Annotated in this window: 52 protein-coding genes and 1 tRNA gene (2 of these 53 only partly in view); 8 read left to right on the forward strand and 45 right to left on the reverse strand. The window is 45.3% G+C overall.

Annotated features, from left to right (window positions below):
- The 4 genes from KCTCHS21_RS30425 to KCTCHS21_RS30440 all read right to left on the reverse strand — a co-directional run.
- A protein-coding gene (locus KCTCHS21_RS30425) for a DEAD/DEAH box helicase (RefSeq protein WP_130616817.1) crosses the window boundary here: on the reverse strand, nucleotides 1-1,739 show its 5' portion. Its footprint begins 205 nt before the window's first position; the window shows 1,739 of its 1,944 coding nt (coding positions 1-1,739); the start codon lies at nucleotides 1,737-1,739; its stop codon lies beyond the left edge, outside the window.
- Between the two features lie 384 nt (nucleotides 1,740-2,123).
- Nucleotides 2,124-2,846: a phage holin family protein gene (locus tag KCTCHS21_RS30430; RefSeq protein ID WP_130616226.1), complete on the reverse strand. Its 723-nt coding sequence runs from the start codon at nucleotides 2,844-2,846 to the stop codon at nucleotides 2,124-2,126.
- 23 nt (nucleotides 2,847-2,869) lie between these two features.
- The gene (locus KCTCHS21_RS30435; protein WP_130616227.1) at nucleotides 2,870-3,625 is read right to left on the reverse strand and encodes a hypothetical protein; all 756 of its coding nucleotides are present in this window, start codon (nucleotides 3,623-3,625) and stop codon (nucleotides 2,870-2,872) included.
- 10 nt (nucleotides 3,626-3,635) lie between these two features.
- A complete protein-coding gene (locus KCTCHS21_RS30440; protein ID WP_130616228.1) occupies nucleotides 3,636-4,946 on the reverse strand; it encodes an SPFH domain-containing protein in 1,311 nt (436 codons plus the stop codon).
- Nucleotides 4,947-5,311: 365 nt separating this feature from the next.
- Here KCTCHS21_RS30440 and KCTCHS21_RS30445 point away from each other — a divergent pair, with 365 nt between their 5' ends.
- Nucleotides 5,312-5,467, forward strand: coding sequence for a DUF1540 domain-containing protein (locus KCTCHS21_RS30445; RefSeq protein ID WP_130616229.1), 156 nt, complete (start codon nucleotides 5,312-5,314; stop codon nucleotides 5,465-5,467).
- Nucleotides 5,468-5,636: 169 nt separating this feature from the next.
- Here the strand turns inward: KCTCHS21_RS30445 and KCTCHS21_RS30450 are convergent, their stop codons facing one another.
- Entirely contained in the window at nucleotides 5,637-7,148 is a 1,512-nt protein-coding gene (locus KCTCHS21_RS30450) for a gluconokinase (protein ID WP_130616230.1), read from the reverse strand.
- Between the two features lie 748 nt (nucleotides 7,149-7,896).
- Here KCTCHS21_RS30450 and KCTCHS21_RS31445 point away from each other — a divergent pair.
- Nucleotides 7,897-8,151: a hypothetical protein gene (locus tag KCTCHS21_RS31445; protein WP_170211449.1), complete on the forward strand. Its 255-nt coding sequence runs from the start codon at nucleotides 7,897-7,899 to the stop codon at nucleotides 8,149-8,151.
- A 75-nt stretch (nucleotides 8,152-8,226) separates the two neighbouring features.
- On the opposite strand, the gene KCTCHS21_RS30460 is transcribed toward KCTCHS21_RS31445, so the two are convergent.
- Together KCTCHS21_RS30460 and KCTCHS21_RS30465 are read right to left on the reverse strand one after the other, a co-directional pair.
- Complete coding sequence (locus tag KCTCHS21_RS30460; protein ID WP_130616819.1) at nucleotides 8,227-10,248, reverse strand: ABC transporter ATP-binding protein; 2,022 nt, start codon at nucleotides 10,246-10,248, stop codon at nucleotides 8,227-8,229.
- 32 nt (nucleotides 10,249-10,280) lie between these two features.
- A complete protein-coding gene (locus tag KCTCHS21_RS30465) occupies nucleotides 10,281-12,032 on the reverse strand; it encodes an ABC transporter ATP-binding protein (RefSeq protein WP_130616231.1) in 1,752 nt (583 codons plus the stop codon).
- Nucleotides 12,033-12,672: 640 nt separating this feature from the next.
- Here KCTCHS21_RS30465 and KCTCHS21_RS30470 point away from each other — a divergent pair.
- Nucleotides 12,673-13,965, forward strand: a complete 1,293-nt coding sequence (locus KCTCHS21_RS30470) for a hypothetical protein (protein WP_162309415.1) — start codon at nucleotides 12,673-12,675, stop codon at nucleotides 13,963-13,965.
- A 134-nt stretch (nucleotides 13,966-14,099) separates the two neighbouring features.
- On the opposite strand, the gene KCTCHS21_RS30475 is transcribed toward KCTCHS21_RS30470, so the two are convergent.
- Both KCTCHS21_RS30475 and KCTCHS21_RS30480 read right to left on the reverse strand, forming a co-directional pair.
- Complete coding sequence (locus KCTCHS21_RS30475) at nucleotides 14,100-14,267, reverse strand: CxxH/CxxC protein (protein ID WP_130616233.1); 168 nt, start codon at nucleotides 14,265-14,267, stop codon at nucleotides 14,100-14,102.
- Between the two features lie 27 nt (nucleotides 14,268-14,294).
- Nucleotides 14,295-15,620: a S1C family serine protease gene (locus tag KCTCHS21_RS30480; protein ID WP_130616821.1), complete on the reverse strand. Its 1,326-nt coding sequence runs from the start codon at nucleotides 15,618-15,620 to the stop codon at nucleotides 14,295-14,297.
- A gap of 315 nt (nucleotides 15,621-15,935) precedes the next feature.
- On the opposite strand from KCTCHS21_RS30480, the gene KCTCHS21_RS30485 reads away from it, so the two are divergent.
- Nucleotides 15,936-16,136, forward strand: coding sequence for a hypothetical protein (locus KCTCHS21_RS30485; protein WP_130616234.1), 201 nt, complete (start codon nucleotides 15,936-15,938; stop codon nucleotides 16,134-16,136).
- Between the two features lie 44 nt (nucleotides 16,137-16,180).
- On the opposite strand, the gene KCTCHS21_RS30490 is transcribed toward KCTCHS21_RS30485, so the two are convergent.
- From KCTCHS21_RS30490 to KCTCHS21_RS30565, 17 genes are all read right to left on the reverse strand, one after another.
- Entirely contained in the window at nucleotides 16,181-16,981 is an 801-nt protein-coding gene (locus KCTCHS21_RS30490; RefSeq protein ID WP_130616235.1) for an MBL fold metallo-hydrolase, read from the reverse strand.
- A 77-nt stretch (nucleotides 16,982-17,058) separates the two neighbouring features.
- Complete coding sequence (yycI, locus tag KCTCHS21_RS30495; RefSeq protein ID WP_130616236.1) at nucleotides 17,059-17,829, reverse strand: two-component system regulatory protein YycI; 771 nt, start codon at nucleotides 17,827-17,829, stop codon at nucleotides 17,059-17,061.
- 46 nt (nucleotides 17,830-17,875) lie between these two features.
- Nucleotides 17,876-19,192 carry a YycH family regulatory protein gene (locus tag KCTCHS21_RS30500; RefSeq protein ID WP_130616237.1) on the reverse strand — a complete coding sequence of 439 codons (1,317 nt, stop codon included), beginning with the start codon at nucleotides 19,190-19,192 and terminating at the stop codon, nucleotides 17,876-17,878.
- Nucleotides 19,189-21,024 carry a cell wall metabolism sensor histidine kinase WalK gene (walK, locus tag KCTCHS21_RS30505; protein WP_130616238.1) on the reverse strand — a complete coding sequence of 612 codons (1,836 nt, stop codon included), beginning with the start codon at nucleotides 21,022-21,024 and terminating at the stop codon, nucleotides 19,189-19,191. The genes KCTCHS21_RS30500 and walK overlap by 4 nt, the downstream gene beginning before the upstream one ends.
- Nucleotides 21,021-21,761 carry a response regulator YycF gene (yycF, locus tag KCTCHS21_RS30510; protein WP_130616239.1) on the reverse strand — a complete coding sequence of 247 codons (741 nt, stop codon included), beginning with the start codon at nucleotides 21,759-21,761 and terminating at the stop codon, nucleotides 21,021-21,023. The genes walK and yycF overlap by 4 nt, the downstream gene beginning before the upstream one ends.
- A 202-nt stretch (nucleotides 21,762-21,963) precedes the next feature.
- Nucleotides 21,964-23,535 carry a peptidoglycan DD-metalloendopeptidase family protein gene (locus KCTCHS21_RS30515; protein WP_130616240.1) on the reverse strand — a complete coding sequence of 524 codons (1,572 nt, stop codon included), beginning with the start codon at nucleotides 23,533-23,535 and terminating at the stop codon, nucleotides 21,964-21,966.
- 178 nt (nucleotides 23,536-23,713) lie between these two features.
- Nucleotides 23,714-24,382 carry a hypothetical protein gene (locus tag KCTCHS21_RS30520; RefSeq protein ID WP_130616241.1) on the reverse strand — a complete coding sequence of 223 codons (669 nt, stop codon included), beginning with the start codon at nucleotides 24,380-24,382 and terminating at the stop codon, nucleotides 23,714-23,716.
- Nucleotides 24,383-24,561: 179 nt separating this feature from the next.
- Nucleotides 24,562-27,597, reverse strand: coding sequence for an efflux RND transporter permease subunit (locus KCTCHS21_RS30525; RefSeq protein ID WP_130616242.1), 3,036 nt, complete (start codon nucleotides 27,595-27,597; stop codon nucleotides 24,562-24,564).
- A 671-nt stretch (nucleotides 27,598-28,268) separates the two neighbouring features.
- On the reverse strand, nucleotides 28,269-29,558 hold the full coding sequence (locus tag KCTCHS21_RS30530; RefSeq protein ID WP_130616243.1) for an adenylosuccinate synthase: 1,290 nt from the start codon (nucleotides 29,556-29,558) through the stop codon (nucleotides 28,269-28,271).
- A 194-nt stretch (nucleotides 29,559-29,752) separates the two neighbouring features.
- Nucleotides 29,753-31,114, reverse strand: a complete 1,362-nt coding sequence (gene dnaB, locus KCTCHS21_RS30535; RefSeq protein WP_130616244.1) for a replicative DNA helicase — start codon at nucleotides 31,112-31,114, stop codon at nucleotides 29,753-29,755.
- A gap of 4 nt (nucleotides 31,115-31,118) precedes the next feature.
- Nucleotides 31,119-31,562 carry a 50S ribosomal protein L9 gene (gene rplI / locus KCTCHS21_RS30540; protein WP_130616245.1) on the reverse strand — a complete coding sequence of 148 codons (444 nt, stop codon included), beginning with the start codon at nucleotides 31,560-31,562 and terminating at the stop codon, nucleotides 31,119-31,121.
- A complete protein-coding gene (locus KCTCHS21_RS30545) occupies nucleotides 31,559-33,523 on the reverse strand; it encodes a DHH family phosphoesterase (RefSeq protein ID WP_130616246.1) in 1,965 nt (654 codons plus the stop codon). The genes rplI and KCTCHS21_RS30545 overlap by 4 nt, the downstream gene beginning before the upstream one ends.
- Nucleotides 33,524-33,596: 73 nt before the next feature.
- On the reverse strand, nucleotides 33,597-34,496 hold the full coding sequence (locus KCTCHS21_RS30550) for a DUF2232 domain-containing protein (protein ID WP_130616247.1): 900 nt from the start codon (nucleotides 34,494-34,496) through the stop codon (nucleotides 33,597-33,599).
- Between the two features lie 11 nt (nucleotides 34,497-34,507).
- The gene (locus KCTCHS21_RS32010; protein ID WP_269472735.1) at nucleotides 34,508-34,636 is read right to left on the reverse strand and encodes a hypothetical protein; all 129 of its coding nucleotides are present in this window, start codon (nucleotides 34,634-34,636) and stop codon (nucleotides 34,508-34,510) included.
- Nucleotides 34,637-34,943: 307 nt separating this feature from the next.
- Nucleotides 34,944-36,911, reverse strand: a complete 1,968-nt coding sequence (locus KCTCHS21_RS30555; protein ID WP_130616248.1) for an amidohydrolase family protein — start codon at nucleotides 36,909-36,911, stop codon at nucleotides 34,944-34,946.
- Nucleotides 36,912-36,940: 29 nt separating this feature from the next.
- A complete protein-coding gene (locus KCTCHS21_RS30560) occupies nucleotides 36,941-37,381 on the reverse strand; it encodes a CBS domain-containing protein (protein WP_130616249.1) in 441 nt (146 codons plus the stop codon).
- 229 nt (nucleotides 37,382-37,610) lie between these two features.
- On the reverse strand, nucleotides 37,611-38,609 hold the full coding sequence (locus tag KCTCHS21_RS30565; RefSeq protein ID WP_130616250.1) for an LCP family protein: 999 nt from the start codon (nucleotides 38,607-38,609) through the stop codon (nucleotides 37,611-37,613).
- Between the two features lie 308 nt (nucleotides 38,610-38,917).
- Between KCTCHS21_RS30565 and KCTCHS21_RS30570 the strand changes: the two genes are divergently transcribed.
- On the forward strand, nucleotides 38,918-39,535 hold the full coding sequence (locus KCTCHS21_RS30570; protein WP_130616251.1) for a hypothetical protein: 618 nt from the start codon (nucleotides 38,918-38,920) through the stop codon (nucleotides 39,533-39,535).
- 63 nt (nucleotides 39,536-39,598) lie between these two features.
- On the opposite strand, the gene rpsR is transcribed toward KCTCHS21_RS30570, so the two are convergent.
- The 3 genes from rpsR to rpsF form a co-directional block, all read right to left on the reverse strand.
- Nucleotides 39,599-39,946, reverse strand: a complete 348-nt coding sequence (rpsR, locus tag KCTCHS21_RS30575) for a 30S ribosomal protein S18 (protein ID WP_130616252.1) — start codon at nucleotides 39,944-39,946, stop codon at nucleotides 39,599-39,601.
- Nucleotides 39,947-39,966: 20 nt separating this feature from the next.
- Nucleotides 39,967-40,470 carry a single-stranded DNA-binding protein gene (ssb, locus tag KCTCHS21_RS30580; RefSeq protein WP_130616253.1) on the reverse strand — a complete coding sequence of 168 codons (504 nt, stop codon included), beginning with the start codon at nucleotides 40,468-40,470 and terminating at the stop codon, nucleotides 39,967-39,969.
- Between the two features lie 66 nt (nucleotides 40,471-40,536).
- On the reverse strand, nucleotides 40,537-40,824 hold the full coding sequence (rpsF, locus tag KCTCHS21_RS30585; RefSeq protein WP_130616254.1) for a 30S ribosomal protein S6: 288 nt from the start codon (nucleotides 40,822-40,824) through the stop codon (nucleotides 40,537-40,539).
- 178 nt (nucleotides 40,825-41,002) lie between these two features.
- Here rpsF and KCTCHS21_RS30590 point away from each other — a divergent pair, with 178 nt between their 5' ends.
- Complete coding sequence (locus KCTCHS21_RS30590; protein WP_130616255.1) at nucleotides 41,003-41,191, forward strand: YjzC family protein; 189 nt, start codon at nucleotides 41,003-41,005, stop codon at nucleotides 41,189-41,191.
- Nucleotides 41,192-41,523: 332 nt separating this feature from the next.
- Here KCTCHS21_RS30590 and KCTCHS21_RS30595 read toward each other — a convergent pair whose 3' ends face one another.
- Together KCTCHS21_RS30595 and KCTCHS21_RS30600 are read right to left on the reverse strand one after the other, a co-directional pair.
- Entirely contained in the window at nucleotides 41,524-42,237 is a 714-nt protein-coding gene (locus tag KCTCHS21_RS30595) for an N-acetylmuramoyl-L-alanine amidase family protein (RefSeq protein ID WP_130616256.1), read from the reverse strand.
- A gap of 137 nt (nucleotides 42,238-42,374) precedes the next feature.
- The gene (locus KCTCHS21_RS30600) at nucleotides 42,375-43,778 is read right to left on the reverse strand and encodes a hypothetical protein (RefSeq protein ID WP_130616257.1); all 1,404 of its coding nucleotides are present in this window, start codon (nucleotides 43,776-43,778) and stop codon (nucleotides 42,375-42,377) included.
- Between the two features lie 428 nt (nucleotides 43,779-44,206).
- Between KCTCHS21_RS30600 and KCTCHS21_RS30605 the strand changes: the two genes are divergently transcribed.
- Entirely contained in the window at nucleotides 44,207-44,413 is a 207-nt protein-coding gene (locus KCTCHS21_RS30605; protein ID WP_130616258.1) for a hypothetical protein, read from the forward strand.
- A gap of 602 nt (nucleotides 44,414-45,015) precedes the next feature.
- On the opposite strand, the gene KCTCHS21_RS30610 is transcribed toward KCTCHS21_RS30605, so the two are convergent.
- The 4 genes from KCTCHS21_RS30610 to KCTCHS21_RS30625 form a co-directional block, all read right to left on the reverse strand.
- A tRNA-Ser gene (locus KCTCHS21_RS30610) sits at nucleotides 45,016-45,106 on the reverse strand.
- A 219-nt stretch (nucleotides 45,107-45,325) separates the two neighbouring features.
- Nucleotides 45,326-45,544 carry a DUF951 domain-containing protein gene (locus tag KCTCHS21_RS30615; RefSeq protein WP_130616259.1) on the reverse strand — a complete coding sequence of 73 codons (219 nt, stop codon included), beginning with the start codon at nucleotides 45,542-45,544 and terminating at the stop codon, nucleotides 45,326-45,328.
- A gap of 51 nt (nucleotides 45,545-45,595) precedes the next feature.
- Nucleotides 45,596-46,459: a mechanosensitive ion channel family protein gene (locus KCTCHS21_RS30620; RefSeq protein ID WP_130616260.1), complete on the reverse strand. Its 864-nt coding sequence runs from the start codon at nucleotides 46,457-46,459 to the stop codon at nucleotides 45,596-45,598.
- A 20-nt stretch (nucleotides 46,460-46,479) separates the two neighbouring features.
- Complete coding sequence (locus tag KCTCHS21_RS30625; protein ID WP_130616261.1) at nucleotides 46,480-46,725, reverse strand: putative Se/S carrier protein; 246 nt, start codon at nucleotides 46,723-46,725, stop codon at nucleotides 46,480-46,482.
- 109 nt (nucleotides 46,726-46,834) lie between these two features.
- On the opposite strand from KCTCHS21_RS30625, the gene yyaC reads away from it, so the two are divergent.
- Nucleotides 46,835-47,455 carry a spore protease YyaC gene (gene yyaC, locus KCTCHS21_RS30630; RefSeq protein WP_130616262.1) on the forward strand — a complete coding sequence of 207 codons (621 nt, stop codon included), beginning with the start codon at nucleotides 46,835-46,837 and terminating at the stop codon, nucleotides 47,453-47,455.
- On the opposite strand, the gene KCTCHS21_RS30635 is transcribed toward yyaC, so the two are convergent.
- The 10 genes from KCTCHS21_RS30635 to KCTCHS21_RS30680 form a co-directional block, all read right to left on the reverse strand.
- Nucleotides 47,430-47,921: a DUF4446 family protein gene (locus KCTCHS21_RS30635; protein WP_130616263.1), complete on the reverse strand. Its 492-nt coding sequence runs from the start codon at nucleotides 47,919-47,921 to the stop codon at nucleotides 47,430-47,432. The two genes, yyaC and KCTCHS21_RS30635, sit on opposite strands and share 26 nt — an antisense overlap.
- A gap of 36 nt (nucleotides 47,922-47,957) precedes the next feature.
- Nucleotides 47,958-49,130 carry an aminotransferase class V-fold PLP-dependent enzyme gene (locus KCTCHS21_RS30640; RefSeq protein WP_170211450.1) on the reverse strand — a complete coding sequence of 391 codons (1,173 nt, stop codon included), beginning with the start codon at nucleotides 49,128-49,130 and terminating at the stop codon, nucleotides 47,958-47,960.
- A gap of 90 nt (nucleotides 49,131-49,220) precedes the next feature.
- Nucleotides 49,221-50,072, reverse strand: a complete 852-nt coding sequence (locus KCTCHS21_RS30645; protein ID WP_130616264.1) for a ParB/RepB/Spo0J family partition protein — start codon at nucleotides 50,070-50,072, stop codon at nucleotides 49,221-49,223.
- Nucleotides 50,053-50,826: a ParA family protein gene (locus tag KCTCHS21_RS30650; RefSeq protein ID WP_130616265.1), complete on the reverse strand. Its 774-nt coding sequence runs from the start codon at nucleotides 50,824-50,826 to the stop codon at nucleotides 50,053-50,055. The genes KCTCHS21_RS30645 and KCTCHS21_RS30650 overlap by 20 nt, the downstream gene beginning before the upstream one ends.
- Nucleotides 50,827-51,135: 309 nt before the next feature.
- Complete coding sequence (noc, locus tag KCTCHS21_RS30655) at nucleotides 51,136-51,951, reverse strand: nucleoid occlusion protein (protein WP_130616266.1); 816 nt, start codon at nucleotides 51,949-51,951, stop codon at nucleotides 51,136-51,138.
- Between the two features lie 352 nt (nucleotides 51,952-52,303).
- Nucleotides 52,304-53,059 (reverse strand): 16S rRNA (guanine(527)-N(7))-methyltransferase RsmG, encoded by a 756-nt coding sequence (gene rsmG, locus KCTCHS21_RS30660; RefSeq protein ID WP_130616825.1) that lies wholly within the window; start codon nucleotides 53,057-53,059, stop codon nucleotides 52,304-52,306.
- Nucleotides 53,059-54,960, reverse strand: coding sequence for a tRNA uridine-5-carboxymethylaminomethyl(34) synthesis enzyme MnmG (mnmG, locus tag KCTCHS21_RS30665; protein ID WP_130616267.1), 1,902 nt, complete (start codon nucleotides 54,958-54,960; stop codon nucleotides 53,059-53,061). The genes rsmG and mnmG overlap by 1 nt, the downstream gene beginning before the upstream one ends.
- Nucleotides 54,961-54,989: 29 nt before the next feature.
- Nucleotides 54,990-56,366, reverse strand: coding sequence for a tRNA uridine-5-carboxymethylaminomethyl(34) synthesis GTPase MnmE (mnmE, locus tag KCTCHS21_RS30670; RefSeq protein WP_130616268.1), 1,377 nt, complete (start codon nucleotides 56,364-56,366; stop codon nucleotides 54,990-54,992).
- A 151-nt stretch (nucleotides 56,367-56,517) separates the two neighbouring features.
- The gene (jag, locus tag KCTCHS21_RS30675; protein ID WP_130616269.1) at nucleotides 56,518-57,135 is read right to left on the reverse strand and encodes an RNA-binding cell elongation regulator Jag/EloR; all 618 of its coding nucleotides are present in this window, start codon (nucleotides 57,133-57,135) and stop codon (nucleotides 56,518-56,520) included.
- Nucleotides 57,132-57,671: the 3' portion of a YidC/Oxa1 family membrane protein insertase gene (locus tag KCTCHS21_RS30680; RefSeq protein ID WP_130616270.1), read on the reverse strand. It continues 339 nt past the right edge of the window; only the last 540 of its 879 coding nucleotides appear in the window; its start codon lies off the right edge, out of view — the gene reads right to left on this strand; it ends in the stop codon at nucleotides 57,132-57,134. The genes jag and KCTCHS21_RS30680 overlap by 4 nt, the downstream gene beginning before the upstream one ends.

Here is a 57,671-nt window from a genome sequence, read left to right on the forward strand (position 1 = left end):
CCGCCGCGACCCTCGCCCTTACGCTCATTACTTGCGAATTCCGCCGCACGTTCAGCAGCCCGTTCCGATGCACGCTCAGCGGAATTCCGCCTGCTCGAGCCGCCGCCTGCACTCGGGCGACTTGCTCCGCGATCATCCGAGCGACCGAAGCCAGCTCCGGCGCCCGATGAACGGCCAAAACCGCCACGCGCATCCGAAGACTTGCGCTCACTACCGAAACCGCCCGAGCGTCCAGATCCACTCGCTCCAGACGAGCGACCAAAACCTCCGCGACCGCCTGCTGCTGGAGCCTTACGCCCAGATCCAGCTCCGCCTCTATTACCGTCCGACCCACGATCGTGGAACGTGAATCCAGTTGCCTCATCTGAAGCTGATTCCGTTGCAACAGATCTACCTGGACGGCCAGCGTTCACCGCATCACGGCTTTGGCCACGATCTACCCACTCGCCTGTGCTGGAACGGTTACCCGCGCCTGGCTTCGCAACTGGAGCACCGCGTCTCTTATCTCCTCCGCGGCTACCTGCTCCATACGACTTCTCGCCACTGCGAGCTTTGCTGCCGCTAATGCTTCGACCCTTCGCCTGACCCGCACTGCTTCTACGCGAAGATTGTCCGCCTGTTCCATTCCGTCCAAGACCCCCACTGTTGCGAGGACCTTCCAATCCACCGCCGCCAAGAGGTCTGCCTTCCTCACTTCTGCGTTCCATCGCCATCTGAATACCGTCCTCGATATCCCCCAGCTCCCGGCGATCCTTCGGCGCAACTAATGTGATCGCAAGCCCCTTCTCACCCGCACGACCTGTCCGGCCGATTCGATGAATATAGCTCTCCACATCCATTGGAATATCATAGTTAAACACGTGAGTGACACCCTCAACGTCCAACCCACGCGCAGCAATATCTGTAGCAATCAATAGCTGTAGCCTCGCATCACGGAACCGCTTCATAACCTGCTCCCGCTTCGCTTGGGACAAGTCTCCATGCAGCTCATCAGAAGAATAGCCCATCTCCTGTAGTGCTTCGTTTAATACCGCAGCCCGACGCTTCGTCCGGACGAAAATAATGCTCAAATACGGCTGAGTCTCCTCAAGCAGCTTAACTAAAGTTGCTTGCTTCTCACGATCGGACGTTTCTACCGCCCATTGGCGGATAGCTTTAACGGTTACGCGCTCGCTTTTTACGGTAACATGCTGTGGACTGCGCAAAATCCGTCCCGCCATCTCGCGGATTGAAGCTGGCATCGTAGCTGAGAACAGCATAGCCTGCTTCTTGTATGGCGTATGACGAAGAATCTCCTCAACTTCCTTCAGGAAGCCCATGTGCAGCATCTGATCCGCTTCATCTAACACTAGCATTTTTACGCCAGCTAACGAAATCGTTCCCCGACCTAGATGGTCAAGCAGTCTGCCCGGCGTCGCAATAATAATGTGCATTGAGCCTTGCAGCTTATGCAGTTGGGCTTCAACGTCCTGACCGCCATACACCGCCAGCACTCTAATTCCATCTTCCCGCGTAAGCAGCTTCTTAATCTCAGCCGTAATCTGTATCGCAAGCTCACGAGTAGGTGTTACGATCAAACCCTGTACTTGAGACACGTCCGTTCTGATCTTATCTAGCATTGGCAGTACGAAAGCTAACGTTTTCCCCGTGCCCGTCTGCGCTTGGCTAATAACATCATGGCCTGCTGTTACAATCGGAATAGTTTCCTCCTGCACTGGCGTCGGCGTTACAATCCCCATCTCTTTCAGTATTGCAACCCGGCCCTCTGACACGCCTAAACTCAAAAAATCCGTCACCTGATTCACTCCATCCTATATTCCAAACCCTTGTTGGCTCCAAACCAAACCCATCAAACTTATCCGATTCTTTTGCCATTACCCTCTATCCTACCACATTCGAGCAGATGAAATGTAATGTTCGTCATATTCCAAGCATAAACAACTTTCGCCGCCCACTAGGATACCCACAAAAAGTTTATGTCGGAGGTTATCCAGCAATGGATACGGAGTGACTTATACACTGTGGATAACCACCTAAAAGACCAAAACCCGCTATAGCCTAAGAAGAAGGCCACGCGGGTTTCCCATCCACATACTTTCGATAAAGCTTCTACACAGGCTCTTTTAAGAAGGAATAAACAAGCTATTCCCGCAAAATTCGCAATCCTGCCGCTGTCCCGGAATGACTTTACTGCTCGACCCACAGCCGGAGCATGTAACCATCTTCGGAGCTGGCTGGGAGGAAGCTCCTGCTCCTGCCCTTGCCGCTGCCACCTGATCCGTCATAATGATTTGTTCTCTCGTCGCAGGTCCGCCCACTGGATTTGGATTTTCCTGCCCCTTTGCGGTGCGGTTACCCATAATAACGAGCTGAGCCGTCGGGTCCAATCTTGCATCCGTAAGCCTTCCAGAAACAATCATGTAACTAATATCCTGCGTAACATTTCGCGGTTTTTCCCCTGTTAGCTCTGCTATCCGGTCGATCGCATCAATCCCTTGAGCCGTTGTCAGGTGATAATACAGATTATACAGGTTCGCCATCTTTTTCTTTCTTCTTGCACCGACAATGTAGAAAATGATTGCTGGAACGCCAATAAGAATACCGAAAACGATAAGTAAAGCTACCACATCTGAAGTGGTTTCTGAAGCCAACATGACAATAAAAGCAATAAATGCATAGAACGTAATGAAGGCATGCCCGACTAGCATATAATCATTTGCTCTGAGATGATTATACTTATAATGAGTCACGAACCGAACTAGCAGCAGCACAATCCCCACCGGGAAAAATAAAACCATTCCTAGAAGAATAAATGCACCATGAATCTTGGGCTTGTCTATAGTCAATTGGATCCCTCTCTACTCTCTGATCATTTCAGTTGAATAAGCTGTTGATTTCTAGTTGATATGACATTCCTAATATCCCGAATTTGATCCCTGAGCTTCTCCGAGGCTTGAGCTTCCGAATCCTTGTCCGATGCTTTTACGAATGTGCTCACCTCACTCGCTAACTGCCTAGCCTGCTGAAGAAGGTTTTGCTCTGTCATTACTAGCGAAGGATGAGAGGCTGGATCACTGAACCGAACCTTTTCATCTAATTCCGCTATCTTTTTGACTAAGCCGTATTCTGCCTCATGCTTACAGCCCTCGAGCTGTTGCTTGATTGAGAGCAGCTCTGAACGCATAGCCGATACCCATTGGACCTGAGAAATGATTTTCTCGTCATCACTCTCCGCATTTCTATAATAGAGAGCCACCAACCCCGCTGCGATTCCCATAACCCCAAGAGCAATCACATGTAATAGTGAATAGGAGTAAGTAGATACATCTGCGGCTAGCGAAAATACAACTATAAAAATAACTACAGCAATGAAGTACAGACCGGCAATTGTCCCCAATGCGAGATACCCCGGTATTAATCTGCTAGCTCGATTACCATTCGAGAGATAATGAACCACGATTCCGTAAATAAAGGTTTCGGCCAAAATCAAAGTTCCGAGAGATATCCATGTATGACTTGTTCTTGCAAAAGGTAATCCGATTAAGAAAACGACTGCCAGTGTCACCAATAAAGCAAGAACATAAATGAAAGTTACAATACGCGCATAATCCCGTTGTTTATCCATTGTGCACCTCCTACTCTATCAACTTATTGCCGCATTCCAAGCAGAACTTCTGACCAGGCTTCACCTCATGCTGACACTGTCCACATTTTAGCGACACGCTAGTCCCACAATTCATACAGAACTTGCCCGCAGGATCTACCTGCTCTCCACAATTGCGGCAAGGGGTGCCACCAAAATGATGACCACACTTCGCACAGCTTGCGGCATCTTGGGCATTGTCCGCTCCGCATTTCTCGCAAGCATTGTTAGGATCACCGCAATGGAGACAGAACTTAGCGCCTACAGGAAACATCTTGCCACAAGCATTGCATTCCGACTCCGCTGCCTGGGTAGCTGTCGAAGCTGATTTGTAGCTATGACCACATGAAATGCAGAATTGCGCTTCCTGGGTGGTCACCGTCTGGCATTTCGGACAAGCCTTATTATTAATAGAAGGAGCTGTGTTCATTTGACTAGTCAATCCCGCCATCTGATTACCGACGGAGCCTCCAATACCGAAGCCCATACCTAAGCCGATTCCAGCACCCATCACATTTGCACTGCCACTACCTTCATTCCTTGCTGCCCCCTCAAGCGTGTCGAAGGTGCGCTCTTGCTGGTAAGTGTAACCGAGAATATCCATCTCCGCTTTCTTGGCGAGAGCTTCCTTCAGCCTCACAGTTGCTGGATCGTCATCCGGTACATTAATGGAATCAACAAAGAAATTCAGAATCCGAATCCCGTAGTCCAAGAAAACAGGCCCTATGCGTTCTTCGATATGCTTGGATATTTCTGAAATATAAGCATTGATCTCCAGAATGCTGATCTTCTTGAAAATCAGATAAGATGAGATCAGCTCCTTAATATTCATCATTAACACTCCGCGAAAATGCTTAATCATCGCTTCCTTATCAAACACCGGAAGTGTCCCAATTAATTTCAAAAGGAATTTACGTGAGTCTTCTATCTGTAAGCCGAACTGCCCGAAAGAGCGTACAGAAACGATAATTTGATATTTAGGATCCTGAAGCTGCAGCGGTGTAGATGTTCCCCATTTGACATCCAGGGAGCTAATTTTGTTGACATACCACACTTCCGCTGTAAAAGGAGAACGCCCGCCGAACGGCAAATTCACCACATTTTGTAATACCGGAATGTTCGCCGTGCTCAGTGTATGCCTACCCGCTCCGAATAAATCTAACGCTTTTCCACCTTTGAACAGAATCGCCTCTTGGGTTTCATTCACAATTAACTGTGTCCAGGTGCCCAATTCTGAATTGGGATATTTCCATGCGAACACGTCCGCAGGACCATCAAATTTAACAACTTCTACAATTGCCATGATGTTTCTTGCCCCTCTCTGTAGCTAAAGAGCCGAATAATCTCCTACCCTTTGACCAATTCATACAGGAATCAACATTTTTCGCTGTCTTCTCTTTATTCTACGTATAACAAAGTTTTCCTTTGAACCATCCCTCATATAGGCAAAAAGATTTCTGAAGCAACCAAGTATAAACAGCTGACGCCGTCCTTTCACGGCGTTCAACGTTTATGTCGGAGGTTATTCAGAAATGGATATGGTGAAACTTATACATTCTGAATAACGCAAAAACACCCGCAATCTCCTCTTTTCGAGAAGTTTGCAGGTATCTGCACGTATAAAGCGATCACCTTCGACCATCCTAGTGACAGGAGGTGAGATGAGCTATGGCTAAGGATGTACTATGCGAAGTGAATTCCTGCAAGTATTGGGCGCCAGGTAATGCATGCAATGCCTCTTCGATCTATGTCGTTAACAATCGCAACAAGCAAGCTTCCCAGTCGGAAGAAACAGATTGCAAAACGTTTGAATCGAAAATCTAAAGTATCCGCTAGCTAATAAGGCAAAGGCATCCGTCGGGGGTGCCTTTCGCTTTATACCTTTGTATTGTAGCCAACATTGAGAATTATTATCACTGATTAATTTTAAAGATATAAATTAGGTAGTAAGCGTAGCTATCGCAGGCCGACGTCAAAAGATTGTACCGAGCGATCAATGCTTCCGTTGGAATTCTGCAATCGCGGCGAAATGCTCTGGCAACTGCCCGTTCAACTGCTGATAAATGCCGAATAGCTCACGGTAAATTTCTGTGTTGTGCGAGTTTGGCTCTAACCTTTTTACGATTGGTGTCCACTGTTTAATGTGGCTCCAGTCATTGACTTCTCCTAATCCTTGCATGGCCAACACAGCAGCACCAAGCGCAGAAGCCTCCGTCACTCGAGGAACTAATACTTCCTGTCCCAGTATGTCTGCCAGCATCTGTAGCCACAGCGGCGATTTGGCGAACCCGCCCGATGCCCGAATCTCACGAGCCGGCCCTGCCAAGTCCACCAAAACCTCAGCAACTGACAAAATAGCTAACATAACACCCTCTAGTCCCGAGCGAACAAAATGCTCTTGCTTATGCCGCAGGTTAACGCCGAAATATGTGCCTCTCGCTTCTGCATTATAGATAGGTGCCCGTTCCCCAGTTAAAAAAGGTAAAAATAAAAGTCCACCCGCTCCTGGAGCAACCTTGGCGGCAGCCTCAAGTAGCTCTTCTACTGATTTTTGCCCTGCGAACAGGTATTCCCGAAGCCATTGGAGCACTAGCCCCCCGTTATTCGTAGCTCCTCCAATAATGTAGGATGAATCTGCCACATGGTAACAGAAAGTACGCTGCTGCTCATCGGTTAACGGTTTGTTTGCCATCATTCGTACGGCTGCACTTGTCCCGATAGTTACTGCTATTTCTCCAGCTCCGACTGCACCTACGCCTAGATTCGCTAACGCACCATCACTTGCCCCAAGAAAGAATGGAGTGCTGGTTTCCAGTCCCATCTGCTCCGCATAATGGGTAGCTATGCCTTGCAATCTATATGTACCTGCTTGCAATGTCGAGAGCTTAGTTTTGCCGATTCCGGCAATTGCTAATGCCTGCTCATCCCAATCCAGCTTATCCAGTGCCAATAAGCCGGTCGCCGAAGCTACGGAATGATCCACAACCCATTCGCCGAACAGCTGGTACAGAACATATTCCTTAACAGATACGAACTTATCCGCTTTCTCCCACACGTCAGGACGATTTTCCCTTAGCCATATCAGCTTAGGCAATGGTGACATGGGATGGATCGGAGTGCCTGTCCGACGATAGATAGCCATTCCCTCTAGCTGCTCACGAATACGCCGAGCCTCAAGCTCGCTTCTACTATCCGCCCATGTGATGCTCCTCGTAAGTGGTCGCCCGCCCGCATCCACTGCGATTAAAGAATGCATCGCAGAGCTTATTCCCACGCCAGCAATATCTCCACTATTTAGCCCACTTTGAACCAAGGCTCCCTTAACACTCTGTACAACTGCCTGCACAATGCTATCCGGCTCTTGCTCTGCCCATCCCGGCTGCTCCTGCAGCAAAGGATATTCCACAGAGGAGCTACCGAGACTAATTCCCTCCATGCTGAAAATAACACTCTTCGTACTCGTCGTCCCGATATCTATTCCAATAATTCCTCTGCTCGTACCCATAACTAGCCCACTTCCCGTCTGCCGTAACTTTTTATGCCTCAATATAGCCATTATACAAAATGTTTAATTCTCAAACCAACTGGTGGGGCTGAGAGATCTAAAGACATAGTTGGTGGAGTTCCGAGATGCGTGGGGTGCTGTAACCATAGATTTTATAGTTAATTCGTCGATTGCCCCATTTCGGGGTGCTGTAACCATACAATTTATAGCTATTGCGCCGAATCTCCCGGCTCAGACCGCTGTACTATTTATAGTTAATTCTCCGATTGGCCCATCTGGGGGTGCTGTAACCATACTATTTATGGCTAATGCGCTGAATCTCCAGGCTTGGGCCGCTGTAACCATACTATTTATAGTTAATTCTCCGATTGGCCCATCTGGGGACTGTAACCATACTATTTATGGCTAATCCGCTGAATCTCCCGACTTGGGGCGCTGTAACCATACTATTTATAGTTAATTCGCCGATTGGCCCATCTGGGGGTGCTGTAACCATACTATTTATGGCTAATGTGCTGAATCTCCAGGCTTGGCGCGCTGTAACCATACTATTTATAGTTAATTCTCCGATTGCCCATCTGGGGACTGTAACCATAAAATCATAGATAATGCTCGGACTGTGTTGGTTCGCATAGGTTCGCATAGGTTTGGATAGGTTCGGATTGGCCCGGTTAGTTGGTCTGTTTGGTGGTTTGGTGGGTTTGGTGGTTTGGTGGGTTTGGTGGGTTTGGTGGGTTTGGTGGGTTTGGTGGGTTGGTGGGTTTGGTGGGTTTGGTGGGTTTGGTGGGTTGGTGGGTTTGGTGGGTTTGGTGGGTTTGGTGGGTTTGGTGGGTTTGGTGGGTTGGTGGGTTTGGTGGGTTTGGTGGGTTGGGTCTTGTTGGTTGGGTCTGTCTTGTTGGTTGGGTCTGTCTTGTTGGTCGGGTCTGTTTTGTTGGTTGGGTCTGTTTTGTTGGTTGGGTCTGTTCAGTTAAGTCGCTTTAGTTGGCTCAATGGTTCCGGCTAGTTCAGCTCAGCACACCCCGGGCAACAAAAAAAAGGGAGAACAAGCGGAAATTCCCACCAGTTCTCCCCAACTCCATTAAGCTACACTCTCCGCGACGCCCAGCTGAAGCTGGTACATGGCAAAGTACTTGCCGCCTTGCTCCATTAGCTCATCGTGGTTGCCACGCTCGGTGATTTGACCACGGTCGAGCACCAGAATCTGATCCGCCGCACGTATCGTCGACAGCCTGTGGGCGATAACGAACGTTGTGCGCCCCCGCTTAAGTACATCGAGCGCGCCTTGGATAATCGCTTCTGTCTCTGTATCAATGCTAGCTGTCGCTTCATCTAGGATCAGAATCGCCGGATCGAACGCGAGCGCACGCGCGAACGAGATCAGCTGGCGCTGCCCTGCCGACAGCGTGCTCCCCTTCTCAATAACTGGCTCATCCAAGCCACCCGGAAGCTGCATGAACATATCGTAAGCTCCAACGTCGCGCAGTGCCTGCTCCACCTTTCCCCGGGAAATAGATGGATCGTCCAAGCTAACGTTCGTAGCTATCGTTCCCGTAAACAGGAACGGGTCCTGAAGCACGATACCCATATGCTGGCGCAGCTGCTGCTTCGGTATATCACTTATATTGAGGCCATCAATGGAAATGGCTCCTCTCTCAATATCATAAAACCGGAACAATAGGTTCAGGATTGAGCTTTTACCCGAACCGGTATGCCCAACTAGAGCAACGGTCTCGCCTTGCTTCGCATGGAAAGTAATGTTCTTAAGCACATCCTCGCCCGGCTTATAAGCGAACGAAACATCCTCAAAACTTACATTACCCTTGTAACGCGTCATCCGATTGTCAGAAACCTCGACTCCCGGCTCGTTGAGCAATGAGAACACCCGCTCCGCCGACACTCTAGCTACCTCCAGGTTGGACAGCTGATTCACTATCCCGACAATAGGACTCATCATCCTGTTCATATAGTCGATGAATGCATACAGAACCCCGACGGTAACCGCCGTCCCTAGCATATCTCCCGCGAACAACCAGATAACTGCGACGAACAGTGCGCTCCTCAGCACATTAACTAGATTATGCGAGGTAACAGAATTCAAAGTAAGCAGCTTAGTCTGATACTTAAAGTACTCGTCGTTCATCTCATGGAACTCAACCATCGTTTCCTTCTCTTTGCGGAACGCTTGGATGATCGGCATTCCTTGGATGGATTCGTTGATCATCCCGTTAATGTCACTAAGACGTGTTCGAATGACATGGTTGTACTTGGCCGCGAACTTCCGGTAAATGACAATCCATGCGTAAAGAATAGGAACGAACGGCAATGCGATCAACGCAAGCTTCGTATCCAGTAAGAACAAGGCACCAATAATGGCGGTAATATAAACAATCCCTGAGAAAAAATTAGCTAGAACGGAAACGTACAGCTCTCGAATAGCTTCCGTGTCATTCGTTACCCGGGCTACAACTTTACCTGCAGGTAAGTTATCGAAATACTGGACAGGTAAGCGTTGAATGTGCCGAAAGACGTCATTACGCATTTTGCGAACGATTCGGTTCGCCGACACCTGCAGCAGCAGCTTCTGCCAGTATGCAAGAACAGCTCCAATCAACAGCAAGCCGATATAGCTTATCGCCAGCATAAGGATACTACGAAATTCAGGCTTATAAAATTCATAAGTATCGCCCTTCGTCAGCTTAGCCGCGGGAAATAGCTGCTTGCTCCCATCTTCCCTCTCTACCGAAAATTGACCATTGTCGAATGTTCGCTTCCCTCTATTCGGAATACCGGGCGCATCGACGAAATAATACGATTTGCCTGATTGCAGAACACGAACCTCGCGTCCCTTTTCCTCTCCAGCCGACCAGTGGTCCTCTCTCTTGTACCATCCGTCCTTATAAGCGACGGCATACTTCTCATTCTGCTTCGTCTCATACCATGGCTTCTCAATGCCCATAATGTTAGTATCTATCATCCGCTTGGCTATGAAAGGACCCACTAGCTCAACACCTACTGCAAGCAAGAGCAGTACAAGCGCAAGTATAATTGGTTTTTTGTAATTCATTGCGTACTGTAATAACCGTTTGCTGTTACTCACCATAATTGCTGTCACCTACTTTTCTTCTCTTCCGATTAAGCTTCCACGACGGAAGCAAGCTGCTGTCTATCATACTGTTCCTTGTACCAGCCGCCGAGCTCTATAAGCTGCTCATGCGTGCCCTCTTCCGTTATGCGACCTTCGTCAAGAACGACGATCCAATCCGCATGCTGAACAGCTGTTAGCCTGTGCGTTGTAATAATCGTTGTTTTGCCAGCGCGCTCGGTGCGAATTCCTTCTAGAATTTCCGTTTCCGTCTTCGCATCTACTGCTGAGAGCGCATCATCAAGCATGAGAATTTCAGGATCAGCGATAACCGCCCTAGCGATACTAACCCGTTGCTTCTGCCCACCGGATAGCGCTACGCCCTTCTCTCCGACTAGCGTCTCCAAGCCTTCTGGCAGGAATGCCACATCTTTACGGAACGAGGCTAGCTCAAGCGCCTTGTTCAAGCGTGCTTCGTCCCCATTTTCATCCGTTGTTCCGAACCAGATGTTTTCTCGAATGGTTTTACTGAACAGAATCGGCTGCTGTGGAACGTAACCAATCCAGCCACGCAAGCGATTAAGCTCTAGCTCCGTTAACGGAACACCGCCTACCGTCAAGCTGCCCTTACCCATTGGATACTCACGCAATAGCTGCTTTAGTAACGTTGTTTTACCGCTTCCGGTTCTTCCAACGATACCGAGTGTTTGCCCTCTATGAAGAGATAACGAAATATCGATCAGATTATCAATTGTTGAGGAAGGATATCGGAAAGTAACCTGATCGAATGCGATTGATTCTGGAACGTCCAAGGCAACGGGATCTTCCGCATCCTTCACGTCCTCTTTGACCCCTAACGTCTCATTAATCCGGTCTAACGAAGCATTACCCCGTTGCATAATATTGATCAGTTCCCCAAGGGCGAACATAGGCCATATGAGCATTCCGAGGAACATGTTAAATGTAACCATCTCTCCTAGGGTGATGCTACCCTTAGACACAAGTACCGCGCCATAACATAGACCGATTAGATAGCTTAGGCCTACTAGGATTTTTAACGTTGGCTCGAATAAGGCGTCAATCTTAGCAACCGCGATATTTTTGGAGAAAACATTGTCTGTGGAATCGCTGAACCGCTTGCGGTCCGCCTCCTCTTGGACAAAAGCCCGTATGACACGGACACCCGATACTGACTCCAGCACCTGATCGTTTAATCCACCGAATGCATCCTGAGCCTTCATGAAACGGTCGTGAATTTTTTTGCCGTAATGCTGCATGAGCAAGGCCATAATGGGAAGTGGCAGTAAGGACGCCAGAGTAAGCTCCCAACTAATGAACCCCGCCATCATAACTAGAATTGTCAGCATGAACAACGTCGAATCAATAAGCGTCAATATACCAAAGCCTGCCGTAACAGACACCGCTCCTAGATCGTTCGTCGCCCGAGCCATCAAGTCTCCCGTTCGATTACGTTCGTAGAATGTTGGGTTCATTTTCAGCAGATGCCGCATAAGACGTGACCTCAGCAACCGCTCGAGTACAAATGCACCCCCGAACAGCTGATAGAGCCAAACATACGTCAGTCCATATGCAACGACGGTCAACCCTCCCCAGAATACGAGCAGCTCGGTCAGCTTACCCGGTGTCATTGTCTCCTGCTGGATCCCATCAATAGCTACTCCAATCAGCCTCGGTGGGATAATTTCCATAATCCCTACGATAATCAGAATGAAGACCGCGACAGAATATCGTTTCCAGTGCATCCGGAAAAACCAGCTTAATTTTCTAAGTACAGTAAACATATCTATGTGTTCACACCTCTCTATAATGAAGAACAAAAAAGGCATACCGCTGTAAGCGATACGCCCCAGAGGATGATTTAACCATCCTCTTCGCATGCAATTTCTGAATCCGGCCATAGACCGTACAGTTCTCGCATCCGATAAAAAAGGCGCACGATTACGTCACCGTAACCATGCGCCTTACCCCTGATAATCTAGAGATTTCTTCTTCTCTAGCCGTCAGCAGTTATTCGCGAGAGGGTTACGTCTATATCGAGCAGTTGATCCGCTAAACGGCACATTATTGCCGCCACTCTGGAATACGTTTCTCATGTCGGTAACCCTCCTTTCCGTTCATCAAAGTATATTTGTCACTTTACCATCGTGCCCCGAACACTGTCAACGGGTATTTGGAAAATTTGTTAATTCTTTTTTAGGAAATTGTTTCAAAATTTGTGTATGTTCCTTAAGAATACTTTGGAGAGACTATACATAGGAGGAGATAGCCCATATGATCATAGCCCAGAGCGAGGACCCTTTACTCCATAAGGCCATATTTCAGTTTATATTCCCTTTCTCGCTAGAAAAGAATTGCCAAGATCAGATGAGGGAAAGCCTGGTTACGGAGGAGTATGTCCCATTTCGTCTGGGTGACCGGGGTATGGAAAATCGATTCTATGGACCAAATAACCGTATATCCCATCGGGATATGGAGAGGTACTATTTACCGTTCACCAACCATGTCCTATTCCCTAACCGCGAGGATCCTGAAGCCTTTCGCAGATTGACCAAAGCTTTGAACATTAAAGCCACACTCCATTCCACGCAGCTTCATCTCGAGTTCACAGTGTATTCCGTCGACATTGTTCTGTGCCCCTTCAATACCGGCTTTTTAACGATACGTACGGAAATTAATCCGGATCAGAAAGTAGCCTATAGTCAAGCATTGGAATTCGGAGATCGGATGCGCCATCTTCAGGATACGAACAAGCTGGATCTCAACACTGTCATCGAGTGTAACGGCTGCTCCTACAACGAAGTTGAGGATTTTGTATTTCAAGTGGTGACTCCACGCGTGCTTGCGTTTATAGATCGTAGCCCTATGGAAGGTGCTCATTTCGAGAAGCTTCCCTTTTTTATGGATGAGAGGATGTTCGTTATTGGTTTCTGCTCATTACCAGAGGATTGCGATATTACCGTTCTGCACCGTTATCGTGCCGGACGCTTGGATGGAATAGATCTGCTGGGCAATGCAAGGGTGGGCGCGAGTCATATCCCTTACATGGAGCACTACTGCGACAAATTCGAATATGACCGCTGGGCACCGAACACCTATTATTTAACCGACGAAACCAACTTCATATGCCTTACCCGTGAGAAAAAAGAGAACTCTAACCGCTTAGCCAATCAAATGTACGGGGAGTACTACTATGGGCTGATGTTGAACCTGTTTCATCGAATCGTTCTGTTGAAGCTGTCCATTGCTTATTCCCAGGTTCAGCTAGAACGCAAACAGGAGCATACTCAGGATTTAATCCGCGATATTACTTGTTTTTCGGCCAAATATTACTTCGTAGAGATCGTTGCTCAAACGCAAGGTAGGGAGATTTTTCACCAGCTTCGCAACGTTTATGGTAACGACGAGCTGTTCGAAGATGTGAAGCAGACACTGAATGATTTGTACAAGTATCAAGAAACGAGAACCTCCAAGCAATCTAGCTATCTGCTTACCATTCTGACAATCTATACAGTCATAAGTGGCATTTACGGGATGAACCTCGTTATCGAGGATTTGGATGGCAGCTTCAATTGGTCGTTCCTTATGAAATACTCCGCCTACCAATGGATTGCTTTTGTCGTTACATTCTCTGGGCTGGCCGTCGCTTTCCTGCTTGTTATTGGCGTCCTATGGCAATGGGGTCGCGACTTTATTCGCAGGCATAACAAGAATTGATGGAACGAACGACCAAAGGCTTATCATCGGAGCTAGGGAATCTGCCCATTATTACTTTTTATTCTGATGCCAATACATCACAAAACAACCGCATTCCTATTCGGATTGCGGTTGCAACGTCGTGCACTCTTATTTTATACAACTAAAATTTCAGCCTTATTCCCACACCATTCGCAATGCTCTGGAGCCGTCCAGGCCGAGAAGGTCGTTGTTTCAAGACTTACCAGATCCGGTGCATCCTCGTGCTCATCTACGAATTTATCAATCGCAAGCTCAACATGCTCACGGCATACACAATACATGACTTTATTCCCTTCTAGCTCTATAGCTTAACGCTCTTCCGATTGTTCCACTTTTTCTGTTAGCTTGACCTCAAGCGTTTGTTTCTTCCCATCGCGATAATACGTTACCTTCATAGACTCGCCGATTTTCTTGGAGTTATACAAGTATTTACGAAGATCCATTGTGCTTTTGATAGGCTTGCCGTCCAGCGCTACAACGATGTCGTTGAACTGCAGTCCCGCTGCTAATGAAGGACCGACAGCTTCAAGCACAATTATACCACTTTTAATTCCGTCAGGAATTACTGGCGCTGCTACCTCGAATTCCCCGTCCTCTTCTTTACCTTTATTAGTCTCATCATTCGGATCATCATTTATTCCATCGTCTTTAGAGCTGTCCAAATATAAGCCCAAATCCATAGAGTACAAGCCCATGTAAGGTCTTGATACCTTGCCTTTTTCCATTAAGGATTTAAGGATAGGCATCGCATTATCAATCGGGATTGCAAAGCCAATGCCTTCTACGCCCGTATCCGCAACCTTCATGCTGTTGATCCCGACTAGCTTCCCATTGAGATCCACCAATGCTCCACCACTGTTGCCTTGATTGATAGCCGCATCGATCTGGATGACTTCCTGCTCCCAATCATAGATTCCATCCTGATTAAGGGATACAGCAATGATCCTCTTCTTATTAGATACGATCCCCTGCGTTAACGAATCCCCAAAGCCTAATGGATTGCCTACCGCAATAACCATTTCGCCATCACGAAGCTTACTAGAATTGCCGATGTCAACAACCGTATCAATCCCCTTACCGTCCACCTGCAATACCGCAAGATCAGTTACGACGTCTTTGCCAATAATCGTAGCAGCTTTCCTATCCCCATTAATAAGGACAGCTTGAACGACTGCTGCATCATCAATGACATGAGCATTCGTAATTATGTAAGCTTTACCGTCCGTTTTCTGAAAAATAACACCAGAGCCTAAGTTTGCATTATTCATGATCTCGCCATCATCAGGATTATCGCCTAAATCTTGCTCCGCCATTGCTTGGTTGGTTAGGTTGACTATGCTGACAACCGCCGGACGAACCTTCTCAGACGCCGAAATAATTCTTTCTGAGGTTTCAACGAGCGCCTGACCCCCTGTCAGAGCTGGTCTCGCCTCACTACCTCTCTCTCCTCCGCCTCCGTTGATGGCAACGAACAAGAGAACGACCAGTAATGAGCTCGCAACCGAGGATATGAATGCAATACGAAATGTGGAGCTTTGGCCCCTTCTTGCAAAAGGCCGAGAGTTATTACGCTTCCCCGTGCGTATACGTCTCTTAACCCGTGTGGAGTAAAAATCATCATCGAACAAGCCCATGGTCATGCACCATCCTTCTAAATAGGGGTCAGTCCCTACTCCTCGCCGCTGCGGGTCTTCCTCTTACTCATATTGTCTAGTTATTCATCTTATATACTTTGATTTTAATTAATAGGAATGTTTATTCGAAATTTGACTAGAATAGTAATAGATCGAGAGAGTAAGCCGCTAGATACCCTTCAGTCTACTTGCACGATTGAATCAAAGCGATCAGATGAGTATATAAACGTATGTAGAAATTATAACCCGTCTGTTCGTGCAAGCAAAAGTGAATTCCCCTCATAAACCACAGGTAAAGAAAGGAAGATTACCCAAATGAAATCAACGGCGTATGGATGGCATTTTCTTGAATTAGCATCGCAAGTATCTGATATGAAAAACGATCACTACAGGCAACTGCTTGCTATAAGTACAATAATTGAGCTTTTAGTTGATAAAGGGATTTTGTCCCAGGAAGAAATTAAAGAGAAAGCTTTGCAGATGGAAGCCGAGCTTGATAGGCAGCTTCTGTTATAAATCTCTAATCTTTCTTATTATTATACTTCGGCAAACAGCCCTGATTACTTAATAATATCCCAAGCAGTTGGTCGATCATGATAAGTATCGCATAAGGCGAATTCATCCTTGCGGTAGAAGTTTCCGTTGTCTTCTAATACTGTATTCACAGTTAGTTTGGCTAAATCCATAAGATTATGCTCTTGGCTCAAATGTGCCAAATAAACTCTGCGTAAGCTGCCCGTAAGCAAGCTACATAATGCTTCTCCAGCCGCTTCATTCGATAGATGGCCTGTATCCCCCAAGATGCGCCGCTTAATATTCCATGGATACCGGCCCATTCTGAGCATGTTAACATCATGATTGGACTCCAGCACCATCACATCGGAATTTTGCAGCTGACGCATGACCTTGTCGCTCACATAGCCAAGATCCGTAGCCAAGCTGAGCTTACCTCCATCCGCCTGAAAGCAGTAGCCAACCGGCTCGATCGCATCGTGAGAGATCGCATAGGATTCAATTCTTAAATCAGCAATTTCCATTACACTGTCCGATGGTAAAATGTTGCACTGGTCTTCCGGTATTTCACCAATTGTCCTCTTCATAGCTCCCCAGGTTTTCTCGTTGGCATAGACGGCAAGCTTATGCTTGCGCGCGAAAGCACCGAGCCCTTTAATATGATCGGAATGCTCATGAGTAACGAATATCGCATCCAGATCTTGAGCTGAAATCTCTCTTTCACTTAATAACTCTTCTATTTTTTTGCCGCTAAAGCCGACATCAACAAGTACCGTAGCCAAGTCCGTGGACACAACAGTTGCATTACCTGTTGATCCGCTGGATAGAACTGTGAATCGAAGTCCCATGATAGCTTCCTATTCCTCTCCCAAACGATGATTCGATAGCTTAGGCACATTATTCGTATTGATTCAGTTGAATTCGCCTAAGAATTAGCGAGGGCATCGCCTTTCTCTGTCGTGACTTCAGCGCTGATGGCATTTACATAGTAAACTTCTTCGCCATTTTCCAGCAAAACCCTCCAAGAAGGCACGGAAACTTGCACTTCCGGTTCATCAAATATTTTTTCCCCGTGATAACCCAGACGAATTTCCTTGATGACCGATCCTACTGGTAAATTTCTCTCGATAACGGTTGCCAAAGCCTTAGTTGCAGGAAGCACCTGCTGATCCTTAACACCAGTCGAAGGTTTAATTTGAATAATATCCTGTGCATAGGCTCTTATTTTCTGCTCGCTATAGAATAGATTCAGATGAATGTCGAATATCGGCCATTTCCCCTCCATCCGGTTAAAGACGAAGTATACTCCTTCTCGGCTTCCAGCAGGATCAAATTTGTAGCTGCTCAGCTCAGGGATAATACCGCCCAGGGCATTAACAAGCTCGTCCTCAAAATAGACGATTCTTGTTTCTGGCGTTGGGACTATCGGTATTCGATCATCAGCATCCTTCCCGAAGTGATGTTTGATGGAATACGTTATTTCCCGCATGAACGGCGTCTCTGTAGGAATCTTAGCATTGTCATCTATTTTAATATTTCTTTCTCGCATGCTTTGTAAGGTTTCGGAGGGAAGGGATGTCCAGTCAACCGCCGTGTTTAATCTCTCTCGGTACTCGGTCCATAGCTGATAACCTAGAACAACATTCAGCATAAGAAAGGAAAATATCAATACGCTTTTGGCTCGTCTCCAGTCCATCCCTAGCCTCCTCTCGTTCTACCCATCTCATCGTGTACAAAGACCGTTATTTTAACATCACTGGTGTGGATTCTGTCAAAATAACTACCTCGCCGCTTACAAGCCTCACTGCCCATACGGGGCTCAGGACTACCGATTGCTCCCCTATAGTTGGTTTGTATGCTGGAAACAACGCTTCAATATTTTTGCCGGTTGGATCCATTTGGTTCAGTAACTCCCGTAAGGGCTTGCCGCCGGGAAGCTGCCTACTGTGCTTGTTCGTAACTTCGCTACCTAGAATAAGCAAGGAACGATTATAAGATGACACAAGCCCCTGCTGAAGGGTCAGCTGCATATATCCGAAGTTCATGGAGCTGCTCGACACAATAGGGACTTCCCGGTAATATTGCTGGAACCGAATAATCGCGTTACCGGATTCAGGCTCTACTTCCTTGACGAGCTTATGCTGACCATTCCAGCCGCCATGCTCATTCACGAAGTTAATAGCAGACATCACATTATCAATCATATTGTTATCGTCACCTGAGGTTGGAGCCGTGGGATCCGTGTAGAATAGCCAAGTCCCGTCCTGATCGATCTTGAGACCCTTCTTATTATCGGTATAATACAAGGGCCCCGTCTTATCCCGAATAATTCTTGTACTGCTAGGATCGAAAAACAAATTATCCTGCATTTGATCCGGAGTATATCGAGTAAACGGAACCTCCATCTCCATCAGTCGAGTAATCGGCTTATCAGGAATGTATATATTTCCATCCTCTGAAGTATAGGGATCCCAGAACTGGCCGAAGCCAACATAGCCTTCAACATCTCCAACTGTCAAATCCGCTCGCTGCGATTCATAGACATAACGCCCATCCGCACTGAAGAAGAAGGTTCGTACTTCTTCACGACCCTTACTTGTATATATCCAGATTCGATCAATAGAGTCTCTGGAGAATAAGAAATCTCCATCAATTCTAAATACTCGCTGCAGGAGCTCGAAGGGTATCGGGCGCCCAAATCTTAGCTCAACCCCCAGATCCTCCTGCCTGATTTTGTCCCAATCAATTGCATTCAAGGACTCCCGCTTCATGCCTTTGAACGTACGGAGCTGCAGCTTTGTGAGGATTAGCTCGTAAAATCGCTGCGCGCCTGGATAGAACACAGTATGCTTGTCATTCCCCATATGAAGAACGAGCTGCTCTGGGAAGATAAGATTTTCAAGCTTCTCCCCCTTACCCAAAGGCTCTGTCTTTACATAGCTCAGCTCCGTATTTACCCTCGCTTCCAGATAAGGCTTACTGTAAGCAAGAAAGTAACTTTGCACGAGACTAAGCACCACAAGCAAGAAGAGTAGACCTGACTTTCCTTTCTCTATCATGCGGTCTCACTTCCTTCCGGCACAATCGGCAGCAGCACCGTAACGACAGTTCCGACATTCGATTCGGAATCCAATGATATAGAGCCGCCATGTGCCCGAACGATTTCCCGGGCAATCGATAAGCCCAGCCCTGTTCCGCCCATATTTCTCGATCGTGCCTTATCCACACGGTAGAATCTTTCAAAAATACGATTTAAGTCCTTCTTGGGAATACCAATTCCCGTATCTTTAATGGCAATCGCCAGTTGTCCAGCATTATTGTCCTTGGCTGAAATGTCAATTGAGCCTCCGTCAAGCGTATACTTGATCGCATTAGAGACTAGGTTGTCCAGCACCTGGTCAATTCCGTCCCGGTCCAGCAACGCTGTCTGAAGCTGCTTCTCTACTTTAACGGATACTGTAATGGCCTTCTGCCGCAATTGGAATGAGAATCGGTCAACGACTTCCTCCAGCATTTCTGTCAGATCCGTCTTCTGCCTACGAAGCTGATTGCGTCTTGAATCAAATCGAGACAAGTGAAGAAGATCCGTTACCAGTCGAATCATCCGCTCCGTCTCGCTACGAATAACGCCTACAAATCGGTCAGCTAGTGGCGGCTCATCAAGCGCCCCATCATCCAATGCTTCGGCGTAGCTCTTAATCGTCGTTAGCGGAGTCCTCAGCTCATGTGAGACATTGGCAACGAACTCTCGTCTGGACTGCTCCAATTTCTCCATCTCCGTGACATCCTGTAGCACCGCGATTGCACCTGCTACCCCTTTGTCCCGGCTACGAATTGGTGTGAGTGTTACCCGGAACACCAGATCCTCTTCCTGATCATCAAGCATCCGATTAAGCAGCAGAGAGGATTCTTGACCCTTGAGCGTACTCGCGATTGGGTCCTTATCAATTTCAAGAGCCTCAGATAACGTCATTCCGTCCTTAGGCTCCGTGAAGCCCAGCATTTCTCTTGCTCTCCGATTCGTGACGATAACTCGTCCCAGTTCATCCGTAGCTAAGACGCCATCGCTCATATTGGATAGAATAGACGCCAGCTTCTCTTTCTCTTCCTCATTGATGGACAGAGCATCGCTGAGACGATCTGTCATATCATTAAAGGCAACGCTAAGCTGTCCAATCTCATCCTGCCCGAATACCGGAACTCGTTCATCGAAGCGCCCCTCAGCTACTGCAGACGCCTGTCGTGTAAGTGCTTTGATCGGTGAAGTAATCGTCCCTGCAAGTAGTACACCTAGAATAGCCGTAAGTCCAAGAGCAATTAAGGTTGCGGACACGAAAGTCCGGTTAATTCCCTCCATCGTCTTGTACAGCTCTTTCATCGAGGCTACGATGTAGATCGCACCTACGATCTTCCCGTTACTAAAGATAGGTTTGACAATGACTTTGCTTCGCGTGTTATCTTCCTCAATAATTTCTTCCTCATTGTCCCTTACACCCTGTAGCGCACGGCTGACCAGCAACGAAGTATTTTTACGTCCAATATTCGATTGCTGAGAGGCCTTAGCAGTAGAGGTAGCTAGCACCCTTCCGCTAGCATCAAGCACCTGAATTTCAGCGCCACTATTGGAGAAAAAGGTGCTTACAAGAGCGCTAAGCGTTGCACTCGTGCCCGCTTGGGAATCGGCATCTTTAGCATCTTTATTATCTGAGGATAATAGGGTCGTCAGCAGATTGGCTTGTACATTCAAGTTAGTGGTGAAGGAATTGATTAAGGAATTTTTCATCGTGCTGATGAAGTACACCCCGATCAATTGAACCGCGATCAGGATGAGCAGCAGCACCATCATAATAAGCTTAATCTGAATGCTGCGGAACATGCTGATGCCTCTCATCCGTAATGACCGCCAGTCATCTTCGGATTGCGTACCAAATAACCAAGTCCGCGTCTAGTCATAATAATCTCTGGGCGGCTAGGATCATCCTCTAGCTTCTCCCGCAGACGACGAATGGTCACATCCACCGTGCGCACATCCCCGAAATATTCGAAGCCCCATACTGCCTGTAGCAGATGCTCGCGAGTCATAACCTTCCCGCTGTTCTTAGCTAGATAATGAACCAATTCAAATTCTCGATGGGTTAGATCGAGAGGCTGATTATTCTTATAGACCACATACATATCTGTATCAATGAATAGATTAAACAGCTTCAGGCCTTGGCGTTCCGCTTCCGGCTGAACATCCTCATCCGTTCTAGAAGCTTCCACCTTACGCTGACGCCGTAAGTGTGCCTTAACACGAGCAAGCAGCTCGCGTGTACCGAACGGCTTCGTTACATAATCGTCGGCTCCGAGCTCTAGCCCGAGCACCTTATCGATTTCGTTGTCCTTTGCCGTCAGCATGATAATGGGGGTTGAAAGACGCGTACGCACCTCACGACACACATCCATACCATCCTTAATGGGAAGCATTAAATCGAGCAGAATTAAATCCGGCTCCTCTTCGAAAGCAAGCCGCACCGCCGCTTCTCCATCAAAGGCGCAAACGACCTCATAGCCTTCTTTTTCAAGATTAAATTTCAAAATATCTGCAATCGGCCGCTCATCATCTACGACCAGAATTTTACCTAACATATGCGTCACCGCCTCCCGCTTCTCGGAAGCTAATCTACTGCTATCTTACCATAATGCGAGCAAGACCCCAATGGCGTTTCGTGGTAGTTATTGCACTGTTCTCACAAGATTATCTTAGGATAGAAAAAAGGCCTTCCCAGGTCCAGTGAAGACGACTGAGAAAGCCTCTATATCCTTACAAATATGTCCTTAAAATATATCCCTATAAATAGCTCGTTGGATTTTTAAGCTTATTGTTCAAATAAACTTCGAAATGAAGATGAGTGCCGGTGGAATGCCCAGTGCTACCCATAATCCCGATCACATCGCCCTTCTGAACGATCTGACCTTTCTTAACACTGACGCTCTTCATATGACCGTAGGTGGTTTTGAATCCATTTTTATGGTTAATAATTACTGCATTACCTAATCCACCTGACTTATAACCAGCGAACTCAATAACACCTTCATCAGCAGCAAGGATATTGCTCTTGCCGATTATATCTATTCCCTTATGCATCCGGCCCCATCTGGTGCCTTGATAGCTAGTAATCCGTGCTCCCATAACAGGCCAAGAGAATTTACCCGAGCCTTCGCCGCGAATAACCTTAGTACCTTTAAGAATAATTGTGGCAGTAGGAGCCTGAAGAATCGTCTGAGAAACCTGCTCTTCCTCAATGAGAGAACCATTTCGCTTAAGTAAGCGGTAAGTTACCTGCTGCTTACCCTTGGTGCCTTCTTTAAGAACCTTTTGCTGACCTAGCTTCATTGAATCGCTTTTCTGATATTCGATTGGCGGCTCTATATCTTCAATCTCTGTTACTTCTTCTTCCGAATTTACACTTAAGAGAGGCGGTTCATCTACTGAGAGGTCCAGCACATCTCCAATTTTAATCATATCACCCTTGATCCACTTGTTGTTGCTAAGAATGAGCTCTTCGGTAACATCCATCTTAGCCGCGATACAGCCTAAGCAATCGCCCTTCTGGACTGTATATTTCCTTGGAACGGGTTCACCCTCTGTAAGCTTGCGAAACAGCTCATCCGGATCTGATAGCTGCGAGGCTTCAATATCCGCGGGAATCGTCTTAACCTGTTCCACAAAGCTCACTGAAGTTACTGTTCGTTGCGGTTTCACATCCGCCGCATTCGTTGCCGATGAGGTTGCCTTCACCGATAACGATGTTACTTCTGGTGCGGCTTTCTTAACGGTTAGCTTCGCTGGCACATATTTATTTTTCACCCGTTGTAGAATGGCCTTCGCTGTTTTCTCATCGCGAACGATTCCTACCTCTTCACCATCAATGACTAGCTTCACACCGATCGGATGGGTAAGCAGCATTTCAGATAAACGAGTGAGTGTCGCATCGTCATCCGTCTTTTTCTTGTAAGCCCTTTCAAGCGTGTAGGTGACCTGATTCTCATTAAGGACTGAGCGTACAGGGGTGTCTGCTTTCTCTAGCTCGGCAGCTTTAGCTACTAGCAGCTCGTCGACCTTCTGTTGACTACTGATCTCTCCTACAGGCTTCCCATCAAGTAAAACACTATAATAGTCAACACTGTGGGCTTGTACATATTTATACCCTCCGACTCCTATCGCGACTAATGCGATGATCCCGCATGCAGTCAAGATAAGCGGCTGGCGATAATTGCGAAGTCTATTGCTACGAATGGGCTGCGTCGAATTACTGGTAGTGGTCATACCTTTCAATTGCTTGAACCGAACATGCCGGAAGCTTTGCCGTGCTGCGGCTATCATTTCCCGGATTCGATCCATTCCCCTGAAATCGGCCATGATCTTCTCCTTTTCCCTTGCATTCGATGTTCTATTTCCCCGGTTTTGACATATGCATGTATTTCACTTTAGCATACGGCAGATAATTCTATCAACCATTTGACCTCATTAGAATTATGAAAAATGGAAACAACCACCGGTTATATGAACCGGTGGTCGCTAGATTATGAGCCGTATATTACTCTGGTAAGGCTTCGGTATCGGTTTTTTTGCTACCTTGGAGGAGCTCCATCATTTGAGAATATTCAGAATCGGTTAACGTTGACTTCAGCATACTCTCCATCTGTGTAAGCTCTCCAGCCGTTAGTCCACCCTTCAATGAATCGGAGAGCTGCTTCAGCTGCTCTGGATTTAACTTGGATACAACCAACGCATACAGCGACTGTCTCTCTTCGTCAGAAAGCTGGTTTGCAATCTCCCCACTATTAAAAACAGGCTTCGAGCCAACCTCTCCACCAGCGTCTGGACTTGCCCCGTCTTCAGGCTCGACCGCCGCGTTATGATCAGGTATATTTCCAAAATGACCCTTATCAGTCTCATTGCTTACGTGATTATCCGTCGGTTGATCGGTGGTCGGCGAGCTTGGTGAAGCATTCTCCTCTTGAACGCTCTTGTCAGTTGGTGTCTTGCTTACTGAGGCTTCAGCCTTCGGGGGCTTCTGTGCTCCCCATAACGTTCCCCATACCCCAGATAAAGCGAATGGCTGCGTTTCTATCGGCAAATCTAATTGCTTGACTATAGTTTCCACATAACTATTCACAATATAACCCGTTGTCCAAATACACAAGAAGCTGAGCAGCAAAGCTGTCGCTCCCATCCTGATGACCCAGCTTACCCACTTAAACATTCCTATACCCTCCTGCTAAAAGGTTTTCATAGGTTTAGTATGGGCAAACCTCCCTTTAATCATTCATATAAATGCCATTGCTAATTGCAAAAAACACCCCTATTCCTTTCTAAGAGCTTCCTTCATAGAGGAAACACCTAGATTGGAATGAGGGATGTTAGTTGATCATTGATAAATCTCTAAGCTGCTACTTCCTCTTTGGCAGATTTAGCGAGCTGACGTTGCTTGCGAGAACGTTTGAAATAAAGCATTTCATAGATGACAGGAACAACAACAAGTGTGAGAATAGTAGAGCTCGTTAGCCCACCAATTACGACTATCGCAAGTCCACTGGAAATAATGCTTCCCCCACCAAGACCAATAGCTAGTGGCATTAAGGCACAGATTGTGGCAATAGCTGTCATCAGAATGGGGCGTAGCCTCGTTCCACCCGCTTCGATTAATGCCTCTCGGATCGTAAGACCATGTTCGATCTGCTGCTGCACACGCTCTATTAGCACGATTGCATTCGTAACTACGATACCAATCAGCATCAGGAATCCTATCATACTTGAGACGGATACCGGCTCACCCACTGCAATAATTCCGACTAAACCGCCTATTAAAGCGAAGGGCAGAGAGAATAGAACAGCAAGTGGTGCTCTACCTTCACGGAACGCAATGACCATTACGATGTAAACCATTCCAATGGCAATTAGCATAGCCATCAGCATATCGCTTATCATCTGCTGAACATCCGCATCACTGCCGCCCATGGAGTAGGAAACTCCTGTTGGCAGAGAAAGCTCATCTAGTGCTTTAGTTAGCTCCTGATTAACTTTGCTTACATTTTTGTCCGTAATTAATGCTGAAACAGTCGCATACTCTGAGCCATTCTTGAGCTGTAAGGTGCTAGGAAGCTGTGCCTCTTTTACTTCCGCTATATCTTTAACCTGAATATCTGTTCCTACTGGAGTATGCAGCGTCAGCTTACTAATATCTTCTATAGAAGCGATAGAAACCCCATTCAACGATAGATAAAGATCGCTTGCTTGTGTACCGTCACCAATCCTACCTGCATTCATCTCCGTAAGGAACGGCCGCAAAATCATAGACGCTTGTGCTGCTGAGAGACCGTATTTGGACGCATCCTTCTGACGAACCTCAATCGCGATACCCTTCGTACCATCCTGCAGATTATTATTTACTTTATCGGTTCCTTTAAGGCTCCTGACCGTTTCGGTTATTTGCTCCGTTGCAGTACGGATGTCTTTAGCCGAAGGGCCTGTTACGGAAATATCAATGCTGCCTCCGCCACCCATGTCGTCTTTAACTAAGCTAAACTCCATACCTTTTGGTACTTTAACCTTTGGACTTATTTCATCTATAAACTCATCCAGGTCAGCATTTGGACGAAGTCCGATGAACCATTCCGCCCCGTTTGATTGTCCTCTGCTCGTCATTCCTCCACCAATCGTAACATTCGTATTCGCAACATCCTTATGTCCACGAATAACGATATCCAAGCGTTCGGCTTCCTTCTTCACTGCATCAAGACTCGCACCTTTAGCCATCGTAAGATTGGCAAACATATATTTATAATCTGATTGAGGAAGTAATACTGCTCCTACTTTGCCAGCAAACATCGGAACTAGACTTCCAACGAATAACAACAATGCAACGATAATAACAATAGCTTTATGACCAAGCGACCAACGAAGCACTTTCTTGTAGCCCCGGCTCATCGCAGATTCTTTCGTTTCCTTCAGCTTCATATTTTTCATTAACGCCCAAGCCATTAAAGGCACAACCGTTAACGCTACTAGAAGGGACGAGATGAGCGCAAAGCCGACAGTCAGAGCGAATGGCCGGAAGAATCCACCAATCATACCCTGTAGCAATCCTAATGGTGCGAATACGGCTACCGTTGTGAGAGTGGAAGAGGTAATAGCCCTGCCAACCTCTGCTGTTCCCGATAGGATGAGCTCCTTGCTAATCTTCTCTCCTTTCATACGGCGCACGATATTCTCGATAACGACAATGCTATCATCTACAACCCTACCGGTTGCCACTGCTAATCCACCAAGCGTCATAATATTCAACGTCACGTCCGTAAAATACTTCAAGCAAATCATCGCAATGAGCATAGATAGTGGAATGGACACGATAGCGATTAAAGTGGCACGGAAATTCCTTAAAAAGAACAAAATGAGTATCGAAGCGAACAACGCTCCTAATGCGCCCTCTCGTGCGAGTGTATTTACGGATTCCTTCACGTCACTGGCTCTGTTGTACATAACTAACGATTTTATCTTACCGGTTTTTTCAGCGTCCTCATAAACTTTAAGTACTTTATCTGATACTTCCACAGTGTTCGCATTTCCGGACTTTACAATGTTTAAGGTGATGCTCGGCTCCGCGTTCGTTATGCTGATTACATCAAGATCCTTACCTTTCTCCACTTGCGCGATATCGGTTAGCTTGACATTGCCATCCTGAGTGAGGCTCCACTCCTTCAATTGCTCAATGGAGCTTAAATCACCTTGAACGAAAACAGGAAGCTTATTATCCTTAATCGTGGCTTCTCCAAGCGGCACGCTTAGGTTATTTGCTTGTAAAGCTCCCAATACCTGTTCGTACGTAATACCCTTCTCGGCCATCTTCGATGCATCTAAGCGAATATACACGCCGTCATCCTTAAGCCCAGTTACCTTGACTTCGTTAACACCTTCTAGCGCTTGTAAATCGGGAACAATCGAGTTTTTTACGATATTATTCAGTTCGTCCTGCGATACCCCAGCGCTGGCTGCCACCGTTGTATACATAATAGGCTGATTTGTTGTGGAGAAATAGAGAACCTCCGGCTTCTGAGCACCCTCTGGAAGCTGAGCGTCTCCTATGACCTGTTTCACCAGCTCTTGTTTCTTCTTCATATCTTCGCTTCCGTTAAACTCCAGCTGCACCATCGAGATGCTATTAGCTGATTGGGAAGTGACGTTCTTTACTCCATCAACATTCTTCAGTACCTTCTCAAGCGGTGAAGTCACTTGATTCAATACCTCATTCGGCGCCGCACCTGGATAGACTGCCGTTACGATAATGCCAGGAAACGTAACCTCTGGCATTTGCTCCTGTTTGAATTGCGTAGCAGAATAAATACCGCCCACCGCTATTAAAATAACTAATAGTACAACAGCAACAGAATTCCTCAGGGAAAAATTCGTAAAAAACTTCATTAGTACTCTCTCCACTTCTCTATTTTAATTTTTCTTATGTTCGCGCGTCATCGACTGACGAGGTTCTGGATTTATTGTAATTTGTTCCCACACTCAAAAAAATGGTCTAAGGAACGTGTTTGTTCCTAGACCTTAGGCGGATGCTGGTTAAGCCCTGCGATTGTTGCTACATATGACGTAACAAACCCAGCAAATCTTATTTGATCAAAATCTAATGGTTTTATTTTGTAATGAACTCTAAACACCCTAATCCCTGCAAAGTAGCCCCATTCCCCGCTAAATGTACCTCAATAACACCACTGGAGTTAGTTAGATCAAAAAAAGATGTCATTTTATCGGTAATAAGCACGATACTGTTCGTTAGCTAATACACATCGTGTCTTCCAGGCGGGATGTAGTAGTTGGTGAGTGCACGAGATGCAGTTGGTGGCTGTGGGCGAACTCAGGATGCTGACTGGTGGTGGTGTGTGGTATTCGGGATGCTAGTTGGTGACAGTGTGCAGTACTCGGAATGTGGTTGGTGGTGGTGTGTGGTATTTGGGATGCAGTTGGTGGCAGTGTGCAGTACTCGGAATGTGGTTGGTGGTGGGCTGTTCTACTTTTTCTGGCATACCAAAAAGCCGTTCAGCGGAATGTTAGCATCCGCCAAACGGCTTTCGACTTATATAGGATTAAGCTTGATAGATAGGAACTACTTGATTCGTTTGCTCACGGTTACGGCCAACGGAGAAGATCGCGATCGGAATACCCGTAAGCTCTGTTACACGCTCAACGAATTTACGAGTCGCTTCTGGCAAATCGCTTAAAGTCTTAGCGTTTGAAATATCCTCGCTCCAGCCTGGCAGCTCCTCGTATACCGCTTCGCATTCTTCAAGCAGCTTAAGGTTAGCAGGATAGTGCTCCATCAGCTCGCCGCGGAATTTATAAGCCGTACAAATCTTAACTGTCTCAAGTCCAGTAAGCACATCCAGAGAGTTAAGTGACAGACCTGTAATTCCACTTACACGACGTGCATGTCTAACAACAACAGTATCAAACCAGCCCACACGACGTGGACGGCCAGTAACTGTACCATACTCATGTCCCTTGTCGCGGATCCATTGTCCAAGCTCATTGTTCAATTCAGTTGGGAAAGGTCCGTCCCCTACACGAGTTGTGTAAGCCTTAGCCACACCGATTACTTCTTTAATCTTCGAAGGACCAACGCCCGAGCCGATGCACACGCCACCTGCAGAAGGGTTAGAGCTCGTTACGTATGGATAAGTACCCTGATCGATGTCCAACATAACGCCTTGAGCACCTTCGAACAATACTTTCTTGCCCGCATCGATAGCATCGTTAAGAATAACCGAAGTATCGGTTACGAAAGGACGAAGCAATTCAGCAAGCGCCAAGTAATCCTTAATGATGCTTTCAGCATCAAGTGGCTCACCGTTGTACATCTGAATAATAACTTGGTTCTTATCTTCGATTATGCTGCGTGCTTTTTCTGCGAATGATTCAGGAATCATTAGATCCGCGATACGAATACCGTTACGTGCAGCTTTGTCCATATAACAAGGGCCAATCCCTTTACGGGTTGTGCCGATTTTATTGTCAGCCTTACGGTCTTCCTCTAAAGCGTCGAGCACAAGGTGATATGGCATAATAACGTGAGCACGATCACTGATTTTCAGATTATCCGTTGAAAATCCATTGTCGCGTATATATTGAATTTCCTCCACCAAAGCTCCCGGATTAATAACCATTCCGTTCCCAATGACGCACAATTTATTCTGGTTAAATATACCGGAAGGTACCATTGTTAATTTGTACTTTTTATTCTCTATGAGGATAGTATGTCCGGCGTTATTACCGCCTTGATACCGAGCAACAACATCTGCCTTCTCGGCTAGAAAATCTGTAATCTTACCTTTGCCTTCGTCTCCCCATTGCGTACCTACAACAACGACTGTTGACAATACAATCCCTCCATCCGGAGTGTCTTCACACCGGCATGATAATGCCACCCGAAATCGCGAACGAGGCGATCAGGCAGCATGATAAGTGTAGCAACTACGACTTTGGAAGTCAACGGAAAAACGAACAATGCCGCGACTGCCTAATTAATTGTTCGGAATTCAGTCTAACTTTTAGCCCAATAACCAGCGTCTGACTAGGAAGCCTCATGAGATCGATCAAGGCTAACGAATTTATTATAATTTTTCAAAAATACAAGCTCAACGGTGCCGACGGGACCATTACGTTGCTTGGCAATGATAATCTCAATAATGTTTTTCTTCTCGGACTCTTTGTCGTAATAATCATCACGATATAAGAATGCAACGATATCGGCATCTTGCTCAATCGATCCCGATTCCCGAAGATCTGACATCATTGGGCGCTTGTCTTGCCGTTGCTCTACTCCCCGCGATAGCTGTGACAGGGCAATAACAGGAACCTCTAACTCACGCGCGATTTGCTTCAGCGTACGAGAAATCTCAGATACTTCCTGCTGACGATTCTCGCCGGCTTTGCCCCGCCCTTGAATAAGCTGAAGGTAATCGATAAGAATCATACCGAGGCCCTTCTCCTTCTTGAGTCGGCGACATTTTGCCCGAATGTCTGATACCGTAATACCTGGTGTATCATCGATGTAAATCTGAGCCTCGGACAAAGCACCAATCGCCATAGATAGCTTTTCCCAATCATCGCCTTCTAGATGCCCCGTTCTCATGCGTGTTGCGTCCACGTTAGATTCCGCGCAGATAATCCGCTGAACAAGCTGAGGGGCTGACATCTCCAGACTGAAGATAGCGACGGTCTCTGTAGAGCGAACAGCTACATTCTGGGCAATGTTCAGGGCAAACGCCGTCTTACCTACCGATGGACGAGCTGCGACTATGATAAGGTCATTGGGCTGGAATCCATTTGTCATTTTATCCAGATCAATAAACCCGGAAGGAATTCCTGATACCCCGCCCTTATGGTTATAGAGAAATTCAACCTTCTCGAATACTTCCATAAGAACGTCACGTATGCTGATGAAGCCAGTTGCACTCCGACGGCTCGAAATTTCCATAATCCGTGCCTCTGCATCATTTAGCAGAACGCCAACATCATCCTCTGTTGCATAACCATTGGAGACAATTTGCGTAGCGGTACGAATTAGACGTCTGAGAATGGACTTCTCTTCTACGATCTGAGCATAGTATTCCACGTTTGCTGCAGTTGGAACCGAGTTTGCCAGCTTAGCCAAATACATGACCCCGCCGATCTCATCCATCTGCCCTAAATCCTGAAGACGAGCAGTTAAGGTTACGAGATCGATGGGTTCATTATCGTCATTGAGAGCCACCATACCGTCAAAAATGCGCTGATGGGAGACACTATAGAAATCTTCTGCTTTCAAGCGCTCCATCGATGTAATAAGCGCCTCAGATTCAAGCAGTATGGCACCAAGAACGGCTTGCTCCGCCTCCAGATTTTGCGGAGGTATGCGATCGTATACTAGCTGCTGATCCCCGTTTCCGTTCATTGGGCTATTCCTCCACGACTTGTACGTTTACCGTGCCCTTCACATCAGGATACAGCTTCACGGTTACTTTCGTTACACCTAATACACGGATAGGATCTTCCAGCTCGATTTTTCTTTTGTCGATCGTTATTTTATGAGCTTCCAATGCTTCCGCTATTTGCTTGCTTGTAATCGCGCCGAACAACCGTCCGCCTTCTCCTGCCTTCGCTTTAATGACGATAGTCATCTCAGATAAGCGAGCGGCTAGAGCTTTAAACTCGTTCTTCTCTTCTTCCTTTTTCTTCTGGGCTGAAGCTACCTGCTGATCCAAAGTCTTCTTAGCTCCATCAGTTGCTATCTTTACAACGCCTTTAGGCAGCAAGAAATTACGCGCATAACCTTCGGATACCTCTTTAATTTCGCCCTTTTTCCCTTGGCCTTTAACATCCTGTAAGAAGATTACCTTCATTCAAATAAACCCTCTTCCTCTTCGAGATCTTTGAGTACTTGCTTTAATTTAACTGCTACATCGGCTACCGTTCCTTGAATCTGACAAGCAGCGTTCGTAAAATGTCCGCCGCCGCCAAGTCGTTCCATTACAATCTGTACATTGATCTGGCCTAGAGACCTTGCGCTAACCCCAACTGTGCCATCTGGTCGCAATCCAATAACGAATGAAGCCTTGATACCCGTCATATTGAGCAAAGTATCCGCTGCCTGCGCGATAAGTAGCTGTGGAAATTGTTTGCCCGTTTCAGCTACCGCTATTGCAATGCAATCCCGATAGGTTTCAGCGTTGCGAATAATTTCCGCTTTACGAATGTATTCCTCCAGATCCTCTTTCAGCATGCGCTGAATGAGAACCGAATCGGCACCGTTACGGCGAAGAAATGAAGCAGCTTCAAAGGTTCGTGACCCTGTGCGGAAGGCAAAGCTTTTGGTATCTACTGTTATCCCTGCTAGTAACGCTGTAGCTTCTCTAACGTCGAGTACGACTCGCTCATGAATGTATTGCAGTAGCTCAGTAACAAGCTCGCATGTAGAGGAAGCATAAGGCTCCATATACACCAATACCGCATCATCTATGAATTCCTCACTGCGACGATGGTGGTCCACGATAACAATTCGATCAGTACCTTGAAGAAGCTTCGGCTCTGCTACCATTGTTGCGCGATGCGTATCGACAACGACGGCGAGCGTTCTTTTGCCTATTAGGCCCATCGCATGCTCCGGTGAAACGAATCTCTTCATTAGCTTCTCGTCTTCCCTGAGCATATCCATCATTCGATGAATAGCAGGATTAACGCCTTCTAGTACGATAAAAGCTTCCTTGCCGTAAAGCTGCGCCGCCTTCATAATACCGATTGCTGCCCCTATGGCATCCATATCCGGCATTTTATGTCCCATGATGACGATATTGTCGCTTTCCTTAATGAGGTCCCGTAACGCATGTGAGATTACCCGCGCACGAACACGCGTCCTTTTCTCAACGGCATTACTTTTCCCACCATAGAAGCTCTGACGCTGACCAAATTTCACTACAGCCTGATCGCCTCCGCGTCCAAGTGCAATGTCCAAGCTCCCCTGCACCAAATGCCCAAGCTCGATAACATTGTCAGCGCCAGATGCAAAGCCGATACTTAAGGTCATCGGAAGCTTCTGTTCTATCGTAATCTCGCGCACATCATCCAATAGCTCGAAGCGAGATTGTTCAAGAGTCTTGAGTGTAATCTGATTAGTAATAATCATATATCGATCTGAGGATAATCGGCGTAAAAATAACCCATACTTCTGGGACCATTCGTTAATCTCACCAGTCACCTTAGAGAGCATTAGCGCACGCTGCTGCTCATCCATTCCTTGAGCAACTTCTTCGAGATTATCCATCATAACAATCCCTAGCGCTAGCTTTTCTTCGTCATAGCGTTTCTTCAGTGTCCACCGCTCTGTAATATCCCAAACATAGAGATATCGCTCGTTGGCGCGGAGCAGCAGCTCATATACCCGACCGCCTATCGTAGCTTCAATAACCGATTCCTTATCCTTGATCAGATGCTGGGGAACTGGAAAATGAGTAGTCAGCGGATCTCCAACAATTGAAGCTCGACCGATTACAGTTGCAATATAAGCATTATGCCATTGAATTTCCTTGTCTTCGTTAAAAATAATAATACCAAAGGGAAGCTGTGCTATAACTTCATTACCAACATTCTTAATACGATGAGACAATGTTAAGACATAGTCGTTCAGATCATTGCGAAAGGCCTTCTCCGCGAGAATGCCATAAGCAGCAACAACCCCACCAAGCACTAATCCTAACAATCCGAACAGCCATTGGTACCAAGCCAATGCTACGGTTAGCATGAAGATGAGCACAAGTGCCCATACGACATGCATACCGTGCCAACGCTGCACGAGAAACTTGGGCATATCCGCTTTCGCTCCCGTCTAATGGTGGTCGCTAAACCGCTCTAAACACAACACACCTTGTTCTTTCCTCACACTATTTCACAAAAAATTTACGCATTGGAAAGGCTATGTCGAGCAAGCCAATAATATAAGCCGGGGGAAACAGCATTAGCGGTATACAGAATAGCAACGGAACCACTCTAGGCCATTTCTTAGTTTCTGCTAAGAAGAAGAAAAACCCTATCGCTTGAACCGTAAACACAAATCTTAGAATCGGCACAAGGTTTGTAATGGCAATTGACCAGTAGCCACTCGCGTCCTCTGACATAGCGAAGCTGGCAATCATAGCAATTAAGTAATACATTACTAAGCTTCTAGGTGCTCTCCATGTACTCGCCTTCGGTAGGGATGGTGCTTCCAGACCGACTGTACGAAACGCTAGTCGGGACAGTCCGTGTGTAATAACTGCTAACAGAAACGCTATGAGCAAGAGCAGCATAGGCAATGCCGTCATAATTAAATCGCTGAAAGTTTTGGCAGTATCTACAGCCCAACCAGCCTGTAAAACCCCGCCCGTCTCAATTTGCTTCAGACTTTCTGCTAAATACGAGCTGAACTCTGCTTTGAGATCAATATCGAACTGTACGGTGAAAATAAGCAGCACGATCAATAGCTGGGCCAGAACAACTACGGATCCGGTCGAGATAGCCGTACGTGCCTTCCCTCCCCTTTTGTAAATATACCCCATAGCTAATGATGGAATGAGGAAAAAGAAAGCGATACTCAGTACACCTTGTCCGTACCCACCGGCTAGAAAATATGCGATTATCCCAATTAGGACAAGATGCACAATCATAAACTTTGGCTGTAACAAATTAAACAGAACAACGAAAGGGGTCATGACTAAGAAAATAGTCAATAACATAAGCGGTGATGCAAATGTAACAATTAAAAGTAACGCTGCCACGCTCCAAGCCAGCGACTTTAAACTCATGTTCAACAAATTCACCTCTTGCGGATATGTTCGGACTTATGTCCTTCTTTTCTAAGTTTAGCTAGCTTGTCCGCAATGGCATTGTCCATATTCCGATAGACATCCTCAATAGTTGAACCTATATCCGTGTCCCGTTCCATCGCTGTTCCTCCCTACGAGTCAACTCATTAATTGAAGTAGAAGCTCGGAAAGCTACAATCTTCATTATATCATAAAATCAGGAACAGACACCAAGCAACCCTTACCTTAACCCGGACTATACAATTAGAGTGGCTCCACTGTTCCTAGGAAAAAGTATGGCTAAACCTGCGCGAGATGGAGGGGAAGCGATTTAGACATAGAATGTATGGTTAATCGTGCGTGGCATGGGGGTTGGAGGGCTTTAGACATAATATGCAAAAAAAAGAACACCCGCTCACTCCCAAGCTAAGGTGTTCTTCCACTTATTTATTTGTTCAGAGTCAATTGGTTGCCGTCTTTGTTTAGCTTCCAGCCATGAGCTTTCAGAGCGGATAGCGAAACATAATTACGATCCCCGATGGATAATAGCTCAGATTGTACGCCATCATCCCAAACTAGAGTGTAACCACGCTCCAGCATCAATTGTCCAACTTCCGGCTTCGGAATGCTAACTTCTGTCGACTTAGCGCCGCCACTGGCTGTAGCCTGATGCTTTACCTTGTCCCACGTTACTGTATAACCATGAGCATTCAACTCTTCTATATCTACGTAGTTCGCGCTTCTATATTCAACTACTGGCACTTGGCTGCTTTCCCACAGTAGGGTTGCTCCCCCTGCCTTCACACGCAGGAATTCGCTCTTCATAGGTTGTCCAGCACGAATGTCCTTGTGGATACCTTCTCCATCGAGCGCAACCTGTCCATCCACAAGTACATATTCAATTCCCGCAGATACGATTTCTGGTTTATCCACTGTGGACATGTCGCTAATCTTGTCGTAGTCGAAGACCACAATGTCAGCGTCCATTCCTTTGGCAATCCGGCCCTTCTTCTGCAAAGCAGGGGATTGCTTCTCTAGACGTTGAGCAGGCATGAGTGACATCTTCGCAATCGCATCGGAGAGAGAGATGACCCCTTCTTTCCTCACATAAAGACCAACTGTTCTAGCGAATGTTCCTGATGCCCTTGGGTGGTTGTTGAAACCTGGCTCAAGAATCGCATCACTGCCGATCATAACGTAAGGTGCTTTTATAGAGTCAATGACATCCTGCTTAGGTATCGCATACGCAACAGCCAGCTTACCTTGCTGTTGATATTTGCGGAAAGTCTCAGCCGTGAGCCTTTCCTTCGTTCCGGCAATCTGCAGATCATTATAAGTAATTCGGAAACGCTCCTGCCAGCCCTCATCGAACCGAGCTGAGTTCAAGTATGTTCCCCAGTAATCATAGGGATAAATACATGATGTGATGTCCAATCCTTCCGCTATCGCATCGGATACCATCTTAAGCGACTGCGTCATGGAAAACGTTCCACCCGTGCTATTAATGTGATCAATATGAACAGCTGCTCCAGATGCTCTGGCATAGCCTATCAATTCATTGAGTGCATCAATATTCGTTCCTGGCTCTTGCATATCGGAATATCTCGCGTGGAAATAGACAGGTACATTATATTCGTGCGCCAGCTTCATCAGAGGCAATATTTCTTTATCGTTGACGCCAGGCACATACTCTAGACTGAACGAGATGCCAAGCGCTCCGTTGTTTAGAGCTTTCTCTGCTTGATTAACCAATGTCTGAGTCTGCTCAGGCTTTGCCGTATCGTACCGGCTCAGCTTGAACTGGTTACGCGCTTGCGTGTAAAAGAAGGACGCACCGAAATGAACAGGTGTTCTGTTGCGAACATAATACGGATACCATTTTTCCGGGCTAGACGTCCCACCGTGCATAGCGATATTCGTTGTCACACCATCGGCGATCTTATTCCATACGCCAACAGGATTGGGATCATACGATAGATTATCGATAAACCCCGGAGACACAACCAAGCCCGTAGCATCGATTTCTCTCTTGCCCTTAAGCTTCTGGTCTGTGACTAGCATAATTTGACTGCCTTGAATGGCTACATTGAGCCCTTCTCGGTCTAACTTCGTCTCAGGGTTAATGACTCGACCATTAGAGATTACGATATCGTAAACTTTATCAAGCTCCGAAGACGTTGGTTGGTCAAGCACAACCTCTTCAGCTACTGGGGCTGAAGGATCACCCGAAGGCTTGGCAGCTCCTTTAGAATGCGTGCTGTTGGCACTTGGACCTGAAAGCGATGGATCGGGATCCTTCCCGCCTCCGAACAATGCTGTTCCTGCCCATACACCTCCGGCGATAATAACTAGGGCAAAGAAAACCAGAATCGGGAACCTCTTGCGATTACGTGGCTTGCGCTGGTTGTAGCTCATCCGTTCCTCCAAGGTTGTACAATATTTTCCTAATTTCCCCTCTTCAACTGTTTCTCATTTGATCCGAAGGGCAGGAGCAGCTTCTCACAATAATCAATGATGTCGCTCCTCCTCACAATACCAATAAAGCGATTCATGTCATCAACTACCGGAACGAAGTTCTGGGTTTTGGCTAACGAAATCAAATCTTCCATATTCGCATCTATTCGTACAGCAAGATTATTCATTCTTAACGGAACATCGCAAAGAGATACTCGATGTAGCTGATCAAAATTAAGCTCGGGGTGGCTCTTCAAGTACCAGAGAATATCACCCTCCGTCACTGTTGACTTGTACTCACCCGTTTCGCTTATGACAGGAACTGCTGTATAACGGTAACGCTCCATTCGTTCCAGCGTTTGACGCAATGTGGCGTCCTCACTGACGATCATTACTTCTTGTTTAGGTAATAGAAAAAATGCTACGTTCAAGGCTTTCTCCTCCGTTCAAGTAAAACGGCATAGACGTCCAGAGGACGCCTAAACACGCTCTTATCGAATAGATTACGAGTATAAATGCAAACTCATGTGATTCAATAGAATGATCTGCAGCTCTCCGCTGCAGCCTATTTATTATATCATGAACCTATTAAGCTCCACCATTAATGATGGCACTTCTTGTCAATTTATGCGACTAAATTTTGGTTAATTGTTGATTGCCTCATTGGCTTATTTCACTCGGAACGGTTAATTGAGCAGCATCAATATCCGGGTTCAACCAAGTCGTAATCGTCGACCGAACGGCAGCCAGATCTTGCTCATCAGCTATGAAATACCACAAATTTTGCGTTCCCATTCGCTTGCCTTCACCTTTTAATGTATAACTCTTAATTTCATGACCCGTTTGCAAAAATTTCTTAGCCAGCTCACTCATAGAATGAGGCGGTAAATCTGTAAGGAAATTGTCTCCGATAATATCTAGAATTTCAGGAATTTTGGTCCATTGCTTCATTGACGATGCTTTGCTTACAAGCGCTTCGAGAAATTGTCTGTTACGTTCTGTTCGAGACATATCACCGCCAGCATCCTCACGATAACGAACAAAACGGAGTGCGTCTAGACCTGTGTAATTATCCAGATTTCCTTTGACCGTAAATTTCTCGTGGTCCTTCCCTTTGTTCACAATGTCCTCAGTAATCGGCAATGAAATGCCTCCAAGTGTATCAACAACCTTAATGAAGCCTTGGAAGTTAATCGAAGCATAATGATCTACCTTGGCACTAAACAGCTTTTCCACTGTATTTACAGCCATTTCCGGGCCCCCAAAGGAATAAGCATGCGCAATTTTATCTTCTTTATCTTTTCCTACGATTTCAGTATACGTATCACGAGGAATAGATACCATTAGCACTTTGCCGTCCTGTGGTCGGATTACCGTATAAATAAGCGTATCTGAGCGACCACGCTCTTTCTCTCTTGCATCAACACCCATCAGCAGCATACTGAATGGATTATCTACTTGAGGAGGAACGTCCGTTACTGGCCGATCCGTCAATGGTTTATAGGAACCCTCAAAGCTAGATTCAACTCTATCAGACAAAAACCAATCATATCCCAAGGCCGACAATGCGCCACGATTTGCATAACCAACTCCACCCGCTACAACTAGCAGTACAAAGATGGACAGTATGATAATTTTGAAACGACGATAATTACGCATATTTCTTTCTTCATCTCCTAATTCACCTATTATTTGGTTATCTATCTCTCTATTTTTCTCACTGGACCCCTAATATACGATTTAGAAGCATAGTTTGTTACAAAATGAGCCTAAATAATCATTACCCATATAGATGTAATTCAAAAAGCTTGATGTAAATGAATACAATTGCTCATATTTTGACATGATTAACAACAGTATTCCCCCATTGTTGTTGTTTGTCTCACATTGACCTATACTATTGTTCTACATTTAAGACTATAGATTGATATGATATTCATCTGCTATTAAGAAAGGAATAGATGCGAATGCCTCGATTAACCACCAATGATCCATCACAAAATAAATCGCTATCTATCTCCGACCCTCGTGAGAAAGTAAGTAAAAAGATGGTTCTGGATCTCGGTATGAGCTATTTAGAGAAAATGGGTTCAGGTCATATCTGCAAAGTTTGTATATCTTATGGCGGCTCCTGCTGCAGCGGCTGTGAACATCTTTCCAACGGGGTCGGCTGCACACTCCGCAATACAAGCTGTACAGCCTGGTTATGTGGATTTCTTAAATTTCTATTATATGAAACGGGACATCTGCAGGAATGGAACGATTACTGGGAACAGGTACCTGGACAGGATCACCGTATGGATTTCACTCCGGAAACTTTTTTCATTCATAAATCATTGCATGTGCAATCACTGGGAAACCTTAGTGAAGCCCTAGCAGCAGATTTGCAGGAGCTGGCTAGAACTCATAGTGCCATTGGCTTTATCTTTACTCTTCGTGAGAAAATAGATAGAAATATTGATCAATTTATATTTTACAAAGATGATCCTGTTAAGAAAAATAGGTTAAAAAGAAGCATCGTTAATCTTTCAAGCCCCTTCCACCGCTTCCATATTGCACTAAATGACTATCGAGCCATTAATTAATACAAAAGAGCCCCTCTAAATCTACAGTAAACTGTAGATAAGAAGGGCTCTATTACTTGTATCCTACTCAGTTGTGTAAGGAAGCAAAGCCATTTGGCGGGAGCGTTTGATAGCTACCGTCAACATACGTTGGTATTTTGCTTTTGTTCCAGTCACACGACGTGGCAAGATTTTACCGCGCTCGCTGATGAATTTACGAAGCAAGTCCAACTCTTTGTAATCCACGTGAGTAATTTTATTTACCGTGAAGTAGCAAACCTTTTTGCGTTTGTTACGTCCGCCACGGCGGAATTTACGAGGCTCGCGTTGCTCGCCACGGTCTCCACCGCGATCTCCGCCACCGCCGCTTGGGCGGCTGTGTGCTGGGCGCTCTTCACGTGCTTGAGGTTGAGAAGTTGTTGTTTCACTCATTTGTTATCCGTCCTTTCCAGTTAAAATGGCAAATCATCGTCCGATATATCTATCGGTCGCCCGTCATCGGCGAAGGGATCACTGTTATTGTTACTTCCGCTGTTGCGAGAGCCAGAGCTGCGGTTGCCGCCTCCGTACCCGCCTCCACTTGTGTTCGAGTTGCCACCTGCACCCTCGTCTCTTCCCTGACTGCCGCCCTCGCGGTTGGCTGACTCAAGGAATCGAACATTATCGGCAATGACTTCCGTTACATATACGCGTCGGCCTTCGTTGTTCTCGTAGTTACGCACTTGTAAGCGCCCTTCTACGGCGGCCAAACGGCCTTTACGAAGATAATTGGCACACGTCTCGGCTAACTGTCTCCAAGTTACAATCGGGATAAAATCCGCTTCGCGCTCTTCTTTACTACCAGAGAACTGACGGTCTACCGCTAAAGTAAACTGAGTAACAGCAACGCCAGCAGGCGTATAGCGCAATTCGGGATCCTTGGTTAAACGTCCTATGAGAATAACTCTATTTAACATCGCGGGTTCCCTCCACTAAACATGACATTAAGGCTTACGGCGGTTATCCGCCTGGTTCTGTGTGGCTTACGCGGTTTGTTCTCTGACGATAATATGACGAATAATTTCGTCAGTAATCTTCAGAACGCGTTCCAACTCCGTCACTACTGTCGACGGCGCCGAGAAATGAACCAACACATACGTCCCATCGCGGTGTTTGTTGATTTCGTAAGCTAAACGACGTTTACCCATAATGTCGTGCTTAACGATCTCTCCGCCGTTCACGATGATGCCCTGGAATTTTTCCACGACAGCTTGAACGGTTTCTTGTTCCACGTCCGGACGGATGATGTACATCAACTCGTAGTTGCGCATCTTCCGTTCACCTCCTTAAGGTCTTTGGCCCCCCACTTAGTATACCGATGAGCTTGTCTTCGGCTGGGAAGCAAGGAGCATGCCCTTTAATTGCATGCCTGAATACTTTATCACAATAGCCCGAATACTGCAAGGTAATTCGCGCTACACTAACGTCTAAGACAGGAGGTGAGAGGCAATGGGTGAGCAGACTCAATTCGAGCCAGGACAGCGGGCACCGAACGACGGGAAGTACATCGAGGTTGGAGAGGACTCTTTTCACATGAATATCACGAATCCGCAGCATGTTGAATTACGCAAAGGCCAACCTTTTCCCAACACCACTAATCACAATCGCAAGTGGAAAAAGATGAAGCAATTCCATTAGCACTCTACTTGTGATCTGCGACATGTATAATTCGGGGTCATTTAAGCCATTCTAAATCTCGGCGACGATTAAAGAGAGGTGTGGTTCCCTTGAATGACAAGGTGCAACAACCGCAGGAGCAAACGATCCATTCGGAGTAGGGTAACGGAGGGCTGTGCTAAAGACACACATCTATAACACGCAGTGTTAAAGAAATCCGGCAAACCGAAGAGCTGAGTAAAATCAGCAACGACTAGGCTACGATCTCAATGCAACTCATTACACGTCGCCCGAAGAACCCTGCGAAGGGTTCTTCGTTTATGTATTGGATGAGAGGCGACGAAGCAATTAAACTATTTAGATTTATAATAAGCATCTAAGCCTTTCTTGATTCCCGCTACGATTTTGTCCTGATATTCGGGCTTACTCATTAGTACGTCCTCTTCCTTGTTCGTCATGAAGCCCATCTCGATCAGGACGGAAGGAACTTTTAGCCAATTAAACCCTGTTAGATCCCCTCTTGGCTTAACTCCTTTGGATTTAGCTCCCGTTTGTTTAATGACCTGTTGGGCAACAATCTCAGCTACTTCCATACTCTTCTTAGAGATAGGCTTAGTGTACTTATTGTCTAGTGAGGGGTAGAAGAAGGTCATCCCAGTTACCTTTGCATTGTCGCTGCCATCCGCATGTAGCCTTACCATGACGTCTGCTTTCGCCTTATTGCAGAAAATAGCCCGTTCGCTATTCGATAAATTCACATCATGCGTCCGACGTACCATTTTCACCTCATAGTCATCTTTTAGTGCTTTTTCTAATTTCAGAGCCACCTCTAAGGTTAGCTTATACTCTGGTTTTTTAGTTTGGACTCCTGTGGTGCCGCCCATGACCTTAGCTTTCATCGTCTTGCTGCCTGGCGCGTTCGGCTCCAGCTTGAGGTTTGCTTTCGCCTGGTGTCCCGCTTCGATGCAAATGATGGGCTTGCTATCGGCCTTCTGACCATCCGGTTTAGCAGTTGCTTCTGTCACGAACGTATAAAGGTAAAGGCTACAGTAGCGATCAATAGACATAACACAGCACGAATGAGACTACTCTGGAGCTTTGTTTTCATTCTTATACACACTCCCTCATATCTTCAGGTCAATTACAATAAAAGCGGCTCTAAGGAGCCGCTCGCTATCTTCTAGTGAAATAATAAGAATTCCGTTTATTTCAGCTTCTTTATATATTGATCCAGTTCAGCTTTAGTTAATTTTTTTCCCTTTTGATACTTCACTAGATTCCAACCCTTTTTCCCATTAACGTTAGTTTCTCTAATTATAGCATGCCAGATTCCTTCTTTTTCAAGAACAACGCTATCCTTGATAGCTTTACTCCAGTTGTTCATCGGAAGATATTGAAAATCACCGAATGACTTCCATTTCTTAGAATCATATTCTTCCATATCCGTGTAATATCTGGTCAGCTCTACATAAAATAACCCTTTACCCAGAGCATACATTCCATCAATTTGAGGTGTGTCTTTACCGCCGCCACCCGCCTCCCATGAAGGGAAGTAGTAAACTCCATTGCTGAAATAATCCTTGTCTATCTGTTTAGGAACAACTCCGAATAGCTCCTTGAAATACTTATCAACTAAAGCTTTTTTGAAAGGATAGTAGTCCCAATTGTATGATTCTCCGCCTACATTTCGTTTTCTGACCACCGTCTTATTTCTCAGCTCCGCCAATGGTCCGATACCGTACTTTGTCGTGTTAGTTGAGGCGATATTGACTAACTCTTGATCTTTATAAGCTGTAAGATCAAACCGCTCTGTTTCAGGGAAATTTCCGAAGAACTTCATCAGTTCTTTTTTGTCATTTAGAGCTTTTTGAGGATATATATTCGTTCCTAAAGAAGGTGTTTTTATTTGCAGAAATTGATTTACTGTTGCCTCATAAGAAATACCTTTTTCTTTTGCGCTACTTAAATCACTCAACCTCAATACGTTTGCTTGAGTAGCTACTCCTGTTAATTGCGAGAAATACTGTTTACGATTCGAAGTGTACTGGGACTCTTTCACTGCTTTACCATTAAATCTATATTCGGTATTTTCATTTTGCCCATCTTTGGAAGTGTAACTATTGCTTATTTCTTTGATTGTTATTATCGTTCCATTTAATTGGATCAGAATATCACTAGAGCTCCAGCTAGCGATACCACCTCCGCTATCCGTCCCGATTACCTTAAATGCTCCTGTTTTCTTATCCTTATAAACTTTCAAGTTCTCTTTCAAAAATGCGCCGATCCCTATATCAAAGCCAATCGGACTTTCTCCTATAACTCCGCCTTTTTGTGTAACTTTAGCAGCTTTCCCTTTTTTGAACGTATAGGCTATGTCCACGCGATTAACTGTCCGATAACTTTCCCCGCCGAATAGCTCTGGCACTCCATCCCGATCAATATCGACCAAGACCACTGCACTATCAGATGTAAAATAATCCGTATTAACATACTTCAGTATGTAATTTTTGTACGCGCTTTTCCAATCTGATGTCTGATCGGCTGCATATGCAGGGCTTAAATTGAGTATTAAACAAAGAAATAGCACGATACTTACTGTTTTCTTCATGATGAATTACCACCTCATGTGATTTTTTAATATGACTCCAAAGCTATGCTCATCCTTCGCTCCAATTATTCAAAGCTTTATTGATTATATGGTAAAACCAATTCCAATAAAAGGAACATATTTTGTCATTATTTTACTGTGTAGGGACAAGCTCCTTTGCTAAGTCTGTTTTATATATTTTCAAAGCAAAAAAGCCCCCTACATAATCATGTAGAAGACTTCGTGATTTCGAGTTGCGCATTAGACCGCGGAAAATATTTAACGGGCAGCTAATACTATTAAGAAACGAGCAGGAAAGCGTAATTACCTCGCGAATACCTTAGGTTATTACAGATTTACGAAGTTCGAAAAAAAATACATTATCGGAAACTTCCAAGCTCAAGAGCGATAATAATCAAAGTCAGCAATTTTTCGAGGAGGTATATATTGTGATAAAAATCAAAGAGATCAGTTATGCTTTAGCAGTCTTTATTGTTCTATTAATTATTATTCAAGTATTTGTAATTGCGATTATTTCATCAATTATTTCAGATGTTTATTTACAAAGTCTTTTAACAATTTTGATATCAGTTGGTCTTTCATTTTATGTGACAAGAAGGATCATTAATAGAAATACTCGCAAGGAATTATATTGATTAAGACGTAAGACTACGGCATAAACGGCTGACGCCGGTCTTTCACGGCGTTCCACGATTATGTCGGAGATTATTTAGAAATGAATTGCGTGACATATGACTTACGAACTCAGTAACTCTTATTTGATCAAAATCTAATGGTTTTATATTTTAACGAACTCCAGACATCTTATATCCAGTAAAATAGCACCGTTCCTCCTATATTTCCCTCAATAGCGCCACTGGAGTTCGTAAAAACAAATAAGTAGTCCATTTATCGGTAATAAGCACGATACGATTCGTTAGCTAGGAGAAACATTTTCCTCATGCATGTGCGCCCCCGCAGGCGAGATCGTAATCGGTATCCGGAATGCAGTGGGGTGCGAGATGTCATAAGCGGGGTCGTAATCGGTTGTGAAATGTAGTGGTAGTAGCGGATGTAGTGGGATGCGGTAAATTATACTGATTTTATACAAAAAACCTCCTACGCAGTATTTAACGTAGGAGGTCGGTAGTCAGCTAGGCGCTAACGAATCAGCTGCCGCACCAACGTATGTAATTCGGTATGCTTACGCTTCACATAGCGTACTGAAGACGCTACTGCAGCGGGTTATAACAAGTAGTGGCGGAGAGAGTGGGAGTCGAACCCACGCACGCCTCGCGACGCCTAGTTGATTTCGAGTCAACCCCCTTGGACCACTTGGGTACCTCTCCGCAGCAAGAAAAATAATACCACATTTAGGACGCCAACGCAACTAGATAGTTACGCTGGGCTAGAACTGTAGTAAACCCCGCTGCTTAGTATTCGAATCGCCCCCATACCTAGCAGAAGAACATATATTTCATCTTTGTATAGGCTCACTAAAAATACGCACAAAAAAACCCTCCACATTGTGCTGTAGAAGGTTTAATTAGCTATGGAATCATATTCAGTTATTCGCTTGTATCCGAGCTTCCTTCACCCAGCGATCTTATTACCTTCTTTAAGCTCTTCTCGAACTTCGCGCGAGGCAATAAAATGCTGTGCTTGCATTTCACACATTTAATTCGGATATCCATTCCCATTCGGATAACTTCCATCTCATTAGCCCCGCAGGGATGCTGCTTCTTCATAAGCACGATATCCCCAAGCTCAAACACTTTCCGTTCCATCCGATCCCATCCCCCATTCGTACATGCATCATTTGACTGGTTTAGCCTGCTTTATGAGGTTGCTTCTGCTTTTTTTAATTCAAAAGCCTTCTTAATTTCGGTATTAATCAATCGAGTAACATCGCCAGTGGTATTCGGTTTACATCTCGCAGTTATCCGAATCGTCATTTGATTAAGCGCTAGTGTCTGTATTCCCAATACTTCTGGAGTTCCGGTTATATTGGAGTCATTAATTCGAGTTAATACATTCCGTATACTAAGCATTAACTCCTCTATGGAGTTGTCATAAGATATTGTAATATCAATGACCGCAAGGAGAGGGTTTACAGAAAAGTTGGTGATTTCATTGATGGAACCGTTAGGGATGATGTGAATCTCACCCGTCCAGTTTCTGATTCTTGTGGCCCGTAAGCCGATCATCTCGACAGTCCCTTTGAATGAACCCGTTTGGACAACATCTCCTACTGCGAATTGATCCTCTAAAATAATGAAGAAACCCGTTATCACATCTTTAACCAAGCTCTGAGCACCAAAACCAATAGCAAGCCCAATCACGCCCGCACCAGCCAGAAGAGGGGCAATCTCAATGTGAAACTCTCCTAGAACCAATAATATAGCTACAAAGTTAATAATATAGGACGCTGCGTTTTTTAACAGCTTGCCCATCGTCTGAACGCGTCTTGTTCGGAGCTTTAATCGTTTTGATTTTTTCTCGTTTGTGACGTGATTAATAAATTTATTTATGGCAATTAAAGCAATACGACTAATGACAATAATGAGAATGACACGCAGAAGTACCATTGAAGCAGAAGTCCACATCTCTGTATCTTGAATGATATCCCAAATGTGATCCATGAATCTCTCCCAAAGGTTCCCTTTGGGTACTACTTGTTCTACCGCAGCAATGGCACTCATGTATCTATATCTCCTTTAATTCAAGAAATCTGCTCATAACCATCCGGGGTTTTCTCGAATAATCCTCTAATTTCAACATGCTCTGAAAGGATGATTTGCTTTACTTGAATTATTTCTTCACTTGGGAACGCTATTGATAGTGCGCAGCCTGCAGTAATTTCCTTGGGTGTCGGACATATATCAATCTCGATATCCGCATATTCAAGTAGCATCTCTGCGCGTAAAGCCTGCTGCGTAGAATCAAATGCGATCAATAGAGTGTCCATAGCATAAACCTCCAGCCTATAAAACATAACCTTTCTAGTCGTCCAAGTATAAATGAGCCTCTATCTCCATATACTAGTAACATACTAGGGTAGGAGGCGAATCGGACGAATGAACGGCGCGTGGGAGAAACGTCCGGGCTCCGCACCAGAATCAGCGGCGCTCTCTTTAAAGATTCCTTTTAACGAACCAACTGTTTTATCTCGACTATCCCAAAAGCTTGAGTATTTTTTAGAAGCTTTGCCACAGGACCGTCGTATTGTCATCGTCTGTGTTGGCACCGATCGTTCTACAGGGGATTCTCTAGGACCACTCGTCGGAACTGCTTTGTCTCGTGAGTACAGCTCCTTATTCGATTTGTATGGAACCTTGGATGAACCCGTACACGCTATGAACCTGGGTGACACCTTACTCAAAATTATGAGGACCTCACGGCAGCCCTTCGTTATCGCTGTAGATGCCTGTCTAGGACAAGTTTCAAGCGTCGGGTGCATACAGGTCGGCTCTGGTCCCGTAAGGCCTGGAGCAGGCGTTAACAAGGAGCTACCGCCTGTTGGAGATATCCATATGACCGGCATCGTGAATGTTGGTGGTTTCATGGAATATTTTGTCCTTCAGAACACACGCTTAAACCTTGTCGTCAAGATGTCTGAGATTATAGCCCAAAGTCTACTTAACGCCGTACATAGTACACGTAATAACACGATTATCCCTTTTGCGATGCCTGATTGATAGCGATTTTCTCTTCAGGTGTAAGCATGTATGCGGACTGCCCTTTATCGATTGGTTTCGCGTAGAGGAACGTTTGTTCCCTGCCGTGAATACCAGTAATGACAACTCCATCTTGATCTTCATTGATAAATGCGATTGAGAAGCTTAGATCACTTCCTGAATCAGAGAAGGCATTAAACCGATGGACGCTGATTCGTCCCTTTAAGGACGATAGGCGTTTTTCGTGCTGTTCGATGATTTGGCCTAGATCGTTATGTTTATGATCCAATTCTGACAGGCGTTCGTGAAGAACACTCATAACCTCGGTCATGTTCGTAACACCTGTATCCCCTATCATCTTGTTGTGATCTACTTTTATTTTACGCAATCTACTTGATACTGAAGCTATCCATATTAGCAAAATGATAAGAAGAATACCTTCGCCCACAGCAATACCCATTGCAATCTGATCATTCCAACCGTTCATTAATCCTGTCTCCCCCAATATCTCATGCCACTACTTTTAATTGATGGTTCTGAGCGTTCGACTAATTTCTTTAACCGCTTCGATCATAGATACGATTTCCGATTTTTCGGTAAAATATCCGGGACTTGCACGTACAGCCCCAGTCTCATAGGAGCCCGCAGTTTCATGTCCCAACGGCGTACAGTGAAAGCCTGCTCTAACCGCTATTCCGAATTGTTGATCTAACAGGAAAGCCATCTCCGATGGATCAACCCCTTCCAATAAGAAGGATACGATAGCGGTCCTCTCAATACCAACGTCCGGTCCAAGGATGTGGACGCCTTGAATATGTTTAAGACCCTCCATTAGTTCAAAGGTCAATTGTTGTTCTTTAGCGTGGATGGCTTCCGTTGTTTCCTTCAAAACATAATTTACACCTTCAGTTAGTCCAGCTATACCGACCGTATTCGGCGTTCCTGCCTCATATCTATCTGGTCGAACAGTGGGTTGCTCTGGTGCTTCTGATTTACTTCCTGTTCCACCTTGCATGAGTGGTTCTAGCTCTAGGCTCGGATGTATATAAAGTCCACCAGTCCCTTGAGGGCCTAATAACCCTTTATGCCCCGGAAAGGCTAACAGATCGATCCCCATAGCCTCAACATCAATGGACAACGCCCCCGCACTTTGCGCTGAATCGACTAGAAATCTTACATTCCTCCGGCGAGCTATTTCACCAATGTCTGCAATAGGCGTGATCGTTCCAAGAAGATTGGAGCTATGTGTAACAGCTATAAGCTTAGTCCTTGACGTTATCGCTTTTTCAATAAGATGTATATCCAGCTCACCTTGCGAATTTGTCGTTAGATAGGAAACCTCAATCCCTAGCTTTCGCTTCAACGCTTCAAGTGGCCGTCTAATGGAATTGTGCTCTAATGTTGACGTAATAACGTGATCACCCGGTTTTAGCAGTCCTTGGATCGCAAGATTCAATGCATGTGTTGCATTCAATGTAAATGCTATGTCATTAGGGTTTTTAATCCTGAACAGCCTCGCCAATCGCTTACGGGCTTCAAAAAGCACCCTGCTAGCTTTGACAGCCATAGCATGACTGCCACGCCCTGGATTCGCCGCACTCTCCCTCATACTATGCTCCATGGCTTCCCATACAGCAGGTGGCTTCGGCCAGCTCGTAGCTGCATTATCTAAGTAAATTATCGGTTTATTATCCACTCTCTTCACCCGCCTTGACGCAACGATAGCATACCTTAGTTTAATCCTTCCATAGGAAGATTACAACTTGGGTATGCTACCTATATGTCTTTATTCGATGGCCTTAAGAAGTTCTAATAGTCTTTCCAAATCGCTCTTTCCGAAATAGGAAAGCTCTATTTTACCTTTATCCTTATTGGCCTTTATTCGAACTGTCGTTTGGAACTTCTCACGCAGGTTTTCTTCAATTTCTTCAAGGAATGGATCGCGTTTCGTGCTCTTAGCTTTTGTTTTCACTGCAGCAACCTTTGTTTCCGTTTGCTGAACAGCTTCTTCTAGCTCACGTACGCTCCACTCACCCGCAATCGTTTGTTGAGCCAGCTCACGTTTTACTGATTCTTCTTTTACTCCCGCCAAAGCACGAGCATGTCCCATGGACAATGTTCCACGTGAAACATAATCCTTAATTTCTTCCGGAAGCGAAAGCAGCCGGAGAAAGTTCGCTATGTGCGAGCGAGACTTCCCAACCTTCAAGGAGAGCTCTTCTTGCGTAAGCTTGAACTGATTCATTATGCCTTGATAAGCAATAGCGATTTCGATGGAATTCAAGTCTTCCCGCTGCACGTTTTCTATAAGAGCTATTTCCATAACCTGCTGATCATTATAGGCTCTTACTACTGCTGGGATAGTCGCATTACCAAGCAATTGGGAAGCACGAAATCTTCTTTCCCCCGCTATAATCTCGAATCCTCTTAAAGCCTGTCGAACGACAATCGGTTGAATTACACCGTGCTCACGGATTGATTCCGCAAGTTCCTTAATCGCCTCTTCTTCGAACGTTTTACGAGGCTGATAGGGGTTAGCACGAAGCTGTGCTAAAGGTATTTCTACAATCTTATCATCCTCTTTAATCGAAAGAGAGGTAATTAGGGCATCCAAGCCTTTACCTAGCCGCTTGCTCATACGAGATCACTTCCTTCGCCAGCTCAAGATACACTTCTGCACCTTTGGACTTCGGATCATAAGTAATAATAGACTGCCCATGTGAAGGTGCTTCACTTAATCTAACATTACGCGGGATAACCGTTTGATATACTTTTTGCTGAAAATACTTCTTAACCTCTTCAATAACCTGGATACCCAGATTAGTTCTAGCATCAAACATCGTTAACAGTACGCCTTCAATTTGCAACGTCGTATTCAGGTGCTTCTGCACAAGTCTAATGGAGTTAAGAAGCTGGCTCAATCCCTCCAACGCATAATATTCACACTGTATTGGAATCAGGACAGAGTCTGCTGCTGTTAAAGAGTTAATTGTTAAAATACCTAAGGAAGGCGGGCAATCAATGAGTACATAATCAAACTCGTTACGAACTAATGCCAATGCCTTCTTAAGCCGGATTTCACGAGACATTGTTGGGACTAATTCTATTTCGGCCCCAGCCAGCTGTATCGTTGCCGGTATAATTTTAAGATTTGGTATTTCCGTATCGGATACCGCCTGCTTTGGATGTACCTCATTAATCAACACATCATAGATACAATAGTTTACGTCTGCTTTGTTAATTCCAATACCGCTAGTCGTATTCCCCTGTGGATCTATATCAACAATGAGCACTTTCTTGCCAAGTGAAGCTAGGCAGGCACCTAGATTTACCGATGTCGTTGTTTTACCAACACCACCCTTTTGATTGGCAATCGCTATAATCTTCGACAACTCATTTCACCTCAATGTTTATCACTTAAGTAAACCGCTCCCCCACTCCCAGGAAAGCTAACTACGTTTATATCTTGCGGTTCAGGAATAAATAAGTATGAAGCTTAATCAATCTGAGGAACTAAGCATAAACGGTTGACGCCGTTCTTTCACGGCATTCAACGTTTATGCCGGAGACATATCAGAAAAGCATCTAAAATTCTATACTCTCTAATATTAAAGAAACAAAAAGCGGTCCCCTGCCAACCGCTCACCGTACTACCGCTCTGTGGCAAGCGTTATATGTCGACATGGGCATCCGCCGTTTTTCTAACGTTTAGGAATTCTAATAATAATTTCGATGTGATCTTCACAATCCTTCTCACTTGCATCAATCGGTATTCCTGATCCATTAACCATATCTACCGACTGTCGGATTGTGTTTAACGCTAGTCGAACATCCTTCGAGAACGAGAAACGCTTAGTCTTCTTAGGCTTGGACGCTTCCAAGTAGAAGGCAATTCTCGTTTCCGTTTGTTTCACATTGAGATCCTTCTCGATAATTTCACCTAATAGCTTGTTTTGCATTTCCTCATTAGGTAAAGAGAGAAGCGCTCTTCCGTGACGTTCTGTAATTTTTCTCTCCAGCAATGCATTCCTTACCGTTTCACCAAGTTGCAGCAATCGGATTTTATTCGCAATTGTTGATTGGCTTTTACCCAACCTCTGCGCTAAGCTCTCTTGGGTTAACTGATGTAAATCAATTAACTTCTGATAAGCAATAGCTTCTTCAAGTGCGGTCAAGTTTTCGCGTTGCAGGTTTTCAATCAACGCCACTGAGGCTGCCTGTGAGTCATTAATTTCTCTCACTATAGCGGGTATGTGCTCCATGCCCAGCTTAGTAACAGCACGCCAGCGACGTTCCCCAGCAATAATTTCATACTTCCCATTACGAACCCTGACAACAATAGGCTGTATGACTCCGTGGGTTTTGATCGTTTGACAGAGATCATCAATACGGGCATCGTCAAATACAGATCTCGGTTGATAAGGGCTAGGAACTATGTCTTGGACTGGGATTTGTTTAACTTCTTCTTGATTGCTACGGTCAGTTAAACCGAGCAGTCGTGAGAATGGCTCTTTCATTTCTCTCGGATCACCACATTAAGTAGGATAGGGCGAATAGGATTTATGTCCATAGCGACGAAAAAGCGCCGCCAATTTACGCCAGTGGGCGCACACGCGGCACGTTAATCTGTTACTCTCTTATATTCGCCATTCCAGCCCTAATCTCCTGCTCTTAAAAAAACTTTTACACTTAAGGATACCACGTTTAAAGCCCTCTAGTAAACCAAGCATAAACAGCAATTTCTGACTTTGAGACAGCGACCGGGATATGGATGTAGTAAGACATATACATTCTGAACAACTAAAAATGTTCCACGTGAAACATTGCTCTGGGTCAGAGTTGAATGTTTCACGTGGAACATTGTGGTTGTTACTTATCGGTGCTTCTTGCAGTCTTTTCAGGCTTTACTAAAGGTGATTTAAGTGGTATTCCTGATTTACGTGGATATGCAGAAGGAGTAGGTCCCTTCTTCAAACATACAACTAAATGTCTATCTGCACCGTCTGTTGGAAGCGATAGATGCTTTACATCTTGGATTTTGCCATTGAGCTTCGATACACTATAACGACTTTCGTCCAATTCAGTTGAAATGTCTGTGCCTTTCATCGCGATGAATATGCCGCCCGGGCGCACATATGGGATACAAAATTCGTTAAGAACGGCTAGCCGAGCAACCGCTCGAGCAGTTACAACATCATAATTGTCCCGATGCTCCCTCTTTCGCGCAGCATCTTCTGCACGACTGTGCAAGCATAACACCTTAGTTAACCCCAGCTTTGTCTTTACCTCTTCAAGAAATTTAATTCTTTTTGCCAGCGCATCAATTATTGTAATTTGAAGATGAGGATAGATAATAGCTAGGGGGACGGAGGGGAAGCCAGCTCCCGATCCGATGTCCGCCAATGAGTTTTGCTTGTCGAACTGTACAACTCTAGCGATAGTTAATGAATCGTAGAAATGCTTTTCATAAACAGCATCCCTTTCCGTTATTCCGGTTAGATTCATTTTTTCGTTCCATTCCACTAGTAAGGAATAATAGGTTTCAAACTGCTCCAGCTTCGTTTCGGTTAATTGAATACCTAATCTCTCGACGTTCTGCGAAAACTGCTGTTGTATAGTATCCATCATGAACTGTGTGCCGCCGCAGTAACACGGTTGTAATGCTCGAGATGAACAAGCAGAATCGATAGGTCAGCAGGAGTAACACCAGATATCCGAGAAGCTTGCCCGATAGAAAGAGGTCTAACCTTGCTTAGCTTCTGCTTAGCTTCAACGGCAAGTCCGTAAATAATGTCGTAATCGATGTTTTCCGGAATGCGCTTTTTCTCCATTCTTTCCATGCGATCGACTTGTATTTGTTGTTTCTCGATATAACCTGTGTATTTAACCTGAATTTCGACCTGTTCCTTCATGTCATTAGATAGTTCAACTGGAGAAGGCGATAATGCTTCTAAATGTGCGTAAGTCAGTTCGGGACGACGAAGTAACGTAACTCCATCCACCGAATTATTCAAAGCTGTTGATCCAGCTTCTGCTAGCATAGCTTGAACAGCTGCATCCGGCCTGAATTTCGTTTCTTTAAGTCGATTGATTTCCGCTTCAACACGATCTCGTTTCTCAACAAATCGCTTATGACGATCTTCTTTAATAAGTCCAATCTCATAACCAATTGGAGTCAACCGTAGATCAGCGTTATCATGTCTTAACAGCAAACGGTATTCTGCCCTCGAAGTAAGCAATCTATAGGGCTCATTCGTTCCTTTGGTAACCAAGTCATCAATCATGACTCCAATGTATCCTCTGGAGCGTTCAATAACGACAGGACTCTCGCCTTTAACTTTACGTGCGGCATTAATTCCAGCCATCACGCCCTGCCCTGCTGCTTCCTCATAACCGGAGGTTCCATTGATCTGACCAGCAGTAAACAAATTGTTGACTAGCTTAGTTTCCAAAGTAGGCCACAGCTGTGTTGGAATAACAGCATCGTATTCTATTGCGTAGCCTGGACGCATCATCTCAACCTTTTCGAGGCCGGGAATAGAACGAAGGATATCAATTTGTACCTCTTCTGGCATACTCGTAGAAAGACCCTGTACATAATATTCCTTAGTGTTTCTTCCTTCTGGCTCAAGAAAAATTTGATGCTTTGGTTTATCCGCAAAACGAACAATTTTATCTTCAATGGACGGGCAATAGCGAGGCCCTGTTCCTTCAATTAATCCTGAAAACATAGGAGCACGATATAAGTTGTCATTAATAATTTGATGTGTAGTCTCAGAAGTATACGTTAACCAGCAAGGGATTTGATCTTCGGAATGCGCCATATACTCCGTCTCATAAGAGAAGTACTTAGGTTTGTTGTCTCCAGGTTGAATTTCAGTTTTGCTAAAATCAATGGAGTCCTCATGCACACGTGGCGGTGTTCCGGTTTTGAAACGCGCTAATTCAAATCCGTTACGCTTCAAAGATTCCGACAGCTTTATCGCTGGCTGTTGATTATTCGGTCCGCTCTCATACATCAATTCACCAAGAATAACTTTACCACGCAAATAAGTACCCGTAGTTAATACGACAGTTTTCGCGCTGTATTCTGCACCTGTTTTAGTAACAACGCCAACACAGGCTCCATCCTCAATGATTAAATCCTCAACTAAACCTTGACGTAACGTCAGCTTATCTTGAAGCTCAATCGTTTCCTTCATTTTGTGCTGATACATAAACTTATCTGCCTGAGCTCTTAGTGCATGAACTGCAGGACCTTTAGCTGTATTTAGCATTCTCATCTGGATAAAGGTTTTATCAATATTCCGACCCATTTCTCCACCTAAGGCGTCAATCTCCCTCACGACGTGGCCCTTTGCAGGTCCACCAACAGATGGATTACAAGGCATGAATGCTACCATATCAAGGTTTATCGTTAACAATAACGTTTCACAGCCCATTCGAGCAGCCGCTAAAGCAGCTTCACAGCCTGCATGACCGGCGCCGATTACAATAACATCATAATCACCTGCATGATAGGACATGGCTATCCCTCCTTCATTTCTTACGATTTTTACTTTCCTAAACAGAATTGCGAGAATATCTGATCCAATAGCGAATCACCAGCTGCATCACCTAATATTTGACCCAATGATTCCCATGAGGCGGCAATGTCAATTTGTATTAAATCTATAGGAACACTTTCATATGTCGAACGAATAGCATCCTCTAAGGACTGCTTAGTCTGATGCAGCAAAGTAATATGACGTGCATTGCTTACATACGTTATATCACCTGATTCAACAGCACCACTGAAAAATAACCCCGATACCGCCTTTTCCAGTAACTCAATGCCGCTGCCTTCCTTAGCAGACAAATAAACAATTCGATCTTCTGAGTAGTCCTGTAACACTTCCTCAATTTCCAGCTTTCCTGGCAAATCAATTTTATTCACCACAACAATCGTGGATCTATCCTTCAGCTGCTTAAGCAGCTTCCGTTCGTCTTCGTGTAACCGTTCGTGATGGTTTAATACAAGAAGGCTTAAATCCGCCTCATTTAAAGCCCCATGAGACCTCTCAACCCCAATTTGCTCCACCTTATCACTTGTTTCTCGAATGCCTGCAGTATCAAGGAGTCTTAGCGGTATACCTGAAAGCGATACACTCTCCTCCACAATATCACGAGTCGTTCCGGGAATATCGGTAACAATAGCTTTGTTCTCCCGAGCAAGAGCATTTAACAAAGAGGATTTTCCGGCATTAGGACGACCTACTATTACAGTCACAATACCTTCTCTCAGTATTTTGCCTTCATTCGATTTAATTAATAGCTCATTCACCTTATCGAGTACAGAGCTGCAGTTTTCTCTTATAAAGCCAGAGGTTACATCCTCTACATCATGCTCAGGATAATCAATATTAACCTCAACATGAGCAAGAAGTTCAATAAGCTGCTGACGCATCGGAAAAATCTGTTTGGACAAAGCGCCTTCTGCCTGCCTACGAGCAACCTGGAATGCTCGATCAGACTTTGATCTAATTAAATCGATTACGGCCTCCGCTTGAGCGAGGTCAATACGTCCATTAAGGAAGGCACGCTTCGTGAATTCACCTGGTTCAGCTAACCTAGCCCCATGACGGACAATTAATTCCAACACCGACTTAACGGCCACAATTCCCCCATGTGTACTGATCTCTACCACATCTTCAGCCGTAAAGGATCGAGGGCCCTTCATAACAGTTACTAACACTTCATCTAATACATTATCATTAAGCGGGTCTACAATCCATCCATACTGTACTGTATGCGACGGAACCTCGCGCAAATTTTGTTTAGATTTAAACACCTTGGCAGCCGTTTCGACCGCTTCTGGTCCACTAATACGAACGACAGCAATACTGCCTTCCCCAAGTGCTGTTGCTATCGCAACAATCGTATCTTCAATCACACTTATCCCTCTTTTCAATTAACCGGACAATTGAAAGCTCCATCTCAACACTATGCAAACGTAAAAGGCTGACGCCGTCCTTACAGATATGTTCAACAAAAAACGCAATGACCCCCCAGCGTTGCGGAAGCCATTGCGTGGTCACATTCATTTACTTCGGTGCAATTACGATACGCCGGTTAGGTTCGTCCCCTTGACTAAAGGTTTTGACATTCGGGTTCGATTGTAGCCGTGCATGAATGATCTTTCTTTCCTGTGAAGTCATCGGTTCTAACATTATTTCTTTGCGTGTGCGAATGGCACGCTGAGCCATACGTTCGGAGAGTACCTCCAACGTCTGACGTCTGCGCTCACGAAATTGCTCGGCATCAAGTACGATGCGAAGATGATGATTCGAGTGGCGATTAGCCACAATGTTAACTAGGTATTGCAGAGAATCCAATGTCTGTCCACGTCGACCGATTAGAATGCCCAAGTCGGAGCCTGTAATGTTAATCCGCACTGCATCATTCTCATCCACCCGTTCAACAGAAACGGTAAGCTCCATCGCTGCCGAAACTTCACTTAGGAAGCTAATAGCTTCTTCCACTCCATCAGGCAGCAATTCCAACTCTACTTTTGCATCTCTGACTCCTATGAGCCCGAACAGTCCTTTACTGGCTTGTTCCAATACCTTAATATTCACTCGGTCTTCTTTAACACCCCATTGGGCGAGACCGCTACGAATTGCATCTTCTACCGTTTTTCCCGATGCCAGGAGCCTTTTCATTTGCCACGGGCCTCCTTACCTTTGCCGCTTTTTTTTGATTTTTGATTTTGCTTTGGAGCAACAGCATCATCAACAACAGCAGGCTTAGGGGAACGCGAATACATGAAATAATTTTGAATAATCGTGTAGATGTTACTGTATATCCAGTAAAGCGGCAATGCGACTGGGAAGTTAATCGCCATAACGAAGATCATTACCGGGAAGATATACATAAGGCCCTTCATCGGTCCAACCATCGTTTGCTGCTTAGACATCATTACAGATTGAATAAGAGTCGTAATAGCAGCAGCTAGTGGAATCAGATAGTAATACCAATGCCCCGAATTGTTAGGCGATAGTCCTAATTCAAATCCAATGAACGTATGCTCTCTAATTTCGATATTTTTGTTAATCGAAGTATATAACGCAATGAATATTGGCATTTGAACGATTAGCGGCAAACATCCGGCCAATGGATTTACCTGGTTCGTCTGATACAGCTTCATCATTTCTTCTTGCTGTTTCTTCGGATCGTCCTTGTACTTCTCACGAACCTT

It is taken from the genome of Cohnella abietis, from assembly GCF_004295585.1.
GTDB lineage: Bacteria > Bacillota > Bacilli > Paenibacillales > Paenibacillaceae > Cohnella > Cohnella abietis.

Bases quoted from the DNA above. Each gene is read 5' to 3' on its own strand.
- KCTCHS21_RS30555 (WP_130616248.1), bottom strand. From the start codon at position 36,911: ATGAGCTACAACCAGCGCAAGCCACGTAATCGCAAGAGGTTCCCGATT.
- KCTCHS21_RS30625 (WP_130616261.1), bottom strand. From the start codon at position 46,725: ATGGACACTCTATTGATCGCATTTGATTCTACGCAGCAGGCTTTACGC.
- ssb (WP_130616253.1), bottom strand. From the start codon at position 40,470: ATGTTAAATAGAGTTATTCTCATAGGACGTTTAACCAAGGATCCCGAA.
- KCTCHS21_RS30620 (WP_130616260.1), bottom strand. From the start codon at position 46,459: ATGAGTGCCATTGCTGCGGTAGAACAAGTAGTACCCAAAGGGAACCTT.
- KCTCHS21_RS30570 (WP_130616251.1), top strand. From the start codon at position 38,918: ATGCCTCGATTAACCACCAATGATCCATCACAAAATAAATCGCTATCT.
- KCTCHS21_RS30490 (WP_130616235.1), bottom strand. From the start codon at position 16,981: ATGGGACTTCGATTCACAGTTCTATCCAGCGGATCAACAGGTAATGCA.
- KCTCHS21_RS30520 (WP_130616241.1), bottom strand. From the start codon at position 24,382: ATGTTTAAGTGGGTAAGCTGGGTCATCAGGATGGGAGCGACAGCTTTG.
- yycF (WP_130616239.1), bottom strand. From the start codon at position 21,761: ATGTTAGGTAAAATTCTGGTCGTAGATGATGAGCGGCCGATTGCAGAT.
- KCTCHS21_RS30590 (WP_130616255.1), top strand. From the start codon at position 41,003: ATGGGTGAGCAGACTCAATTCGAGCCAGGACAGCGGGCACCGAACGAC.
- KCTCHS21_RS30645 (WP_130616264.1), bottom strand. From the start codon at position 50,072: ATGAGCAAGCGGCTAGGTAAAGGCTTGGATGCCCTAATTACCTCTCTT.
- KCTCHS21_RS30460 (WP_130616819.1), bottom strand. From the start codon at position 10,248: ATGGTGAGTAACAGCAAACGGTTATTACAGTACGCAATGAATTACAAA.
- rplI (WP_130616245.1), bottom strand. From the start codon at position 31,562: ATGAAGGTAATCTTCTTACAGGATGTTAAAGGCCAAGGGAAAAAGGGC.
- mnmG (WP_130616267.1), bottom strand. From the start codon at position 54,960: ATGTCCTATCATGCAGGTGATTATGATGTTATTGTAATCGGCGCCGGT.
- KCTCHS21_RS30480 (WP_130616821.1), bottom strand. From the start codon at position 15,620: ATGGGCTTGTTCGATGATGATTTTTACTCCACACGGGTTAAGAGACGT.
- KCTCHS21_RS30475 (WP_130616233.1), bottom strand. From the start codon at position 14,267: ATGTATTGTGTATGCCGTGAGCATGTTGAGCTTGCGATTGATAAATTC.
- KCTCHS21_RS30635 (WP_130616263.1), bottom strand. From the start codon at position 47,921: ATGAACGGTTGGAATGATCAGATTGCAATGGGTATTGCTGTGGGCGAA.
- walK (WP_130616238.1), bottom strand. From the start codon at position 21,024: ATGAGAGGCATCAGCATGTTCCGCAGCATTCAGATTAAGCTTATTATG.
- KCTCHS21_RS30435 (WP_130616227.1), bottom strand. From the start codon at position 3,625: ATGGATAAACAACGGGATTATGCGCGTATTGTAACTTTCATTTATGTT.
- KCTCHS21_RS30600 (WP_130616257.1), bottom strand. From the start codon at position 43,778: ATGAAGAAAACAGTAAGTATCGTGCTATTTCTTTGTTTAATACTCAAT.
- yyaC (WP_130616262.1), top strand. From the start codon at position 46,835: ATGAACGGCGCGTGGGAGAAACGTCCGGGCTCCGCACCAGAATCAGCG.
- rpsF (WP_130616254.1), bottom strand. From the start codon at position 40,824: ATGCGCAACTACGAGTTGATGTACATCATCCGTCCGGACGTGGAACAA.
- noc (WP_130616266.1), bottom strand. From the start codon at position 51,951: ATGAAAGAGCCATTCTCACGACTGCTCGGTTTAACTGACCGTAGCAAT.
- KCTCHS21_RS30525 (WP_130616242.1), bottom strand. From the start codon at position 27,597: ATGAAGTTTTTTACGAATTTTTCCCTGAGGAATTCTGTTGCTGTTGTA.
- yycI (WP_130616236.1), bottom strand. From the start codon at position 17,829: ATGGACTGGAGACGAGCCAAAAGCGTATTGATATTTTCCTTTCTTATG.
- KCTCHS21_RS30545 (WP_130616246.1), bottom strand. From the start codon at position 33,523: ATGCCCAAGTTTCTCGTGCAGCGTTGGCACGGTATGCATGTCGTATGG.
- rsmG (WP_130616825.1), bottom strand. From the start codon at position 53,059: ATGGATACTATACAACAGCAGTTTTCGCAGAACGTCGAGAGATTAGGT.
- rpsR (WP_130616252.1), bottom strand. From the start codon at position 39,946: ATGAGTGAAACAACAACTTCTCAACCTCAAGCACGTGAAGAGCGCCCA.
- KCTCHS21_RS30595 (WP_130616256.1), bottom strand. From the start codon at position 42,237: ATGTCTATTGATCGCTACTGTAGCCTTTACCTTTATACGTTCGTGACA.
- KCTCHS21_RS30485 (WP_130616234.1), top strand. From the start codon at position 15,936: ATGAAATCAACGGCGTATGGATGGCATTTTCTTGAATTAGCATCGCAA.
- KCTCHS21_RS30550 (WP_130616247.1), bottom strand. From the start codon at position 34,496: ATGAGTTTAAAGTCGCTGGCTTGGAGCGTGGCAGCGTTACTTTTAATT.
- KCTCHS21_RS30465 (WP_130616231.1), bottom strand. From the start codon at position 12,032: ATGTTTACTGTACTTAGAAAATTAAGCTGGTTTTTCCGGATGCACTGG.
- KCTCHS21_RS30565 (WP_130616250.1), bottom strand. From the start codon at position 38,609: ATGCGTAATTATCGTCGTTTCAAAATTATCATACTGTCCATCTTTGTA.
- dnaB (WP_130616244.1), bottom strand. From the start codon at position 31,114: ATGAACGGAAACGGGGATCAGCAGCTAGTATACGATCGCATACCTCCG.
- KCTCHS21_RS30450 (WP_130616230.1), bottom strand. From the start codon at position 7,148: ATGGGTACGAGCAGAGGAATTATTGGAATAGATATCGGGACGACGAGT.
- KCTCHS21_RS30445 (WP_130616229.1), top strand. From the start codon at position 5,312: ATGGCTAAGGATGTACTATGCGAAGTGAATTCCTGCAAGTATTGGGCG.
- KCTCHS21_RS30470 (WP_162309415.1), top strand. From the start codon at position 12,673: ATGGAAAATCGATTCTATGGACCAAATAACCGTATATCCCATCGGGAT.
- jag (WP_130616269.1), bottom strand. From the start codon at position 57,135: ATGAAAAGGCTCCTGGCATCGGGAAAAACGGTAGAAGATGCAATTCGT.
- KCTCHS21_RS30615 (WP_130616259.1), bottom strand. From the start codon at position 45,544: ATGGAACGGAAAGTGTTTGAGCTTGGGGATATCGTGCTTATGAAGAAG.
- KCTCHS21_RS30500 (WP_130616237.1), bottom strand. From the start codon at position 19,192: ATGATAGAGAAAGGAAAGTCAGGTCTACTCTTCTTGCTTGTGGTGCTT.
- KCTCHS21_RS32010 (WP_269472735.1), bottom strand. From the start codon at position 34,636: ATGGAACGGGACACGGATATAGGTTCAACTATTGAGGATGTCTATCGG.
- KCTCHS21_RS30515 (WP_130616240.1), bottom strand. From the start codon at position 23,535: ATGGCCGATTTCAGGGGAATGGATCGAATCCGGGAAATGATAGCCGCA.
- KCTCHS21_RS30440 (WP_130616228.1), bottom strand. From the start codon at position 4,946: ATGGCAATTGTAGAAGTTGTTAAATTTGATGGTCCTGCGGACGTGTTC.